The 57,242-nt window shown below is 38.1% G+C and carries 61 protein-coding genes (2 of these 61 cut by a window edge); 16 read left to right on the top strand and 45 right to left on the bottom strand.

Annotation, left to right across the window (positions count from 1 at the left end):
* A protein-coding gene (locus tag JOC76_RS10635; RefSeq protein WP_205177592.1) for a Ger(x)C family spore germination protein crosses the window boundary here: on the top strand, positions 1 to 90 show its 3' portion. It extends 1,110 nt beyond the left edge of the window; the window shows 90 of its 1,200 coding nt (coding positions 1,111-1,200); its start codon lies beyond the left edge, outside the window; it ends in the stop codon at positions 88 to 90.
* Positions 91 to 175: 85 nt separating this feature from the next.
* Positions 176 to 1,300 carry a GerAB/ArcD/ProY family transporter gene (locus tag JOC76_RS10640; protein WP_205177593.1) on the top strand — a complete coding sequence of 375 codons (1,125 nt, stop codon included), beginning with the start codon at positions 176 to 178 and terminating at the stop codon, positions 1,298 to 1,300.
* A 344-nt stretch (positions 1,301 to 1,644) separates the two neighbouring features.
* On the opposite strand, the gene JOC76_RS10645 is transcribed toward JOC76_RS10640, so the two are convergent.
* Positions 1,645 to 1,971 (bottom strand): antibiotic biosynthesis monooxygenase family protein, encoded by a 327-nt coding sequence (locus tag JOC76_RS10645; RefSeq protein ID WP_205177594.1) that lies wholly within the window; start codon positions 1,969 to 1,971, stop codon positions 1,645 to 1,647.
* 392 nt (positions 1,972 to 2,363) lie between these two features.
* On the opposite strand from JOC76_RS10645, the gene JOC76_RS29955 reads away from it, so the two are divergent.
* Complete coding sequence (locus tag JOC76_RS29955; RefSeq protein ID WP_239557672.1) at positions 2,364 to 3,119, top strand: TolB family protein; 756 nt, start codon at positions 2,364 to 2,366, stop codon at positions 3,117 to 3,119.
* Complete coding sequence (locus JOC76_RS29960; protein WP_239557673.1) at positions 3,062 to 3,613, top strand: hypothetical protein; 552 nt, start codon at positions 3,062 to 3,064, stop codon at positions 3,611 to 3,613. The genes JOC76_RS29955 and JOC76_RS29960 overlap by 58 nt, the downstream gene beginning before the upstream one ends.
* Positions 3,614 to 3,888: 275 nt before the next feature.
* Here the strand turns inward: JOC76_RS29960 and JOC76_RS10655 are convergent, their stop codons facing one another.
* From JOC76_RS10655 to JOC76_RS10680, 6 genes are all read right to left on the bottom strand, one after another.
* Complete coding sequence (locus JOC76_RS10655) at positions 3,889 to 4,437, bottom strand: DUF3231 family protein (RefSeq protein WP_205177595.1); 549 nt, start codon at positions 4,435 to 4,437, stop codon at positions 3,889 to 3,891.
* A 5-nt stretch (positions 4,438 to 4,442) separates the two neighbouring features.
* Complete coding sequence (locus tag JOC76_RS10660) at positions 4,443 to 5,000, bottom strand: DUF3231 family protein (protein WP_205177596.1); 558 nt, start codon at positions 4,998 to 5,000, stop codon at positions 4,443 to 4,445.
* A 116-nt stretch (positions 5,001 to 5,116) separates the two neighbouring features.
* The gene (locus tag JOC76_RS10665; protein WP_205177597.1) at positions 5,117 to 5,617 is read right to left on the bottom strand and encodes a CBO0543 family protein; all 501 of its coding nucleotides are present in this window, start codon (positions 5,615 to 5,617) and stop codon (positions 5,117 to 5,119) included.
* 162 nt (positions 5,618 to 5,779) lie between these two features.
* Positions 5,780 to 6,169, bottom strand: coding sequence for a VOC family protein (locus JOC76_RS10670; protein ID WP_205177598.1), 390 nt, complete (start codon positions 6,167 to 6,169; stop codon positions 5,780 to 5,782).
* 56 nt (positions 6,170 to 6,225) lie between these two features.
* The gene (locus JOC76_RS10675; RefSeq protein ID WP_205177599.1) at positions 6,226 to 6,762 is read right to left on the bottom strand and encodes a GNAT family N-acetyltransferase; all 537 of its coding nucleotides are present in this window, start codon (positions 6,760 to 6,762) and stop codon (positions 6,226 to 6,228) included.
* A gap of 174 nt (positions 6,763 to 6,936) precedes the next feature.
* On the bottom strand, positions 6,937 to 7,365 hold the full coding sequence (locus JOC76_RS10680) for a MarR family winged helix-turn-helix transcriptional regulator (RefSeq protein WP_205177600.1): 429 nt from the start codon (positions 7,363 to 7,365) through the stop codon (positions 6,937 to 6,939).
* A gap of 170 nt (positions 7,366 to 7,535) precedes the next feature.
* Here JOC76_RS10680 and JOC76_RS10685 point away from each other — a divergent pair, with 170 nt between their 5' ends.
* Entirely contained in the window at positions 7,536 to 9,047 is a 1,512-nt protein-coding gene (locus JOC76_RS10685) for an MDR family MFS transporter (RefSeq protein WP_239557674.1), read from the top strand.
* A 365-nt stretch (positions 9,048 to 9,412) separates the two neighbouring features.
* On the opposite strand, the gene JOC76_RS10690 is transcribed toward JOC76_RS10685, so the two are convergent.
* The 4 genes from JOC76_RS10690 to JOC76_RS10705 all read right to left on the bottom strand — a co-directional run bounded on the left by JOC76_RS10690 (position 9,413) and on the right by JOC76_RS10705 (position 11,962).
* Positions 9,413 to 9,871: a gamma-glutamylcyclotransferase family protein gene (locus JOC76_RS10690; protein WP_307784715.1), complete on the bottom strand. Its 459-nt coding sequence runs from the start codon at positions 9,869 to 9,871 to the stop codon at positions 9,413 to 9,415.
* Positions 9,872 to 9,874: 3 nt separating this feature from the next.
* A complete protein-coding gene (locus JOC76_RS10695; RefSeq protein ID WP_205177602.1) occupies positions 9,875 to 10,276 on the bottom strand; it encodes a gamma-glutamylcyclotransferase family protein in 402 nt (133 codons plus the stop codon).
* A 222-nt stretch (positions 10,277 to 10,498) separates the two neighbouring features.
* Positions 10,499 to 11,260 carry an SDR family NAD(P)-dependent oxidoreductase gene (locus tag JOC76_RS10700; RefSeq protein ID WP_205177603.1) on the bottom strand — a complete coding sequence of 254 codons (762 nt, stop codon included), beginning with the start codon at positions 11,258 to 11,260 and terminating at the stop codon, positions 10,499 to 10,501.
* Between the two features lie 117 nt (positions 11,261 to 11,377).
* Positions 11,378 to 11,962 carry a general stress protein gene (locus tag JOC76_RS10705; protein ID WP_205177604.1) on the bottom strand — a complete coding sequence of 195 codons (585 nt, stop codon included), beginning with the start codon at positions 11,960 to 11,962 and terminating at the stop codon, positions 11,378 to 11,380.
* A 313-nt stretch (positions 11,963 to 12,275) separates the two neighbouring features.
* Between JOC76_RS10705 and JOC76_RS10710 the strand changes: the two genes are divergently transcribed.
* Positions 12,276 to 12,824 carry a hypothetical protein gene (locus JOC76_RS10710; RefSeq protein WP_205177605.1) on the top strand — a complete coding sequence of 183 codons (549 nt, stop codon included), beginning with the start codon at positions 12,276 to 12,278 and terminating at the stop codon, positions 12,822 to 12,824.
* 22 nt (positions 12,825 to 12,846) lie between these two features.
* Here JOC76_RS10710 and JOC76_RS10715 read toward each other — a convergent pair whose 3' ends face one another.
* On the bottom strand, positions 12,847 to 14,892 hold the full coding sequence (locus JOC76_RS10715; RefSeq protein WP_205177606.1) for a molybdopterin-containing oxidoreductase family protein: 2,046 nt from the start codon (positions 14,890 to 14,892) through the stop codon (positions 12,847 to 12,849).
* Between the two features lie 268 nt (positions 14,893 to 15,160).
* Between JOC76_RS10715 and JOC76_RS10720 the strand changes: the two genes are divergently transcribed.
* Entirely contained in the window at positions 15,161 to 15,949 is a 789-nt protein-coding gene (locus tag JOC76_RS10720; RefSeq protein ID WP_205177607.1) for an alpha/beta fold hydrolase, read from the top strand.
* A 2-nt stretch (positions 15,950 to 15,951) separates the two neighbouring features.
* Positions 15,952 to 16,446 (top strand): undecaprenyl-diphosphatase, encoded by a 495-nt coding sequence (locus JOC76_RS10725; protein ID WP_205177608.1) that lies wholly within the window; start codon positions 15,952 to 15,954, stop codon positions 16,444 to 16,446.
* 249 nt (positions 16,447 to 16,695) lie between these two features.
* Here JOC76_RS10725 and JOC76_RS10730 read toward each other — a convergent pair whose 3' ends face one another.
* From JOC76_RS10730 to JOC76_RS10745, 4 genes are all read right to left on the bottom strand, one after another.
* Complete coding sequence (locus JOC76_RS10730) at positions 16,696 to 17,211, bottom strand: hypothetical protein (RefSeq protein ID WP_205177609.1); 516 nt, start codon at positions 17,209 to 17,211, stop codon at positions 16,696 to 16,698.
* A gap of 533 nt (positions 17,212 to 17,744) precedes the next feature.
* Positions 17,745 to 18,215, bottom strand: coding sequence for a CBO0543 family protein (locus JOC76_RS10735; RefSeq protein WP_205177610.1), 471 nt, complete (start codon positions 18,213 to 18,215; stop codon positions 17,745 to 17,747).
* A 418-nt stretch (positions 18,216 to 18,633) separates the two neighbouring features.
* The gene (locus JOC76_RS10740; protein WP_205177611.1) at positions 18,634 to 19,014 is read right to left on the bottom strand and encodes a VOC family protein; all 381 of its coding nucleotides are present in this window, start codon (positions 19,012 to 19,014) and stop codon (positions 18,634 to 18,636) included.
* A gap of 248 nt (positions 19,015 to 19,262) precedes the next feature.
* Entirely contained in the window at positions 19,263 to 19,433 is a 171-nt protein-coding gene (locus JOC76_RS10745) for a hypothetical protein (RefSeq protein ID WP_205177612.1), read from the bottom strand.
* Between the two features lie 216 nt (positions 19,434 to 19,649).
* Between JOC76_RS10745 and JOC76_RS10750 the strand changes: the two genes are divergently transcribed.
* On the top strand, positions 19,650 to 20,405 hold the full coding sequence (locus JOC76_RS10750) for a hypothetical protein (RefSeq protein WP_205177613.1): 756 nt from the start codon (positions 19,650 to 19,652) through the stop codon (positions 20,403 to 20,405).
* A gap of 87 nt (positions 20,406 to 20,492) precedes the next feature.
* On the opposite strand, the gene JOC76_RS10755 is transcribed toward JOC76_RS10750, so the two are convergent.
* The 7 genes from JOC76_RS10755 to JOC76_RS30465 form a co-directional block, all read right to left on the bottom strand.
* A complete protein-coding gene (locus JOC76_RS10755; RefSeq protein ID WP_205177614.1) occupies positions 20,493 to 20,906 on the bottom strand; it encodes a vitamin K epoxide reductase family protein in 414 nt (137 codons plus the stop codon).
* On the bottom strand, positions 20,903 to 21,427 hold the full coding sequence (locus tag JOC76_RS10760) for a TlpA family protein disulfide reductase (protein ID WP_205177615.1): 525 nt from the start codon (positions 21,425 to 21,427) through the stop codon (positions 20,903 to 20,905). The genes JOC76_RS10755 and JOC76_RS10760 overlap by 4 nt, the downstream gene beginning before the upstream one ends.
* Positions 21,424 to 23,628, bottom strand: a complete 2,205-nt coding sequence (locus tag JOC76_RS10765) for a peptidase domain-containing ABC transporter (protein ID WP_205177616.1) — start codon at positions 23,626 to 23,628, stop codon at positions 21,424 to 21,426. The genes JOC76_RS10760 and JOC76_RS10765 overlap by 4 nt, the downstream gene beginning before the upstream one ends.
* Positions 23,621 to 26,833: a type 2 lanthipeptide synthetase LanM family protein gene (locus JOC76_RS10770; RefSeq protein ID WP_205177617.1), complete on the bottom strand. Its 3,213-nt coding sequence runs from the start codon at positions 26,831 to 26,833 to the stop codon at positions 23,621 to 23,623. Before JOC76_RS10770 ends, JOC76_RS10765 begins: the two co-directional genes overlap by 8 nt.
* A gap of 249 nt (positions 26,834 to 27,082) precedes the next feature.
* On the bottom strand, positions 27,083 to 27,232 hold the full coding sequence (locus tag JOC76_RS10775; RefSeq protein WP_205177618.1) for a type A2 lanthipeptide: 150 nt from the start codon (positions 27,230 to 27,232) through the stop codon (positions 27,083 to 27,085).
* Positions 27,233 to 27,257: 25 nt separating this feature from the next.
* On the bottom strand, positions 27,258 to 27,407 hold the full coding sequence (locus JOC76_RS10780; RefSeq protein WP_205177619.1) for a type A2 lanthipeptide: 150 nt from the start codon (positions 27,405 to 27,407) through the stop codon (positions 27,258 to 27,260).
* 24 nt (positions 27,408 to 27,431) lie between these two features.
* Positions 27,432 to 27,581: a type A2 lanthipeptide gene (locus JOC76_RS30465; protein WP_205177620.1), complete on the bottom strand. Its 150-nt coding sequence runs from the start codon at positions 27,579 to 27,581 to the stop codon at positions 27,432 to 27,434.
* Between the two features lie 254 nt (positions 27,582 to 27,835).
* Here JOC76_RS30465 and JOC76_RS10790 point away from each other — a divergent pair, with 254 nt between their 5' ends.
* Both JOC76_RS10790 and JOC76_RS10795 read left to right on the top strand, forming a co-directional pair.
* Positions 27,836 to 29,299, top strand: coding sequence for a sensor histidine kinase (locus JOC76_RS10790; RefSeq protein WP_205177621.1), 1,464 nt, complete (start codon positions 27,836 to 27,838; stop codon positions 29,297 to 29,299).
* A 114-nt stretch (positions 29,300 to 29,413) separates the two neighbouring features.
* Positions 29,414 to 29,986, top strand: a complete 573-nt coding sequence (locus JOC76_RS10795; protein WP_205177622.1) for a response regulator transcription factor — start codon at positions 29,414 to 29,416, stop codon at positions 29,984 to 29,986.
* Between the two features lie 346 nt (positions 29,987 to 30,332).
* Here the strand turns inward: JOC76_RS10795 and JOC76_RS10800 are convergent, their stop codons facing one another.
* The 5 genes from JOC76_RS10800 to JOC76_RS10820 all read right to left on the bottom strand — a co-directional run bounded on the left by JOC76_RS10800 (position 30,333) and on the right by JOC76_RS10820 (position 35,388).
* Positions 30,333 to 31,040, bottom strand: coding sequence for an ABC transporter ATP-binding protein (locus tag JOC76_RS10800; RefSeq protein ID WP_205177623.1), 708 nt, complete (start codon positions 31,038 to 31,040; stop codon positions 30,333 to 30,335).
* Between the two features lie 13 nt (positions 31,041 to 31,053).
* The gene (locus JOC76_RS10805; RefSeq protein ID WP_239557675.1) at positions 31,054 to 31,830 is read right to left on the bottom strand and encodes an ABC transporter ATP-binding protein; all 777 of its coding nucleotides are present in this window, start codon (positions 31,828 to 31,830) and stop codon (positions 31,054 to 31,056) included.
* A gap of 5 nt (positions 31,831 to 31,835) precedes the next feature.
* On the bottom strand, positions 31,836 to 33,131 hold the full coding sequence (locus JOC76_RS10810; protein WP_205177624.1) for a branched-chain amino acid ABC transporter permease: 1,296 nt from the start codon (positions 33,129 to 33,131) through the stop codon (positions 31,836 to 31,838).
* A gap of 9 nt (positions 33,132 to 33,140) precedes the next feature.
* The gene (locus tag JOC76_RS10815; protein WP_205177625.1) at positions 33,141 to 34,127 is read right to left on the bottom strand and encodes a branched-chain amino acid ABC transporter permease; all 987 of its coding nucleotides are present in this window, start codon (positions 34,125 to 34,127) and stop codon (positions 33,141 to 33,143) included.
* A gap of 73 nt (positions 34,128 to 34,200) precedes the next feature.
* Entirely contained in the window at positions 34,201 to 35,388 is a 1,188-nt protein-coding gene (locus JOC76_RS10820) for a branched-chain amino acid ABC transporter substrate-binding protein (protein WP_205177626.1), read from the bottom strand.
* Positions 35,389 to 35,906: 518 nt separating this feature from the next.
* Between JOC76_RS10820 and JOC76_RS10825 the strand changes: the two genes are divergently transcribed.
* The gene (locus JOC76_RS10825; RefSeq protein ID WP_205177627.1) at positions 35,907 to 37,205 is read left to right on the top strand and encodes an MFS transporter; all 1,299 of its coding nucleotides are present in this window, start codon (positions 35,907 to 35,909) and stop codon (positions 37,203 to 37,205) included.
* 109 nt (positions 37,206 to 37,314) lie between these two features.
* On the opposite strand, the gene JOC76_RS10830 is transcribed toward JOC76_RS10825, so the two are convergent.
* The 7 genes from JOC76_RS10830 to JOC76_RS10860 form a co-directional block, all read right to left on the bottom strand.
* Positions 37,315 to 38,682, bottom strand: coding sequence for a dipeptidase (locus JOC76_RS10830; protein ID WP_205177628.1), 1,368 nt, complete (start codon positions 38,680 to 38,682; stop codon positions 37,315 to 37,317).
* A 79-nt stretch (positions 38,683 to 38,761) separates the two neighbouring features.
* Positions 38,762 to 39,754, bottom strand: coding sequence for an LLM class flavin-dependent oxidoreductase (locus JOC76_RS10835; RefSeq protein WP_205177629.1), 993 nt, complete (start codon positions 39,752 to 39,754; stop codon positions 38,762 to 38,764).
* 534 nt (positions 39,755 to 40,288) lie between these two features.
* Positions 40,289 to 40,990, bottom strand: a complete 702-nt coding sequence (locus tag JOC76_RS10840) for a YoaK family protein (RefSeq protein ID WP_205177630.1) — start codon at positions 40,988 to 40,990, stop codon at positions 40,289 to 40,291.
* Between the two features lie 262 nt (positions 40,991 to 41,252).
* Positions 41,253 to 41,900, bottom strand: coding sequence for a DUF2306 domain-containing protein (locus JOC76_RS10845; protein ID WP_205177631.1), 648 nt, complete (start codon positions 41,898 to 41,900; stop codon positions 41,253 to 41,255).
* A 37-nt stretch (positions 41,901 to 41,937) separates the two neighbouring features.
* Positions 41,938 to 42,600 carry a VC0807 family protein gene (locus tag JOC76_RS10850; protein ID WP_205177632.1) on the bottom strand — a complete coding sequence of 221 codons (663 nt, stop codon included), beginning with the start codon at positions 42,598 to 42,600 and terminating at the stop codon, positions 41,938 to 41,940.
* 31 nt (positions 42,601 to 42,631) lie between these two features.
* Complete coding sequence (locus JOC76_RS10855) at positions 42,632 to 43,162, bottom strand: GNAT family N-acetyltransferase (protein WP_205177633.1); 531 nt, start codon at positions 43,160 to 43,162, stop codon at positions 42,632 to 42,634.
* Between the two features lie 255 nt (positions 43,163 to 43,417).
* On the bottom strand, positions 43,418 to 44,011 hold the full coding sequence (locus JOC76_RS10860) for a TetR/AcrR family transcriptional regulator (protein WP_205177634.1): 594 nt from the start codon (positions 44,009 to 44,011) through the stop codon (positions 43,418 to 43,420).
* Between the two features lie 231 nt (positions 44,012 to 44,242).
* Between JOC76_RS10860 and JOC76_RS10865 the strand changes: the two genes are divergently transcribed.
* The 3 genes from JOC76_RS10865 to JOC76_RS10875 all read left to right on the top strand — a co-directional run bounded on the left by JOC76_RS10865 (position 44,243) and on the right by JOC76_RS10875 (position 45,989).
* The gene (locus tag JOC76_RS10865; RefSeq protein ID WP_205177635.1) at positions 44,243 to 44,671 is read left to right on the top strand and encodes a hypothetical protein; all 429 of its coding nucleotides are present in this window, start codon (positions 44,243 to 44,245) and stop codon (positions 44,669 to 44,671) included.
* A gap of 15 nt (positions 44,672 to 44,686) precedes the next feature.
* A complete protein-coding gene (locus JOC76_RS10870; protein WP_205177636.1) occupies positions 44,687 to 44,989 on the top strand; it encodes a hypothetical protein in 303 nt (100 codons plus the stop codon).
* 202 nt (positions 44,990 to 45,191) lie between these two features.
* Positions 45,192 to 45,989: an HAD family hydrolase gene (locus tag JOC76_RS10875; RefSeq protein ID WP_205177637.1), complete on the top strand. Its 798-nt coding sequence runs from the start codon at positions 45,192 to 45,194 to the stop codon at positions 45,987 to 45,989.
* A 99-nt stretch (positions 45,990 to 46,088) separates the two neighbouring features.
* On the opposite strand, the gene JOC76_RS10880 is transcribed toward JOC76_RS10875, so the two are convergent.
* Together JOC76_RS10880 and helD are read right to left on the bottom strand one after the other, a co-directional pair.
* Positions 46,089 to 46,442 carry a rhodanese-like domain-containing protein gene (locus tag JOC76_RS10880; RefSeq protein ID WP_205177638.1) on the bottom strand — a complete coding sequence of 118 codons (354 nt, stop codon included), beginning with the start codon at positions 46,440 to 46,442 and terminating at the stop codon, positions 46,089 to 46,091.
* Between the two features lie 37 nt (positions 46,443 to 46,479).
* Positions 46,480 to 48,786, bottom strand: coding sequence for an RNA polymerase recycling motor HelD (helD, locus tag JOC76_RS10885; protein WP_205177639.1), 2,307 nt, complete (start codon positions 48,784 to 48,786; stop codon positions 46,480 to 46,482).
* Positions 48,787 to 49,012: 226 nt separating this feature from the next.
* Here helD and JOC76_RS10890 point away from each other — a divergent pair, with 226 nt between their 5' ends.
* The gene (locus JOC76_RS10890) at positions 49,013 to 49,453 is read left to right on the top strand and encodes a cell wall hydrolase (RefSeq protein ID WP_205177640.1); all 441 of its coding nucleotides are present in this window, start codon (positions 49,013 to 49,015) and stop codon (positions 49,451 to 49,453) included.
* Between the two features lie 127 nt (positions 49,454 to 49,580).
* Here the strand turns inward: JOC76_RS10890 and purT are convergent, their stop codons facing one another.
* The 8 genes from purT to JOC76_RS10930 form a co-directional block, all read right to left on the bottom strand.
* Positions 49,581 to 50,747 carry a phosphoribosylglycinamide formyltransferase 2 gene (purT, locus tag JOC76_RS10895; RefSeq protein ID WP_205177641.1) on the bottom strand — a complete coding sequence of 389 codons (1,167 nt, stop codon included), beginning with the start codon at positions 50,745 to 50,747 and terminating at the stop codon, positions 49,581 to 49,583.
* Positions 50,748 to 51,417: 670 nt separating this feature from the next.
* A complete protein-coding gene (locus JOC76_RS10900; RefSeq protein ID WP_205177642.1) occupies positions 51,418 to 52,587 on the bottom strand; it encodes a glucose-1-phosphate adenylyltransferase in 1,170 nt (389 codons plus the stop codon).
* A gap of 258 nt (positions 52,588 to 52,845) precedes the next feature.
* Positions 52,846 to 54,126 carry an ATP-binding protein gene (locus JOC76_RS10905; protein WP_205177643.1) on the bottom strand — a complete coding sequence of 427 codons (1,281 nt, stop codon included), beginning with the start codon at positions 54,124 to 54,126 and terminating at the stop codon, positions 52,846 to 52,848.
* Positions 54,127 to 54,310: 184 nt separating this feature from the next.
* Positions 54,311 to 54,895 carry a general stress protein gene (locus JOC76_RS10910; protein WP_205177644.1) on the bottom strand — a complete coding sequence of 195 codons (585 nt, stop codon included), beginning with the start codon at positions 54,893 to 54,895 and terminating at the stop codon, positions 54,311 to 54,313.
* 287 nt (positions 54,896 to 55,182) lie between these two features.
* Positions 55,183 to 55,590 (bottom strand): hypothetical protein, encoded by a 408-nt coding sequence (locus JOC76_RS10915; protein WP_205177645.1) that lies wholly within the window; start codon positions 55,588 to 55,590, stop codon positions 55,183 to 55,185.
* Between the two features lie 182 nt (positions 55,591 to 55,772).
* A complete protein-coding gene (locus tag JOC76_RS10920; RefSeq protein WP_205177802.1) occupies positions 55,773 to 56,732 on the bottom strand; it encodes an aldolase catalytic domain-containing protein in 960 nt (319 codons plus the stop codon).
* A 310-nt stretch (positions 56,733 to 57,042) separates the two neighbouring features.
* Positions 57,043 to 57,183 carry a hypothetical protein gene (locus tag JOC76_RS10925; RefSeq protein ID WP_205177646.1) on the bottom strand — a complete coding sequence of 47 codons (141 nt, stop codon included), beginning with the start codon at positions 57,181 to 57,183 and terminating at the stop codon, positions 57,043 to 57,045.
* Positions 57,183 to 57,242 carry the 3' end of a macrolide family glycosyltransferase gene (locus JOC76_RS10930; protein WP_205177647.1) on the bottom strand. 1,143 nt of this gene lie beyond the right edge of the window, so only the last 60 of its 1,203 coding nucleotides appear in the window; the start codon falls outside the window, past its right edge; it ends in the stop codon at positions 57,183 to 57,185. Before JOC76_RS10930 ends, JOC76_RS10925 begins: the two co-directional genes overlap by 1 nt.

The following is a 57,242-nucleotide window of genomic DNA, read 5'->3' on the forward strand; positions in this document are numbered from 1 at the left end:
AATCTGGAAGTGGAAGTTGATTCTCATATAACCGTGCAGGGCACAGGATTTACTACAAAACCAGTGTTATTACCAGATGCCGCAAAATAAGTGACATTCTATTTCATACCCTTATGGACTAGCATCGTGCGTTTTACAAAACTTTTGTTATTACACTTAAGAAAGGAGGAATGACATGGAACGGATTTCTGTTTTTCAGCTTTTTACACTCACTGTGTGTTTCCAAATTGGAACCACAGTGATATTTGGCTTTGCTTCGTCAGCAGGAAGAGATGCATGGCTTTCCTCCTTAATCTCTATGTGTATAGGCATCATCATCATTGTCATGCAAACGTTCCTTATGGAATATAATCCAGGTTTAACGCTAGTGGAATGGTTTCCTGCGCAATTCGGGCGATGGTTAGGTGTGCCCCTTGCATGGTTGTACCCTCTTAATTTTTTGTATCTCGCCGGACGTACACTTGCTGATATGAAGTCGTTAATCCCAGCCACCCTTCTACCGGGAACACCATCATGGTTTGTCATTGCGGCCATGTTACTAGTTATTATCTATTGCCTATTTTCTGGAATAGAAGTGTTAGCACGGTTGATAGAATATTTATTACCCATCCTATTTTTGTTTTTCATCATAGAAATTGTCCTGTTTTTTAGTACAGGACTTGTCCATTTTAAAAATCTTCAACCGATCATTGGACAAGGCTGGGGAAAGGTTTGGTCAGCCGTATGGCCGACGGGAATTTCCATATCATTTGCGGAGACTCTGACACTAGCCACGATTTGGCCGTTAGTGAAGAAACCGAAAAAAATTAGGAAAACAACGATAGTGGCTTCTATCGTAGCCGGTCTGACTATTACTGTGTTTACCCTGATGGAGATCACCGTTTTTGGGGGAGATATTCTTCAGCATACGCTATATCCCCTATATATGTTAATTAGACAAATATCACTGGCTGATTTTCTGGAGAATTTAGATGCCATGGTAGCTTTAACGATGATTATCACAGCTTATGTTAAGATAACCGTTTATCTATATGTAGTCATTCGCTCGACTCAACTGTTACTGAACATACGTAGTAGTGCATCATTGGTTATCCCTATTGCGCTTCTTTCCTATTTGTTATGCATGACCATGTCAAATAATATCAATGAACACATATATGCTGGTTTGATAAATGCACAGAAGACTCTTGGGCCCATCCTATTATATGTCATTTTACCGAGTATACTGCTAATCGTTACGCTAATTCGAAAAAAGTGGTCAAAACAGCCAAAAGAAGTAGGAAAATACGAGGAGTTGTAGCATAAAGCATGGGTAAGTATCTATGGCCATGGCAAGTTCAAGTACTTATACAGTATCCGTGGGCGTTATATATATTTTTTATGATTCTTTCCATCCCTTTGTCCATCATTGCATGGAAACGACAGAAGAAATAAAGTTCTGGTGCAGATTCAGTTATTAAAAGAGAACGATACTTTCTAATAAGATTTATTTCAAATTGTTTTTTAAAAAACAATTTCCAAAAATTAAAAAAAGAACCCATAGTAGGTTAACGGAAAGAGAATTAAAGCCATTACATGATATTTTGAAAAGAAATGCGATGCTTCTTTAAGCATCGCACACAAAAGTTAAATAATCTCAAATTATTACATTTCAAAAAAGTTATCCCTTTCTACTTTACACACTCTTAGTGCGAAGTTCTTGTACCATTCATTTTTACCTCTATTCTGAGCTACTTGGTGTGCTGAGTGTTCCTTCCAATGCTTAATTGCATCTAAAGAATCCCAATAGGAAACTGTAATCCCTAACCCTTCATCACGAGCACTTTCCACACCTAAGAATCCCTTTTGCTTTGAAGCTAACTCTTCCATTATTTCCGCCATTTTACCGTAACCTCTGTCACCCTCCGTTCTCTGTGACGAAAAAATCACTGCATAATAAGGTGGTACTGGAGTTTTTGCCATTCCACTCATATATCGATGCCCCCAAGTTTAACAATTTTTACAATTCTCACTTTACTATAATTTATGAATTTGTAAGATGTTTATAACGTTAATAACTCTACCCCTGGGTTAGTTCAGTAAGAAAAGTAAAATGAATACAAGTAGATAACTAATAGTAATGGTAACCTTAGTCTTGGAATAACGATTGTTATTCACCATTATCCCGCATAAAATGATAAATCTTCCAGAACCGCACATTACGTTTCAGTTGGTAAAAAACCACATGACTTTTCGAATCTCTTATGGTCCTTCAGTAGAGATGATTTACCTCCTTAACCATCATCGTTTAATTTTAATAAACTTCCACCTTTGTTTAAATACGTTCTATCGAAACCATTCTAATAATGGGAGGTCCAAAAATTATGAAAAGAATTCTATTCATTACACTATTTTTGTCTTTGCTTTATCCAATACCTTCTTTTGCAGAAAATGATAATGTTGTAAAGGCTGCTTTTATTAGGGACGGAAATCTTTGGACGTTTATCAACAACGAGGAAAAGCAAATTACTATAACCGGGAAAGTCTTGGGTCAGCCTAAATGGTCTAAAGACGGACAGTGGCTGCTTTATCAGAATGAAACTCCTGCAGATCGACCGAATAAAGAATTTCAACAAGAAATCTGGGCTTATCATGTTTCAACTGGTGAAAAAAAGAAAATATTTTATGACGGCAATTCCCCATCATGGTCGCCAACTAAAAATGTCATCGCATTCAATCAAGTAGGTACAATCAATATATCGGATTTATCACAGTTCTTAAACATTGCAGTGGGTGTTCACGGTTATATTTGGCTGCCGAATGGAAGTGGGTTTTTGCTATCGTCAGCTGGAACTCTTCAACCGGATGGCTGGACGAGTGCCATTCTTTATACTAAAAAAGTAGGAAAAAATTATAAAAATATTGTTTTATATGGCGGTGTTGATCGTTTATTTACCCTTCCAAGAGAGAGATTGGAACAAATAAGGATAACAAAATTATTGCAGTTCATGCAGACGATTTTAATTATTCTCCAAGTAAAAAATGGATTTCATTTATTGTCTCGCCAACCGCATCCTGGTCAATGGATAGTAATATGCTATGTGTCATCTCAAGCGAGGGCAAGGATTTTAATGTATTAGATGAAATTATTCGTCAGGTCGGAGAACCAAAATGGGCGCCTTCAAGTGATACTATTGCCTATATTGCCGGTGGCGGAAGAATTGTTTTTGGATTTAAAAATAAAGATTTAAAAATAGAGGTAATGCCTGCATCAACAAAATATACTCCAGAAAACTACATCGATCTTGATTTTGATTGGATTTCTGACAACGCAATAGTTTCATCTAGAAGCAAAGAAGCAGAATGGTCAAATTATTTTAAGAAACATCCCTTACCGTCTATTTATTTAATTAAAATCAAAGCAAATAAGCAACAAAAAATAACAACACCGCCTAAAGAATATGGTGATTATAATCCATTATTCGTAAAATCGATTGATAAGATTGTTTGGTTCAGAGGAACCTCGATAACAGATAACAATAGAAACCTTTGGAAGGCAAATACGAATGGGACACAAGCAAAACTATGGATTAAAAACGTGGATACCATTGAATTTTATCAAGGTGGTCAATGAAATGCTTGCGTCCTAAGCAATAGTTAAAGCGCCTTTTTGGCGCTTTTAAAATGGAATGAATTTCACTTTTAGTTGTTAAAAGAATGGGTCTGGCAGCCTAATACAAATAAAAATAAATCTATTCTTATTAAAGAAACCTGCCCAGTCTAGCTAAATAAAAAAGAACTTCCGCAGAAACCCTTTGTTACGTTCAAGTATCCGTTAGCTGAACAAGAACGTGACATCCCTTACGATATATTCAGATAAATTATACTTTTTGATTGCTTTCTATTCTGTCATTTACTCGGTGACCCGGGCGGATTATAGAATGGTGGAATTTTAAGCCATCCTCGTTTTTTCAGAAGTGTTTTTATGTTTGCTCCAAATGTCATGTATTCCTGTAAAAAATCAAGCCATATCAAACAAACATCATTACGTACGGACTCATTTATGGCGTTAGCACAATATGAAATACCTAGATACATTTTAATACTAATGCTGTTTGCAAGTTCATCATCCGTCAATTTGACTCCGAGCGGTATTTTATTAGGGTCTGAGATTGGTTTCGGTTCACTTAACGGAGGTAAAGGTACTCCTTCAAATCGTAAAAATGCTGCGATTCGTTCATTCTGCGATTTGAACATTTTTATTGTTTCGTGATAAGCTTTCCTCAATTCGGGGTCCGTTGTACTGTTAATCCCTGCTTCTGAATGTACTTGTTCATCCGCCATTTCAGAAAGGAATGACCAAAAAGACATAACCTCACCAACATGTAAGGCTTGCTTTGGCTCATCGTCCATCAACGATTGCACGATATTTTTAACAGCTTCTAATACGTCTGGCATCTTTCTCACCTCCCTGTATACGGTGAACCTGCGGGAAGGTACGGCGGTGGAACTTTAAGCCACCCTCGTTTTCGCATCTGTGATTTAAATGTTGTTAAAAAGGTTATATGTTCCTGCAAAAATTTAGCCCATATCATACCAACATCGTTACGAATGGTTTGAGCTGATGAATTTGCACAGTTTGTAATCGCCATCGATATTTTTTTCTTAAGGCTGTTTGCAAGTTCTTTATCCGTTAACTTGACGCCTAACGGGACACTATTTGGATCTGAGATTGGTTTCGATTCACTTGTAGGTGGTAAGGGTACTCCTTCTAACCGCAAAAATGCTGTGAGCTGCTCTTTCTGTGATTTAAACATCTCTACTGCTTCATGAAGCGTTTTTCTCAATTCAGGGTCGGTTGTGCTGTTTATACCTGCTTCCGTCTGTACTTGTGTCTCCGCGATTAACGCTAAAAATAACCAGCAAGACATAACTTCACCAACATGTAATGGTGATTTGGGCTCATCGTCAATAAATGATTGCATTAAATTTTTAATAGCTTCCAGTACATCAGGGCACATACTTTACCTTCCTTTCTTTCATTTAATTTTTCCTGAAGGTATATTTTTAATGCAGAAGCTAATTTTAGACAACAAACAATGTGATAAAAAATATAAAAGAAAAGCAGCTCTCTGGATTAGGTCTGCTTCTCTTTGTGTTCCTCTTTTCGTCCACATTCAGACTTCTGCAAGATGGCATCTACAATCTTTAGATTTCCAAGTAGCACTAAGTAGAGGACGGGGTAGGAGAAAGCGGAGAAAAGCAAGTTCCAGTCCTTTCCATAATACATATATCCCATCTTTAGGAATGTCCATTCAAAGCCAGTAGAGGCTATTGACCATATTAATATGTAAGCTGCTGCCCACCACTTGGATTTATCGTATGGATAGAAGTTCAGCATGATGATAGCTGCCGCAGGATACAAACCCATGTTAACAAGTAACGTTGGTGCATCGATAAACCATCTTGAAAAGAATCCATACCAGTCTAACCTGTCTGTCCATCGGTCTACTTTCGTTTGTATAAGCATGCAGGTCACAATAGTTGCATACATTTCAATTGGCTTTAATTTCTTCTTTATACAAATGGCAACTATATTGAAAATAATCACACATAAGAATAAGTACCAGTACCACATAAAAACACCTGGCTTCCTACGTCAACTGTTAATAGGATTCCCAGGTGCTTCTTTTTTTATTTTTCCTTCATCCTTTTCATTTTCGAACAGTTTCCTCCACAAATCTGCTTCGCTACTTTAAGCAGAAAAATCCCAGTATTGGTAGCCTTTGATCTTTTTTATTTATAACTCTTTTTGATCAACATTTAGTTCAATCAAATTACCATCTGGGTCTGCACAGAAAATTTGTGCGAATCCACTTTTTCCGTAAGGTTTTTCAAGGATTTCAACTTCATTTTGTTTTAACCAATTAAGAGTGTCATAGTAGTTCTCGACTCTGAGGGCAAAGTGACCTTCCCTGCTAGATAAGCTTTTATCCTGCCGAATCGTCTGTGAAGAGGGATCGACTATCAAGTGGATTTGCTTTCCCTCTATTTCATACCAGGCACCTGGAAAATCAAAATCAGGACGCGGTATTTCTTTTAAACATAAAGTATTTCCATAAAAATCTTTTGCTCTTTTTAAATTTGTGACAGTAAGACTTACATGATGGAGGCATTTATATTTAATCAAAATCTTCACTCTTTTTCATTTCAATTAATTTTAATTTTTACTTTAGTCGAATATGGCTAAACGTTTTTGGTTTTCGACCATTCGTTTTCTAAAATACTCATTTCCCATAGACTCCAGTATTCATCCCCATTCTTTCTTGAATCTCGAAGTAAACCCTCTTTAATAAATCCTGCTTTTTCGTAACAGGCAATGGCAGAGACATTAAAGTCAAATACCCCAAGACTAACTCTATGTAGTTGAAGTTCATCAAATCCAATTTTAAGGATTTCCTTAATCATTTGCTGACCTATTCCTTTACCTCTTGTATTTTTATCACCGACTAATACTTTTCCAACTCTTGCAGATTTGTTTTTTTTATCAATTTTCCCCAAAGAAATATGACCAATAGTTTTACCCGTATCATTATCAATTACTTTATAAACCAGAGTTTCTGCGTTTTGCATATTGGCATTCTCTATGTACTTCTCTAATTGAGTATCGTTCAATGGATAGTCGAACCCTGGACCTCCCCATTGAAGTAAGAATGAAGGGGAATCAATCCAATTGATAAGTTGTTTGAAATCGTAACTCTCAAAATACTTAAGTTTTACCATAACTACCTTCTCCCTTTACTGAATAAACTCTAATGAAATACTTCCACAAAAATGAGTGAAGCCCTCTTTTTATTGAAGAATTTTAAAGTTATTTTAGTTTACATAATATTATTATTTTTTTAATCAAACACATAAAAAAGTGTCAGGCACCGTTCCTGACACTGCTGAGAAACATTATTCTTTCAAATGCTCAACGAGCCGATTAAGTAAATCGCTTAATAACACTATTTCTTGGTCATTGTAAATATGATAAGTCTTGTCATTAAATTCATTTCGTAACGATTTCAATTGCTCATAAACACCGATTCCTTCCTCTGTTATCTTCACTCGAGTTCGTCTTTTATCTTCGGAGTCTTGAAATAGAGTAACTAAATTGGATTGCTGTAGACGATTGATCATTCCGGTCATATTTTGTTTCGTTACCAGCATTTCTTCTTTTAGTTCACCAATCGAAATGTCTTCTCTTTCAATAATGGTTCTTAGAATGACCCATTGCTGTATGCTATTCAATCCAACCTCCGAAACCATCTTTGCTCCATATCTGTTTAACAGATTGGATATCCTAAGGAAATCTAGAGTAATATTAGTTTTTACATTTACCATACAAACCTCCGTGTCCATTAATTATTGACTATCTTAATGGAGTAGAAAAACTTAGTCAAGTTGTTGACTAAATTGTAATGATAACTTAAACTAATTTAGTCAACATCTTGACAAATTAAAGGATTTTTCCATATTTCTTTCTATTATTTTTAAAATAAAGGAGGCAAAACATGCCAAAAACAACGACAAATCGTAAAATGGTAACCGTTGCGATGCTGGTTGCGATTCTATTAGTCGCGATTGATGTCACGGTTGTCAGTACCGCCATGCCGCGGATTGTCAGTGACCTGAGCGGTTTAAAATTAATCAGCTGGGTATTTGCAATCTATACGCTTACCACTTCTGTAACGACACCTATTTACGGTAAATTATCCGATTTATTCGGACGGAAAAAAGTTTTTATGACAGGGGTTATTTTGTTTGTAGCAGGCTCCATGTTGTCAGGTGCTGCTCATACGATGACTCAATTAATTTGGTTCCGTGCCTTTCAAGGAATTGGTGCTGGTGCGGTGATGCCGTTAACCTTCACCATTATTGGCGACCTTTACCCTGGTGAACAACGTGCCAAAATGCAAGGAGTATTTAGTTCCGTTTGGGGAATTGCTGGTCTTCTTGGCCCATTGGTGGGCGGATTCTTTGTGGACCAAATCAGCTGGCGTTGGATTTTCTACATTAATTTGCCGGTCGGATTAGTATCTCTTGTGTTAATCACTGTCTTCTTCCATGAAACAGTAGAATTGAAAAAGGATCGTAAAATTGATTATCTTGGAGCCATTACTTTTACGATTGGAATTTCAACTCTATTATATGCTCTACTTAATGCTGGTCCAGGACAGAAATATGCCTGGAATTCGACAGCTATTTATACTCTGTTTGCTGTTGCGGTGATCTTTATAGTGCTGTTTGGTTATATTGAAACCAAGGTGAAGGAGCCGATGCTTCCACCATCGTTATTTAAGATTCCCGTAATCCTAGTATCCAATTTTATTGGTTTTCTAGCAAGTGCTGTTCTCATTGGGGTGAATGTTTATTTACCGATGTGGATTCAGACGATTCTTGGACACAGTGCGACGAGCTCAGGACTTACGCTTATGCCAATGTCGATTGCCTGGCCGTTGGGTGCCACTTTTGCCGGACGTTATATGTATAAAATTGGCTCTAAGTTAACTGCGATTCTTGGTGCTGTGTTGATTGCACTCGGTGGAACTTGGTTGCTTGCTGTGGAACTGGATTCACCGTATTGGTATTTTGTAGGGATTATGATTGTCATTGGTCTTGGCATGGGTTACGCGACAACCCCAACAACCGTTCTTGTTCAATCGGCGGTTGGCTGGCAAATGCGTGGTGCGGCAACCGCATCCAACACCTTTACTAGGTCGATTGGTCAAACGGTCGGAGTTGCAGTCTTTGGAACCATTTTTAATAACTCTATTATTACTTATGGAAAAGAACATGCAGCCGGTGGGTGGAGCGGAGGAGGCAATATTAGTAATGTCTTAAGCTCTGATACCCTTAATAAGCTGCCTGCTAACGTCGTGAATATGATCCATGAGGCGCTCGCGCATGGAATGCACCTTGTGTTTATTCTTGTGTTCTTTATCGGGCTCGCTAACCTCGTTTGTACGTTTTTCTTACCTTCACACCAGAAGGTAATGGAGCAGCAAAAGCAAGTCCAACATTAAACGGAAAGCCGCCAATTTGGCGGCTTCTTTTTTTATTTGCTAGAAATCGTTAAAGTCAGTCAGGGGTTTGGGACCACTCTTATCTACCGGAACTCGCGAATCTTCCATCCTTCGGGAGTTATGAACCCCTCATATCTACCGTAATTCGTGAATCATTCATCCTTCGGGGGTTTTGAACTGCTCTTATCTACCATAACTTGCGAATCGTTCATCCTTCGGGGGTTATGAACTGCTCTTATCTACCATAACTCGCGAATCGTTCATCCTTCGGGAGTTATGAACCGCTCTTATCTACCATAACTCGCGAATCATTCATCCTTCGGGGGTTTTGAACTGCTCTTATCTGTCGAATTCTACTTCCTTTTTTATAATCCGATTCCAAAGGTAGATTTCATTCTTTCTCTAAGACTAGTGAGATAAGCTTCACTTACACAACCTGTGCCGCCTCGAAGATTTTCCTCCAGATATTCAGAAGGCGGGGCTGTTTCTGCCTCTTTGTTTACCACTGTGAAGGTTAAGACATCTTCAACTATTTTTCCGTTTAAATTAATGTCCACAAAGGTCGGTCGATAGAAGCCGGCACTAACCCCTTCTCGTTGATACAAATAATCAAGACATGCAGAATTGACTTCGTATACTTTACCTTCGACGATTCCGCCCTCTTCCACAATATCTGCACGACCGCCATCATATGCCCTTCTTGTAAATCTAAGTGAGAATCCACTCAGGATACCACATCCTTTCACATTTTGAAAAAAATGATTCTTATTGCGAAGCTTAAAGCGTACGCCATCCATGCAGCTTCCATAGGCAAAATATAGGATGGTTTATTTCTGTTGTTCATATAGGTATAGTTTCCAATCACCCGATGAGATAGGAATTCTCAACATATGCTCATTATGCTTAGCTATGAAATATAAATAGGCTTCTATTTTACCAGTATCATAAAAAACAACTTGCTTTTTACGGTTGTATAAGCTATTTCGATCATTTGGTCGGTAATCTTCCAATTCATCTAGCCTATGCAGCTGTTCTTCGGATACAAGATATAATTCACCATAGACTATATCGTTCATTGATTCCTTCATTGCTGGGTAACCGAGACCTGTATCAAAAAGACGTCCATTCGTCCATGCCTGCCGGGCAATCAGGGTAGCCTCCTTCAGTAAATAGTGATTACTTTCATTTAGTCTTAAGGTTCCATACACAAACACATAAATGTTGTTCATCTGACTTCCCTCCTATTGTTCAATTCCTTTATTCAATTATCAGTACCAATTAACTCTACCCCTAAATTTTTTTACATTATTAAACATTTATACCTATTAATATACAACGTTAGTATGTAACCAGTCTTGAACTACACTTTATGATATACTAGTAGACAAAAAACTGACTCAAAAAAAGAGTTGTCATTTAACGACCTTTTGAGTCAGCATCATCCATTCCTCTTAAAAATTCATTTTCGACTGTCCGCCATCCACATTGATACTCGCACCTACAATCCATGTTGCTTTTACGGAGGATAGAAACAGCGCCACATTGGCGATTTCCTCCGGGGTGCCAAATCGGCCAGCTGGAATTTCTTTTTTCACGAATTCTTTAATGCCTTCCGGATCTGCTTCGATGCGTTTTTGCCAGTTGGCCGTTTCATGCAAGATGCTTCCGGGCGCGATACTGTTAACCCTAATTCCATATGGGATTACCTCATCTGCCAACGATTTCGTAAAACTGATTAGTGCGGACTTGGCATTATTATAAGTAACTTTCCCTCCGCTTTCCCTTCCATAAATAGATGTAACATTGATAATTGAACCCGATTGCTGCTTTTTCATATGCTCCACAGCCAACTTGCTTAAATGGACTGCTGAAAAATAATTCAGCTCCATAGCCTGATAGAACAAATCCATTTCCGTTTCTGATGCTTTCCCGCCATTGCTCCCGCCGGCATTATTAATTAGGATGTCAATCGTTCCGTATTGTTCTATAACCGATTGAAACATTCTTCCACGTTCGTCCTCTTTAGTGATATCCGCTTGGAAAATAGAAACGCTGCCCCCTAGCTCTTGTTTTACCATTTCTAAAGCTTCCAGCTTTCGAGCTGTTATCGAAACATTTGCTCCCTCCGCCACAAACGCTTTGGCGATGGCTTTGCCAATTCCCTTTGAGCCGCCAGTTATGAGTACATTTTTCCCATTCAATTGCAAGTCCATTTTAAAAGCTCCTTTTCATATAAACTATTATCATTTTAGCGCCTTTATAGAAAAAAATAAAAGACGAAAAAGGGTACCGTCTTCACTTGAAGACAGTACCCCATTCACTTTCAATTATTAAAATCCTCTGTTGTTGTGTAAGTTCGTCGTTTGATTCAAAGAAGTGACCGGCGTTTTGAATGGATCATTTGATCTAATGGTTACGTCTGAATCGTTTTGGTTTACATTGGTATCAACTTGTTGTCCTTCTCCTAGACGGTTTTGTCGGCGTTCCGCCACAACAAGGAATTTACCCTCTTTTACATAGCCTTCGTAACGGTCAGCCTCTTCTTCAGGAATTCCTAATCCAATTAAAACTCCTGCCAATCCACCTACTCCTGCTCCGGCAGCCGCCCCAGTCAGGGTTGCAGCTATTGGTCCAGCCGCTACAATAGGTCCGATACCTGGTATAGCGAGGGCACCTACGCCAGCCAGGAGTCCTAATATCCCACCAAGTGCACCGCCTGTTGCAGCTCCAGTAAGAGCGCTTTTTTCAGTTGTCGTTCCAGTCGTATCATTAATGTCTTTTACAGCGTCTTTGTTTTTCCCGATAACTGAAATATCTTCAGAAGCATAACCTTGTCGTTTTAAATCTTCAACCGCCTGAATAACCTCTTGTTCAGTATCGTAAACTCCCACCAAATGTTTTTCATGTTCGTACATTGAAATTCCTCCTTTGATTGGTAGTCATTATTATAGCTACCCGCCCTGGGGAGGAATGAAACATCTATTCTTAATGCCCATCTGATTTATCATTACACATTTCCAATAACCATAAAATCCAGACAAAGGATTATCCTTATTTTGATAGTCCTTTTAAATTGATTCTAAAAAATGAATAATGTATCCAGCATTTTTACTTTTACTGCAAATTTTTTCTAGTTAACGTTGTTTTGTTGCCGGGTACATAAATAATTGTCTTAACGAACTCAAACGAAATGACAGGTTCTATATCAAATATTTTAGGGGGATAATCATGTTTGGATTGGCTGACATTATAAAATTTCTAATCTCTTTTTTCGTGATCCTGCCTCTCGTTACGATTATTCATCTAAGCGGGCATATTTTTTTCGGTACGCTTTTCGGAGCATCAGAGAAAAAAATCGTAATTGGATCCGGGACAAAGGTATTTTCCTTTTGGAATATTGAGATAAGAAAATACTACTTTTGGAACGGGGCCTGCGAGTTTAAATCGTTAAAGCATGATAACCGTGTCACGAACACCTTCATTTACCTTGGTGGGGCTTTATTCAACCTGACAGGTATTTTTCTGGTATACAGCCTCATTTCTCAAGGAACTCTAGATAAGTCAGTTTTTTGGTATCAGTTTATCTATTTCTCCTTTTATATGCTGTTTTTCTCACTATTTCCAATGTACTTTTCAGATGAATCGCCCAGTGACGGGAAGGCGGCCGTTCTCACATTGAAGAACCAACATGAAAAGAAAATAAGTGACGACATTCAATTCCTGAAAATGGAAGAGCAAAATAAACCAGATGAACGATTTAGAAATGATTCTAAGTAACATCTATGGGTGATTTTTGGTGTCAGGCACCATTTAATTTTTCAACGGTAACTCTCCCTGAAAAAAAAGTGGCTCCTCCGCCCATGTCTGCGATACGATCGGGGGTAAGCGAGTTGACCAGTTGTTTTGTTCCTTTATCTGCTCCCCAAAGGCCTTGAGTTACTGCTACGCCTGGAAGGACGCTGTCACCAACCCTCGCTTTAAGGATACATGCTCCTTGTTCGTTCCAAACTCGGACCTGTTCTCCATTTTGCACGCCTAATTTTTCAGCATCGTAACGATTTAAAACCACTTCAGGCTCTTTTTCGAATCCAACATGCTTTGACTGGTTTGCAAATGTTGAATTTAAAAAATGATGATTCGGCCCCGCTATAAATTGCAAAGGGTGATCAGATTCATTTAGTAAAGGTACATAGGTTGGTAATGGAGGATATCCGTCCCTTTTCATCTTTACAGAATATAGTTCGATTTTTCCGCTCGGTGTTGGGAGCCTGTCAGGAAATTTGGCTCTTGCCTTAAGATAATGATGTTCCTTTAAGGATTCGTAAGTTATTTCTTTCAAATAAGGATTCATGGGATTCACTAGCGATTGCCCAATCAACTCTCCTTCTGTCTCATCAAAAGCCGATTCAGTGAAACCCATTCCTTTAGCCAGTAATCGGAACACATCTACATTTGACTTTGCTTCCTCGAATGGTTCGATTACAGGCTGTTGAAGCTGAATATAATGATGCCAATACGATGTATAGAAATCGGTGTTTTCAAAGGAAGATGTGGCTGGTAAAACAATGTCTGCGTAGTTTGCCGTTTCTGTTAAAAATAAATCATGGACGATAGTAAATAAGTCTTCACGTTTCAATCCTCTTCGAACCTTATTGCCAGCTGGCGCAACAACGGCTGGATTACTCCCATAAACATAGAGCGATTTGACTGGGGGATCTAAAGTGAGCAGGGCTTCTCCGAGCAGGTTCATATTAATCACCCGCGTTTTTTTATTTTTTAACAACTCTGGCCGCTGCAAAATAGTAGTATTATGCGCCAGGTAAGCAGAATTTCCTTTGATAGCCCCTCCTCCTTTTACTAACCACTGTCCTGTTAAAGCAGGAAGGCAGGAAATCGTTCTCACAAACATACCGCCATTGTCGTGGTGCTGCGGGCCATTTCCAATCCGAATAAAGGCAGGGGAGGTTTTCCCATACATCCTTGCCAGTTGAACAATATCCTCTACCGGTATGCCGGTAATGCCTGATACGGTAACAGGGTCATATTGCACAACATGTTCACGCAGTTGCTCATGACCGATTGTATATTGCTTAAGAAATGCGGAATCCACCATGTTCTCGGAAAATAAAATATGCATCAGTCCTAAAGCTAGAGCGGTATCAGTCCCTGGTAAAATAGGAATAAACCAGTCTGCTAATCTTGCAGTTTGATTTTTATGGACATCAATAACAATGATTTTAGCGCCATTTTGTTTCCGGGCTTGTTGGGCAAGAGCTACTTGGTGCATGTTGGTACTTACAGCATTTATCCCCCAAAAAATAAACAGCTTGGTGTGGATGGTATCCTCAGGATCGGTTCCGAAACTTGCGCCCATTGTATATTTATAACCAACTGCACCGGCTGAGTTACAGATACTCCTGTCCAGCTGAGAGGATCCTAAACGATTGAAGAAGCGGCGGTCCATTCCTTCAGCACTTAGGTTTCCCATATTTCCATAAAAGCTGTAGGGCAGAATACTTTCGGCACCCTCGGTTTGCAACAGTTCCTTCCAGCGAGTGGTAATGGTTTCAATAGCTTCCTCCCAGCTTATGCGGACAAACTTCCCTTCTCCTTTCGCACCCATGCGCTTCATTGGATATTTTAGCCGTTTTTCATCATAGATTCGTTCCGACATATTACGTACCTTATTGCAAATAAAACCCTTAGTGACTGGATGATTGGGGTCACCCTCTACCTTGATAATTTTTCCATTCTTCTTATGAAGGAGCAGCCCGCATTGATCCGGGCAATCTAGTGAACAAACCGAAGGGAAAATACCATTTGGGCTATCAACAAAAGAGTTCATAGACGGTCTCCTTTCCATTGGTGTCAGGCACCATTTTGTTAGATTTTACATTAATTCTATTACATAAGTTAGAATAAATCATGCTCAAATTATATTGGATACTGGATTTACGCAAAACGAAATGTTGGTTGTCTAAAGTCGAAGAAGATATTCAAAATGCTCTACAAAATCAGTTAAAAAACCTAAGTCTCTTCAAGCTTTTTTGTATGATTCAACAAAAATGCTAAATAATAAATGAAAGCACAGTTTTATTGATTGAGGTGATATAATGCCAATCCTCGAAGTTGATGAGAGTAGCCTTTACTACACTGTTAAAGGTAAAGGGATTCCAATCATTTGTATTCATCCACCCGTTCTAGCTTCTATAAATTTCATATATCAGTTAGAAGGACTATCTCGTTATTTTCAGGTTATCACCTTTGATATACGAGGACATGGAAGGAGTCCTTTTTCAAGAAAACCTGTTAGCTATCCACTAATAGTTGAGGATATAAAAAAACTAATGGACCATTTGGGTATTAAGCAAGCCTTTTTATGCGGATATTCAACAGGAGCATCTATTCTATTGGAATTTTTGTTATCCACATCAAAAGGGCGTGCTTTAGGTGGAATCATTATTAGTGGAATGTCTGAGGTAAGTGACTGGCGTCTAAAAAACAGAATACGACTTGCTAAAAACCTTGTAAAGATTGGGGCATTGCCTGCTTTAGCTCGTTCAGTATCCAATAGCAATTCAAATACAAAAGAGTTATTCGACAAGATGCTACTAGAAGCAAAAAAAGGTGATGCTAGAAACATCTTGCAATACTATGATTACAGTTTAAACTATAACATTTCCGATCAACTAGAGAACATTACTATGCCAATTTCCCTCATTTATGGTGGAAAAGATAAAACATTTTATCGTTATGCACAACAACTACATACCAAACTACCTCAAAATGAAATAACCTTTGTTGAAGGCATTAAACATCAGGTCCCAACAAAAGCAGCAAGTAAATTGAATCAAGTTATTTATCAATTTATCCAAAACCTTCCAGTAAACAGAGGTGAATAAGCATGGATGTTAAACTATTTCATTTAATAAATTTGCTTTCCGGACGTCATTTAATAATAGATAAATTAATGATACTTATTTCCAAAAAGATGAAATTTGTTTTCTTAATTATTCTAGTGATTTTGCTTTTTAAAAAAAAGAATGCAACTATGGAAGCAGTCTTGTCTATCATGATTTCGTTATTCTTGCATTTTATAATTAAGTTATTTTATTTTAAGCCCCGTCCATTTATAGCAGGGAGAGTAGGTATACTTACCCCTTCTAAGTTCGATTCGTCCTTTCCTAGTAAGCATACTCTACTAACTTTCGCTGTTTCAACAATAGTCCTCTTTAATCAACGCATCCTTGGGTCTATTATGTTGGGGTTTTCTTTTTTAACGGGATTGTCACGAATTTGGGTAGGACATCATTATCCTTCTGACATTGCAGGAAGTGCTGTATTAGGCTCTTTTACAAGTACGATTATTCATAAATTACTTCAAAGGAAATGGCACTAAAAGCTCTTAAGAAAATTGGACTGCCTATGAGGTTTTTGATTTTTTATTGAAAAATGTTGATAAACAATTAGCTGGTTTATTTCAATAAGAAAAGGTGATTGCCTTTTGTATTAGTAATCACCTCCTGTCTTTTCTATTCAATAAAATCTATTTGTACTTATATCTCAATACCAATAAATGCTCAAAAACGTTGATAAAAAAATCGCAATAAATTCAAAAGAAAACCCTTCAAATCCAAATTAAGTGTTTTTATGTTGAAGTTCGAATTCCAACCTTTTTCTTGTGGTGGAAAAGAAGGAACTCATAATAGGATAGAAATAAAGAAATAACGAGCAAATAGGTGGGGAAAGAATAAATCAATTTCCACCCGTGGTATGTAAAGACATGCAATCTTACAATGACAAATTCAAAGCAAATCGCTAAGAGGGACCAACTTAGGATATAAAGAACAATCTTCATTCTCTTTGGTCTAAAGCATTCATAAAAATACACACAAAGATACCCAAAAGGAGCATAGACGCCGCTTAATACCATATCAAACACTTCATACTTCTCTAAATCATTGATTCGATATACATCATAAGGAGATATGGCAGCAATGGTATGGTCGATGATGTTCGGAATGGCCAAACTTAATAGGACAATTAAGTATGAAACTTCAGTAGGCATTTTTTTAGGCAGCCTTACCGTAAAAATACTCAGAACCAGAACAATGATAATGAACCATTCATTTTCATCAAAGTGTTTCGGTAAATATAAAAACATGGGTACCAAAACTCCTCTTAAATAAATTTTCCCCTAAATTTCATCCATAAAAAATAAGAAACGAGTAGAATAAAGGACTTTTCAATAAAAGAAAAGACAATATTCCACTTTACCTCGTGAAGAACTCCCTTTTTGAGCAAAACATATTCATTAAGCATTAAAGTTAATATTGCCACGAAAAGAATGATACATTTTGCTGCTTTTCGATTGAATCTCAACGAAGCCTCAAAAAAGAGCACGATCAAAAGCGGAAAAAGAATTAATCTATCAAAGGCATAAGTCCAAAAATCCCCTATTCTCGTTGATACTTTTATCCAAGTTAAATTCACGTATATGATCCAAGATAACGGATGCATGAGCAGCCATACGACAAGCCAAATAAAAATAATTTCAAAAATATGTATTTTTTTTGGTGTTACATAAAAAGAAATGAGAATTAGTAAAGTGATCGATGAGATGATGGATATATTCATAAACTCCCCTTATTTCAACAAATTATGAGATAAATCAAAAATATTCCATAAAATAATAAGTCACATAATCGAAAATGCCCAAGCTAACAGTGGCTTAGTATGATGGATCCACAAAATAACAAACATAACAAAATCAAAAATCAATGACCACCAAATGTTCCATCCGTAGTAATGATTAATTTCCTTAAAGTGGAGGTTAATGAATTCCAAGATAAAGTAAATGAGAACCCAAAAAAGAATCCAAAAGATTCTTTTACCTTTTTCAATGGGAAATTTCCCTAGATAAATCATAATCGTAGAGGGATAAATGACTGCCATGACTAGGAAACTGATCACTAAATGTCCAAACAATATCTTCTCTCCAAATATCGTTTCTTGATATTGCCACATACGATGGTCATGTAGGATAGTGTTTTTCAAAAGGTCTCCACCAATAAAAAATAAGATAGTAGGGTAATACCTTCTCCAATTTTTCCAATCTCCCCATCTCATAGCTGCAAGTAAAAATAACAACGCCTGGAATAGATGCATTTTGTACCCACCCAACAATTTTTCTTCATTATTATCATTATTTCAATTGAGAAAGAGATTAGTCATAGGAGATTTAATCTAGATGTCTTGAGAGTGAAAAAGAAAAGACCACTCCATTTTGGTGTGATCCCTGAATTAATATGTGCAATTTTTTATGTGATTACCAAGGAAAACCAATTTGAACGTCAATCTCACTCCATTGATTATAAATATATCTTTGATAATAAGGGGTGTAAGGTTAGATACTAATGGTACTTCACACTTAAATCTATGAGATTTTAGGGATAAAATGGAGGTCCCATATATTTATCGGCGACTTTCAGTGATTTATCAGCGATATTCATAGGTTTATCAGCGCTTTTCATCGATTTATCAGCGAAAATCTCAATTTATCAGCGAAATCCATTACAACAAGGAATTACACAGTCAACTCTAAAAGATTCCCTTCTGGATCTTCTATCACGCTCTCATAATATCCGTCCCCAGTCACACGAGGACCATTAACAAGGCGATAACCATCATTTTGTAAACGAGCGGTCATTTCGTTGACGGACTCGCTGCTTCCAAGGGAAATAGCAATATGAGCCCAGCCAATCCTATCATCCTGTTGCGGTTTATTGATGCCTGACTTACACATGATCTCTAAACGTGCCTCTCCGTCAAAGGTCAGAAAATAAGATTCGAATTCCTTAACTTTATTGTGGTACTTTTCATTTGCATTCCCATTAAAGTACGTTACATAAAACTTCTTCATAGCTTCTATATCTTTAACCCAGATTGCCACATGCTCTATCCTCATCTCGTATCTCTCCTTATCCACTAAAAACTAATTAAAGATGTTTAATAAATATCTAACCAAAAAACTTATTAAACATCTTTAATAAGTAGTGTTGATAATATATCATATTCATATACCGAAAGCAATGAAGATTATAGCAGCTACGCTAGTATTTAGATTTTAAGACCAAAGTTTTTAAATAATAAAGTAATAAGCAAAAAAACGGAGAATGTGTTCATTCTCCGTTTTTGCTTTAATTAATATGAAATCTATCCTGCTTTCTCGACTAAACAGTCCTTCTCCCATTTTTCATATTCTTTAGATGCAGTCCAACTCAACCATGATACTAGAATTCTTAATTCATTTGGTCCCACATACCAGTATTCCCAACGCTTCTTTTCTGAATTTTGATAAATCCCTGTTTTGTAGACATAATACATGTGAAACCACCCCTTTTTTCAAATCTATTAATAACAATTTCCAAAATAAACTATTAAAATAAGAATTCTCCATTTATTTGAAAATTCCTGCTAAAGCGTTATCATTTTTATTTGATAATCAAGCGCACTTGTCGCTTCAACGAGAATAATAGTTTTTAGTCACTACTTTTACTAAAATAAGATATAATGATAAAAAAAACCTGAGGTGACTAGAAATTGGATTTTAATTCTGAGACAGAACAACCTATTGAAAAAGACAATGACCAAGAATATAGAACAAGGGAAAACACTACTAGATTAGAAGCTGAAAAGGATGAAGATGAACAAGGATTTAAAAAATGGTTTATGGGAATGAATAAGAAAAACACAGACCATGAGAGCAAAGCTGGAGGATCCTCACCATCTAGGTTCAAATCATCAAAAAAGAAAAAAAAATTGGAGATGTTTTGGGTAAAACTTCTCTTTAAAATCATTTTAGTAGCAGTCGTCTGTTACAACTTCAAATTCATTTTGGACTATATGAAATATCCGATAAGTAATTTTACGCAAATATTATATGTAGTTGGAATTCGTGTAGGAATCAACTTTATTGCCATTTGGATTCTCTTTTATAAGAATGCGATTATAAGATTTTATCTATCCTTAATTGCCATAATTGGATCATTTGCCTATTACTTCTATGTTAATTATACAAATCAAACCTTTTTGGGAGATAACATGATCCCTTCGGCTCTCATGATTTTATCCGTCTTGATGATTATTAATCCTAAAGGAAATTATTATCTGAAAAGTATCGTATGGTTGTTGATTCCGATAGTAGGAATCTATTTTAGTGGTAATAAATTTGCACTTGTATGGGCTCTAATGTTTCATGCAGGATTGCTCCTATTCTTTAGAGTGTCTAAATCAAAAAAATCTAAATCAAAAGGAAAAGAAGAACCAACAAGAAGAAATAAAAAGCAATCTGCTTAATATTTACACTTTTCATCATTGGTATCTCCTATAAGTAGTCAAAAGGATTGAATGAACACAAAAGAAACAGAGGTTCACCCTCTGTTTCTATTTAGAACTAATTATTTTATCTAGCCAATAGATAATAGTCAACACGATTACACAGACAAAAGATACCATACACCAAAAACAAATGGCATGAATCCAAAAAATCTCGGCATAGGTTAAATAACTCGAAAAGATGATTCCTATCGCTAGAAGAATACCGAGAATCTGCTGGCCTATTTTTTCAGAGATAAAAGTAACCTTTAATAACAGACACAACACCATTAAATAGAACACGATTCCCAACACGGAAACCGGCACTGGACCAATTTGTGCATATTGACTCCTATTAACGGTTTGACAATCCCCCACCGGACAAACAAATTTCCCGAGCTGATGGGCAAAATAAATATAGAAGGAAACAGCCCAGCCTATCCCAGAGACGGCTATGCCAACTTTTCTATAAGTGCTGTTCATCCCTTCTTCATCTCTTTCAATGTTTTTATGAATTCGTCTTTATCAAAACCATCTAACCGTTTATAAATTTTTCCCTCTTTATCGATAAAATAAAAAGTTGGAAAGACCTTAATCTTTAAATCCTTTTGAATTTGCTCATCCGCATATACAATGGGAAATGAGAAATTATGTTCTGTTTTAACCTGCAGATATTCTTCCTTACCGCCCTTTCCAATCATCACAAAATTAGCATTTCTTAAAAGATCTTTGTTTTTTTCTAATGTCGGATACGTACTTTGACAAACTTCACAGTCGATACGAGCAATCATCACAACATGGGGCTTCCCTTTCCCAGATGCTAAGACAAACGATTCACCGCTTACCTCTTCTCCTTTAACAGTAGGAAACGCTTCCCCTTCTTTTATTCCTCCCAAATTTAAAAAGGTTTTTGCCATTATACTTGGGTTGTTTAGTGCCCAAATTCCTATGATTGGAATAATGGCCATGAAAAGGATTAAGATCCACCTTTTATTACTTCTCATATTGATACCCCTTTTTCATTTTGCTGCTCCTCCATCCGTTTTTGATAAAACTGAGCATAATGCCCATTTTTATTTAGCAGTTCATGATGAGTCCCTACTTCTACGATTTCCCCTCGGTTTAATACAATAATTTTATCGGAATCTAGGATCGTACTTAAGCGGTGGGCAATCACGATACGGGTACAGGATAGATGGGCCAAATTATCCTGGATCCGCTGTTCTGTCTTTGCATCAAGAGCACTTGTCGCCTCATCCAACAACAAGATTTTCGGTCTATGTGTTAAGGCTCGTGCTAAGGCAATGCGTTGTTTTTGACCTCCGGATATATTACTTCCTGTTTCCGACAGCATGGTTCCATATTGCATCGGCATCCTCAAGATATCCTCGTGTATTTCTGCTAGCTTTGCCGCCTCTAAGACGAGTTCAGGAGACATCTTAGGATGATGAAGAGAGATATTTTCATAGATGGAACGATTGAAAATCGTTGTATGCTGCATGACGACACCCATTTGTTTTCTCAACATCGTTTTATCCAATTGATCTAAATTGACTTGATCAAACGAAATCGAACCTTCCGTTGGCTTATAGAGTCCCAAGAGAAGACAGGCTAATGTACTTTTACCAGACCCCGATGATCCAACGATGGCTACCTTCTCTCCCGACTCGATACAAAGGGAAATATTCCTTAACACGCTTTGACTATATTGATTGTATTGAAAGGTGACGTTGTCGAGCCTGATCTCACCCTTAAGCTCGTGGACATTTCCTTCCTTTCCTTTATCCTGTTCAACAGGAGCACTCAAAATATCCATGATTCGATTAAAATAACGGCCCATAACCGTCATTTGTGTACATGTACTGACTAAAGAATACAGAGGCCCCAAGAATCCCACTGCAAGAGTATAAAAACCAAACATGGTTCCTACTGTCATATTTTCAGAAAGAACCTGCCAAGCCCCCATCCACAAAAGGAACAAGGGTGCCGCAAACTTAAGGGTCGAGTTAATCGTTTCTACATAACTCCCCATGAATCCACGTTTCTCGGCGGCCTTAATTTGGTCTCGGAACAGCTTTGACCATTGTTCATACGCAAGCTTCTCCACCCCTTCTGACTTCACGGATAAAATCCCGTGAATCGATTCGGTTAAAAAGCTGGCCGCTGCTGTTTGACGAATAATTTCTTCTTGCGTCAAACGCTTAATATGTGAATTGCTAATCAGAAGCACAGAGACTTGCATAACACCAATCAACACAATAAACCCTGTCATTAAAAGGGAGTACTTTAACATATAGAGCAAGAACATCAGAACCAATCCGCCGTCTAGTAGCATGCTCACCGTTCGTGAGGAAAGGATTTCACGAATCATCATATTACTATTTGCTCGTAAGATAAGGTCCCCGCTTGTTCTTAACTGAAAAAATTGGTAAGGTAAGCGCAGAAGCCGTTCAAAAAATCGACTCATTAAAAGGACATCTAACTTGTTCTGCAGCTGAACCAAAATTCTTCCGCGAATGAATGAAATAAATAAATAGATAAATATAAGACAAATCATCCCTGTTAGAATCTGAGTCATATAAAGAGAATCTTTTGGTAAAATCACATAATCTAGTAAATAGCGGGTAGCAAATGGAGTAATTAACGCCAGCAATTGGATCCATAATGTCCACACCAGCATGGACGAAACGAGCCAGGATTCGTTTTTGAGTAGCTGGAGATATTGAATCCAGACGGATTGTTTTTTCCACTTTGTAAACAAGGAACCAGGGTACAAGGAGAGAACCGTACCCGAAAAATCCTGTTCCAACTCTTCTCTTGAGAGAACGAGCCGTCCCTTTGCAGGATCGACTATATATATCTTATTTCCTTTCATTCTCTCTAAAACAATAAAGTGATCGCCTCTCCAATGTAAAATCGCCGGTAATCGCAACTGATTCAATTGGTCCAAATGAACCTTATGTCCGTTACTTTCCATCCCAAGGGACCTCGCGATATCACGAAGAGTTTTTAAATTAGTGCCATCACGTCCGCCTCCGCCCCGGTCGCGAAACTCCAGCAAAGGAATCTCGCTTTTATAAAAGGAAAAGACCATCGCAAGGCAGCACAAGCCGCACTCCGATTGTTCCATCTGTTCTACAAAGGGAACTCTTGAACATTTGGAAATTCGGACTGGTTTTTTCGGTATAGCCATTGTCTCATCCATTGCTTATTTCCCTTCTTCCTACCAATCTAGTTCCTCCTAACGTTAAAACAGAAGGAACCGTTTCAGGACTGGCGAGCCTTAATAACCCATAGCCGATTCCAGCCATTCCCGTCATCAGTCCAGGGGTTGTTAATCCCTGTGGAATACCGCAAATCCAGCCGCTCTTTTCTGCTTCCATTAAGACACGAGTTCCACATGCTTGCGCGATTTCCTTCCAAGATTTGTACTCATCGATTTCTCCCGCTAGCAGCATGGCATCTATATTTCCTAAATCACCATGACACAAACAATGTGATACACCGAATCCATTATGGAAAGTTGTGTTTAAAGCAGTCGTGATTTCTTCCCGAAGCTGCTCATCTGGGTATAGCTGAAAAGACATGATTCTCCCCATTGCAATGCCTGCGGCTCCATGACACCATTGGATTGGACTTGTTCCTTTGGAATGCCGAAACTTTTCTGGGCGGGCATCTCTCCAATTCCCAGTTTCTTTATCAAATAATGTTCTCTCAAATGCTAATGATTGTTGGGCAGCTTCTAAGTATTTATCATCGCCGCTGATTTTAGCTATCTCCATTAATGCCCAGGTAAAACCTGCGGCACCATGTGCAAGTCCACCAATTGGAACACAACCTTGATTTTCAAACGCCCAGCCAATCCCTTTCTTCAACGGTTTAGCGTTTGCTAGCAAATGATTGGCTGCCTTTTCTGCCATTTGTAATACCTCTTTGTTTCTCGTTAGGCGATAAAGCCTTAAAGCGACCAAAATGAGCCCCGCCGACCCAGCCAATAGGTCATAAAGCTTATCTGTCTCGATTAGAGGTTCTGCTTTCTTAAGTAATTTGATCGCTTCATCCATCCATTCTGGTTCTTCCATTACTACCGCTAATTGGCTTAGCACATAAGCTCTTGAGGCCAAGCCGTTAAAGGCAGAAATTGATGGTGAGGACATACCCGATTCAAAGTAGCGGTATGCCCCTCTTAATGCTGCCCGTGCGGCTTTATGAAATCTTTCTTCCCCACTCTCTTTCGATAAATAGGCAAAATAAAGCGCCATGCCAAGAACGCCATCATATAGACAATCATCCATTGGGGCGAACAAAAGCTGTTCCGATTCATCTGAACTTAACCCAATCCAACAGATGTCACTACTGTCTTTCCCCCATACAGCTTGTTGTAGTAATTGATCACCGATTTGAACCGATGCATGAATAAACTGTTCTCTACTGGCTATCTTCACCGGTATATTGGTGATATGTTTCATTTTAGGCAGGGTCCTTTTTTCAGAAATCGTAGACATCGATAAGCGAAGAAACTGAATTTGTCGCTCACAATCTTCTGTATCTAACCCCTGTAATCGATCCATTACAAGTTCCATAGCAGATTTCTGATAGAATCTATCAATCGTTTTGCCCCGAATGTCCCATAGGTTTCGGGAGTTCACTCTATTAACAAACATAGGGATATCTCCGCCTAGCATATCAGTTGTTTCAGAGGAAACAAGCCGGATCAGTGACGGTTGGTGTTCTACCGCTCTCCAGAGAAAATCAAACAATTGGACCCGCATAAGTCCATCCTTCAGGTAGTTCGGATGCAAGCTAACGTCAAGAAAAGTAGAGTAATTGTAAGTATTCCGTACCACAGCACGCACCGTGTCATCCGCAAAAGCCATTAATGGTCCCTCTTCTGCTAGGAGTTCCTCCCGATGATGAGTCAAAAGATGGTACGCTTGCTGAAATCCTTGAACAATCCCTTCTATATAATCCTCCGCTTTTATCTCTTCTCCCTTTAGCTTCGGACGATTACGGCCGCCTTTTAGAAATCCTTTTGTTTTTACTAGTTTCATTTCATCTGTTCCAATATTTTCATAGCGATAAACAGGTCTAGGAAGTTCCTGGCCTCCTTTCCCCCCAATGGCGCTCACTTCCACTCCTCGGAAGTCACCCGATTTAAATAGGGAAACCGGCAGCATTCCCGATCTTAAGATGGATTGGTTAAGTATTTGGACTGCATGGAAGAATCCGCTTTCTTCATTTCCTGTAAGTGGGACGATATTTTGAAACAATGCCTCTACATCAATTAAGAAAGGATGCTCACCACTAGCCAATACATTTTCAAGATGGAAATCAGTAGCATAAAGCAGATAAAGTACCATTAAATAACTGCCCATTCGTTGATAAAAACGGTTTATTTGATCTTTCGTTTGACACTCCTTGTATTCCACCCATTCTTCCCATCCATAGTCCAAACGAGATAGTATCTTAAGTGTTTGAAATTGCGGATTGGATCCCTTTTCGTTCATCCAGGTTAGGAAGTCTTGAAAATGAAGGTCAGTAGCTAACGATCTTGGTTTATAAACTAGACGGGCTCCAGAAGAAAAATGGAAAATCATTACACTCCGGCCGTGGTTATGATAATCTCCTTCCATCGTATCAATGTGTAATAACTCCTCAAAATCCCCTTCAAACATTTGGACGATGGCTGGATAATCCCAAAAAAAACGACTGATGGTCTCATGAATGGAATTCACTAAATTCATAGTGCCTTCCGCCAATAAGCGGGCTAGGGTTGGATATTGCTGGAGAAGTTGGTAGATGTTTTGTTTCCCATTCAGTTTCTTATTAACAAAAAATTCAAACCGAGCCTCTGGTGTGTTTCCGACTAACTGATTGGAAAGACGGGCTACATTCAATTCATACACCAGTGTTCTCCCTGCTTTTGCATGAACATGCTGATGAACTGCCTTCATGAGGATGGGAATGATAATAGAGATATTGAAGGGCAAGTTGGGTTGCTTTGTTTGCCATATCTTATATTTTGCTAACATTTGTGCTCGGGCCCAGTTCATAAAAGGAACCATAAAGGAGTAAAAAGGGGATTGGGATTGGTCAATTTGGCTTATATCTTCATCTGTTAACTCATTTTCTAAAGAATATATATCCTCTAACGTCCTAAACCAATCCGTTTCTCTATATTCAAACGGTTTGCTCGAACCACCGAGAATGTTGAGAAAATCTTTGTAGTTCAAACCGTCTTCTTTCAATCTAAAATGGAGTAGATCCATAGGTAATCCCGTACGTCCGCACCACTGTTGAACCTGTTGTTCTCCGTCTTTTTCAAGGGTGGTGTCATCGATTTTTCGTTCTGTTAAATATAAGGCAGAGTCCCAATTTAGTAAATTTGTTTCCGAAGTTTTTAATACCATTTATCTCACTCTTTTCCCTTCCATCATTACTTCGTATCACATGGATGTAGATCAATTGTATTTATTAAAATTTTCCAAAAATTCAATAATAAGGATAGCAAAATACAAACCCATCACTTATAATTACAATGTTAAGGACCATTTACCCCAATTTAGTCGGGAAATTGGAGTAAATGGGTGAATGGTATTGATTCTTTATTCTTACCTAAATGTCTGTTTCTTTTTTCATAGGAGTCTCACTTGTTAGAGTTAACAGCCGCAGCCGAAGGTCGACCAATCACAGTCTAATGTATAAGAACAAACCCAGCCGCAGGGTCTGCCGCCTGCTACTTGCTCTAATTCTTCATCACTCATCGTTGGTACTAACATTTGAAGTTCTTCTTTTTTTAATTCTGACATTTTCATTACCTCCAAGATTTTTTTATTAACAGCCACAGCCGAATGTTAACCAATCACAGTCTAATGTATAAGAACAAACCCAGCCGCAGGGCATACCACCTGCTACTTGCTCTAGTTCTTCATCACTCATCGTTGGTACTAACAATTGAAGTTCTTCTTGATTCAATTTTGACATTTTCATTACCTCCAATATTTTTTATTAACAGCCGCAGCCGAATGTTGACCAATCGCAATCTAACGTAATTGTACAAAAATACCCGCAGGGCATGCCGCCCGCTACTTGTTCTAGTTCTTTATCACTCATCGTTGGTACTAACAGTTGAAGTTCTTCTTGATTTAATTTTGACACTGTAATGCCTCCAATTTTTATTTGATAGCTGGCCAGCTTTCAATTTGATAAGGACGTTTTCCTTATCCTGTAATTGATTATAAAAGGGAAAAAATGTTTTAGGGAGGATGATTTATTATCACCCCCCTCGTTTTTCCAATAGCAATGCTGGATTTCTCCACAAAAAATGGGTCAATTGATTATTTTCAATATCTTCTATTTGGAAAAAAGATCATAAAGAGGAGATAAAATAGGTAGGTTATGGAGGTTTTATCATGACTTTATTTTATATCGGCATGTTTTTAAGTTTATGGACCCTCGGAACCATCATGCTGGTTAATAACTATAACAACAAATACACCTACTGGATGAGTATTATGTTCCTTATTGCTGGGTTTGCCAGCTTTTCATTAGTGATTAACCAGAGTTTTCTCCCTTTTTTACGAGAACACGGTACCTCCCCTTTGCAAATCGAATACATACGGATTACGACGATTGGGCTTTGGGGAGTCGAATATCACTTTCTGCCATACCTGTTCTTAATGGGCAGTCTTGTATTCTCTGGTCGTTGTTCACGTAACATATACCACTTGTGCTTTTGGGGCTTACTTGTTCCAATTATGATCTATTTGTTTACTGTTCCAACCTACTATCCCGAAGCAAGATTTGGCGGAACCATTTTTAAAGTGATCTCGGGTCTTTATTTTTTTGCCGGCATCGTCATGTATCTCTTAAGTTACTATAAAGAAAAAAACCCCGTTTATCGGAGGAATCGCTTTCGAACAAATTTGGTGGTAATCGCCATTTCGTTCGTTTACTCCTCCGATTATTATGGGGTAAATTATATCTTAATTGGTAAACACGGCTTAGTGATGTCTAGTAATAACTTATGGCGATTTAATTTCCTCATTGTTATCTGGCTTGTGTTATTTTTTATTTATTTTGGCTTAAGGTATGGGTTTATGGGGATTAAACTTCGGATTGAACAGCAGAAATTAGATTTTTCCATGCGATCACTTACTGAAGGAACGGTCATTCTTAATCATTCTCTAAAAAATGAAGTTCAAAAGATCACTTACTTAAGTGAAAGAATCAAAGATTCGATTCACTTTAATCAGAAGGAAGAAGCGTTACAGGATGTTTGCAATATTTTAAATGTTACCAAACACATGTTAGATATGGTCACGAGAATAAAGGAAAAGGCAGATGAGATTGTTTTAAAAGAACAACCGCAACAGCTAAGTCAGCTGCTTGATACCCAGCTACCGTCTATATCGACGATTTTACAGGAGAAAGGAATTACCCTTCAGAGACATTACCAGATCGATCCCGTTATCCTTTGTGACCCAGCTCATATCCAAGAGACATTCAGCAACATTTGCCTGAATGCTATTGATTCTATGGAACCTGGAAAAGGAAAGTTAGAAGTCATTTTAACTGAAATGCAAAAAGAGGTCGCACTCTTTATTAAAGATAATGGGTCTGGTATTTCCAAAGAGAATGCAGTCAAGATATTTGATCCGTTTTTCACTACCAAAAAAGGATCGCTTCATTATGGCTTGGGGCTTAGTTATTGTTACAGTGTTATGAAAAAACATGGTGGTACTCTAAAAATCTTTGCGAGTGAAATTGGTAAAGGGACCATTATGGAAATGCGTTTTCCCCGAAAGCGAATCCTGCAATTAAGAGCTTCTGACAAAAAAGACTACATGGCAGAGAGCAAAAAAATATCTGTTTAATAAAGTAGTTTTCATGTTGATAAAAAAACACTAAAGCAGGATGGTCCATATACTATAACATTCTGCTAACCTGCGAGGTTAACAGTGAAACGGCTATAGGAGTGAGGGATAATAATGGAGGGTTTCATTAAAGTGATGCTCGTTGAGGATGATGAATTTTGGCAAAAACAGCTGGCTCTAGATTTGAACAAAGAAGAGGATATTCAAGTAGTAAAAATAGCCGCAACTAAACTAGAAGCCTTGAATTCTTTGGATTCAATCGAAATCGATGTTGTTCTAATGGATATTAACTTGACTGAGAATAAACTTGATGGATTAGAAGCTGCTAAGGAAATCACAAGAATAAAAGGTCTTAAGCCCAAAGTGATTATGCTAACTTCTCTCTCTGAACAGGAAGTCATTGTAAAAGCCTTCCAGAATGGAGCTGTGAATTATATTACAAAATCTAATTTTCATGACATTGTAAAGGCTGTAAGAGATGCTTATGCCGACAAATCTTCTATTCATTGTGATGCTGCTTCTGCTATGCGGAACGAGTTACATTTGATGCAGCTTTCACCAAGTGAACGGGAAATATATGACCTACGCGAAAAGGGATTTAATAAAACCCAAATGTCTGAAATTCTTCATAAATCTGTGAATACAATCAAAACTCAGTTACGGAGCATCCGAGACAAATTACAATAAGAAAAGAGTAAGGCGCCTAGGCTTCGGCGACAAACACAAGACGAGCCGATGACGCCTGTCCTCAAAATATCGGAAGTATCCATCGTTATATAAAAAGAGTACCAGCCATCATTTGATTTAAAGTTGTACCAACTGGTTGTCCACCTCTTTGACGATTATCTCGGCGTTCTACAACGACAAGGAATTTACCTTTTTTCACAAGGCTCTCATAATGGTCAGCCTCTTCTTCAGTAAATCCTATTCCAACAAAAGCTCCCGTTAATCCGCCTAGTCCCGCGCCGGCAGCCGCCCCATTCAGACTAGCAGCTATTGGTCCTGCCGCGACAAGTGGTCCGATGCATGTATATTAAGCCAAATAAGCTTCTTGAACTTGCTCATTGGCCATCAAATCCTTTCCATTTCCGTTCATCACAATTTCCCCAGTCTGAATGACATAGCCACGATCAGCGATTTGCAGTGCTTGAAACGCATTTTGCTCCACCAATAGAATCGTCATCCCTTCTTTGTTTAGCTCTAAAATGATTTCAAATATTTGCTCGACTATGATCGGTGCGAGTCCCATGGAGGGCTCATCTAACATGAGCACTTGCGGGTTCATCATTAACGCCCTTCCAATCGCCAGCATTTGCTGCTCACCGCCGCTCATGGTTCCTCCCTTTTGATCAAGCCGTTCTTCTAATCTAGGAAAATACTGATACACCCTTTCCATTCTCGTTTCCATTTCCTTTTTGTTTTTGAGAGCAAAAGCCCCAATTTGTAAATTTTCTTTTACAGACAACTTAGGAAAAATACGTCTTCCCTCAGGGACTTGCGCAATCCCCAGTAAGGAGGTTTTATGCGCAGGAGTATTGGTAATATCGTTTCCCTTATAATGAATGGTTCCGCTTTTTACCGGGATCTGTCCACTAATGGCTTTTAAGGTAGTGGACTTACCCGCCCCATTACTTCCAATTAAGGTGACCACTTCACCCTGTCCGACTTCCAAGTCGATTCCTTTCAGTGCTTGTATGCCGCCATAGCTTGCTTGAACACCCTTCAATTCTAGTATCGTCATCATAATCCCCCCTTTAAGCGTGTGATAGAGCACCTTTTCCTAAATAGGCTTCAATCACCCTTGGATTTTTCCGTATTTCTGCTGGTTTCCCTTCTGCTATTTTTTCCCCATGATCTAAGACAAAAATATAATCCGAGATTTCCATGACTAATTTCATATCATGTTCAATCAAGATAATCGTTACATCCAGTTCCTCTCTTAATCTATCAATCAGCGAGGTTAATTCTTTCGTTTCCTTGGGGTTCATCCCTGCAGCTGGTTCATCCAAAAGCAGAACCTTCGGCTTTGTGGCCAGCGCCCTTGCGATTTCTAGACGCCGTTGAGCGCCATACGATAGATTCCCGGCACTTTCATTTAATAATTCGGCCAAACCGACATATTGAAGCAGCCGATAGGCTTCCCTCTGAGCGCCTGACTCTACTTTTCTAGCATGAGATAATTGAAATAATGTAGAGAACCAGTTCACCCTTAAGTGGTTATGCATTCCCACCATCACGTTCTCTAATACTGGAATCTGATTAAACAGGCGGATATTTTGAAACGTCCTAGCGACACCGTGCCGCGCGACTGCGTCCGGTTTGTTACCCACCAACGATTTTCCATTCAGTAAAATATCTCCCGAAGAAGGCTTATACACACCGGTAATCATATTAAAAAAGGTGGTTTTCCCAGCTCCATTTGGTCCAATCACAGCTGTAATAGAATTCTTTTGTACATTCATATTAATATTGGTATTCGCCTGTAACCCGCCAAAGCTTTTCGATAATTCTTTCACTTCTAACACATTCAAGCTGTCTACCTCCCATTCACGCTTTCGATTTTCTCATTTGCCACCAATACGACCTTGCTTTCAGGGACTTCGTTTTCCATTAATTTTTCCGGATTATAGGTCCTATTTTTCGCCGGCAATAATCCTTTGGAACGATACAAGGCAATCAGGATCAATAAACCCCCAAAGATAAACCGCTGCATTTTAACAGGCGAAAGGGCATCTGGAATGGTAAACACGCCACTTGAGCTTAAGGTATTTAACCAATTGGTAACTTCCGTTAGGACTTGTAAATTGAGGATCGTGACAACCGCCGCTCCTAAAATGACGCCTGGGATGCTTCCCATTCCCCCTAATAACACCATCACCAGAATGTTCGTTGATTCCAACAGGGTGAAGCTGGTTGGATCCACAAAGGTTTGTTTGGCTGCAAAGACGACTCCCATCATCCCCGAAAAGGAGGCTCCGATGGCAAAGGCGGTTAATTTGGTTTTCACAAGCGGAATTCCCATGGCCTGTGCAGCGATCTCATTTTCTCTTACCGCTTTCCACGCGCGTCCTAATTTCGAATGTTCTAGATTCCTGACAATAAAAATGACGAGAATCACAATGGCCAGGACAACATAATAAAATTGATTTGGATACATCAGCTTGATGCCAAATATTTCTGGCGGAGTAATGGAAGAAAGCCCCATGGCACCGTTTGTAATGTTCACCGGCTTATCTAAGTTATTAAAAACGATTCGAATAATTTCACCAAAGCCTAAGGTAACAATCGCCAGATAGTCACCTTTGACCCTTAGGACAGGGATCCCCAGAAGGACACCAAATAAGGCAGCCACAAAGCATCCGATTAAGATAAAAATCCAGAAACTCTCCCCTGAAAGAGGATATTTTCCAAAAGGCATAAACTGTGAAGCTTGGGCTGTTGCAAATATGCCATATGTATAAGCTCCTACCGCGAAAAAGGCGACAAATCCCAGGTCCAATAGGCCGGCAAAGCCAACTACGATGTTTAAACCTAGAGCCATAGCTACATATATCCCGACAAACGTTGCTACTTCCATGTAAGATTGATAGGCCGCTCCATGACTAGCCGCGAACGGAAGCAGTCCTCCCAAAATCCCGATGCCAATGATCCATTTGAGTTTATTTCCTAGGTTCAAGAAATATAAAATGAGGATGGATAAGAGCAGTAATAAGAAAGAAATCACCGAAGTGTCCGCAAAATACAAGCTGGCCGCTGTCACGATAACATAGGCGGCGAAAAATAGTATTTGTACTCTTGTTTTAGTAAAGAGACTGTTTAGTCGTTCTTTCATCCCTATCACCTACACTTTCTCGACGATTGCTTTGCCAAACAATCCTTCTGGTTTGAAAATAAGGACCACAATTAAGATGATAAAAGCGAATACATCCTTATACTCTGCTCCAAACATACCACCTGTTATTTCGGACAGATTGGCTGCTGCGAACATTTCAAGCATTCCAATAATTAATCCTCCTGCCATGGCCCCGCGGATATTTCCGATCCCACCTAGAACCGCGGCTGTAAAGGCTTTAATTCCCAAAATAAAACCAATATAAGGGTCAATAGTTCCATATTGAATCGTAAATAACACACCTGTTGCCCCGCCCAATGCGGACCCTACAAAAAAAGTAACTGAAATGACTTTGTTTACATTTATGGACATCAATGCCGCTGTTTCCCGATCCTGAGCTACGGCTCTGATCGCCATCCCCCATTTCGATCGATTAACAAAGAGATTTAAGCCAAACATCATAACAAATGCCACCACAATGACCACAAGGAAGGTCATTTTAAAGGAAGCGTCATGCAATTGTGGCAAAATCGTCGATATTTTGAGCTTCATTTGACCATTGAAAAGTTCCGGTGCATTCACGATATAGTTTCCTTGCTTTAATTCCGCGATAAAACGGACAATATCTTGGAGAAGAAAGGATACCCCAATCGCGGTGATTAAAGTGATTAATTTAGGTGCATTTCGCAGCGGTCGATAGGCCACTCTTTCAATTCCCATCCCCAAGAAGCCTGTTATGACGCTTGTCACAAGTAACACTATCAGGAGAACCAAAATAGCCGGCATAAAGGAAAGCCATCCTAAACCAGTAAAGGTTAGTAAAATCGCTGTGCCAATAAAAGCACCTGTCATAAAAATTTCTCCATGAGCAAAGTTAATGAGTTCCAGTATTCCGTAAACCATCGTATAACCGATAGCGATGACCGCATAAACGGCACCCAGTGTCAGCCCGTCAATCAGTACTTGCGGCAATGTCTGAAGGATTTGTGCCAGCATATGATCACGACTCCTTTTTTCTTAAGTAAAAAAGGGTACGGATAAAATTCACATACCCTTTCAAACGTTATTTTTATTTACTAATTTCTCCTACAACGGTTGCAGGGTACTTCGCTTCATTAAACTTATAAATGTAAATCTTGGCATACTGATTGTCGCCCTTGTCATCAAAACCAACTTTGGTTCCGATACCTTGATAATCACGAATTGCGCGAATCGCATCTCTTACCTGTGCACGTGTTGGCAGCTTCCCGTCATTTTTGTCAATCGCATTTTCAATCGCTTGTAATATGACTCCTGCACTATCGTAGGCATATGCAGAATATCCTTCAATATTTTTATTAAACTGGTTCTTATATTCCTCAGAAAACTTCTTGCCCTCAGCTGATTTGGTCACATCGCCAGCAATGGAAGTTAAATAGGCATTCTTGACGGCAACTCCTGCAATTTCGACAAATGATGATGAATCCAAACCATCACCGCCCATAAATGGAATATCAATGCCTTTGTCATGAGCTTGTTTAACAATCAGCCCACCTTCGGCATAGAGACCGCCAAAGTAAATCATATCTGGCTTTTTATCCGCTACTTGGTTTAAAACGCCATTGAAATCCTTTTCCCCAACGGTAATTCCTTCATATCCAACAATTTTTGCTCCCAAATCTTCCGCTGCTTTCTTAAAAGCATCTGCTAAGCCTGTCCCATAAGCCGTTTTATCTTGAATAATAAAGATTTTTTTCGCTTTTAAGGTGTTTACCGCAAATTGTGCACCAGCCGGTCCTTGGAAATCATCGCGTGCGACGACTCGATTGGTCACTTTTAAACCTCTGTCTGTCACTGCGGTTGCGGTATTTGCCGGTGAAACCATTGGGATTGAGTATTTTTCATAGATTTCTGAGGATGGGATGGCCACTCCAGAATTCATATGACCGACAATGGCCAAGATGTCTTTATCCGCTGCGATTAATTGCGCATTGGCAACCCCTTTTTTAGGATCGGCTTGATCATCATAAGGAACCAACTGTAAATCAAACCCTAGCTTTTTAAATTCTGCTTTTTTGTCCTCAAGCGCCAATTGTGCTCCTAATTTAATCGCCTCCCCCTGTGTGGCACTTCCACCAGATAATGGTGATTGGGTTGCGATTTTAATAACGTTTTTTCCCTCGCTTGAGCTTGAAGTCGTGCTGGATGAACATCCAGTAATCGTACCTACTGTTAGGGCTGAAAGTAAGAATAGTGTTGATAATTTTTTAGAAAACATCTTTTTGACCCCCCTCGAATTTTTAGTGATCCCAATATGTATGTATTAGTACCTACCTCCCTTAATATCTAAATTTAAAAGGAGCTCTCTTTTAACAAAAGTATAGTAGTTGTTAGAATACCTGTCTTAATCCTTGTCAGGTTTTTTAACTATCTTTTTCAATAGACTACGAGACTTTTTTTAAAAATAAAAAATCCGGTTACGTCGATCGTAACCGGATTAGGACTTATTGATGAGTTTTTGAGGGGTTCGAATATTTATATTAAGGGATGTAAGTTACTTATGTATGGCTACTTAGATATTCACTAATAGGAATAAAAAGGAATTATAATTGTTTTATAAACGGCACAATCGTATAATTGTGTGAAAAAGGATGCTTAACATGCATAAACGGCCTTACCTAATATTGTTTGCCATGCAATTATAATATTGTATGGTTTTTTTGCACGTGTTATGATGATTCAAATCATGTTGGAAATATAATAAATATAGAACTAGATTTTAGAAAGGTAGGTTAGGTGATGTCACAGAAAGATAGTGTAAAAGCGCTAGATGCCCAAACAGCTTCATTACAAATCTACATTAATTCTTCAGAAAAACAAAAAGCTTTATATAAGCGTACATTATTCGTTGTCAGTATTTCACAAATTTTTGGCGGTGCAGGATTAGCCGCAGGAGTTACGGTGGGTGCACTTCTTGCACAGCAAATGCTCGGTACGGATGCGTATGCTGGAATTCCTTCATCTTTACTTACATTAGGGTCAGCAGGTGCCGCTCTATTGGTTGGAAGACTTTCGCAGGCGTTTGGTCGTCGTACAGGTCTATCAGCCGGTTTTATCATTGGTGGACTTGGAGCAATAGGAGTCATCATTTCAGCAATCATAAATAGTGTATTCCTTTTATTTACTTCCCTGCTTGTTTATGGTGCAGGGTCAGCAACAAATTTGCAAGCTCGTTATGCAGGTACGGACTTAGCAAATAGCAAACAGCGAGCAACTGCGATTAGTATGACAATGGTTTTCACAACATTTGGGGCGGTTGCTGGACCAAACTTAGTGAATGTGATGGGGAATTTCGCTCTTTCTATTGGTGTTCCATCATTGGCCGGTCCTTTCATTTTAGGAGCGGCAGCCTATATCTTAGCAGGTATCGTCCTTTTCATCATGCTTCGGCCAGATCCGTTAGTTATAGCAAGAATGATACAAGAAGCCAACCAAGTACCAAATGATAAAGGACAATTGGCAACAACAGAACATACAGAAAACAAAAGAGGTATCATCGCTGGGGCAACGCTGATGGTTCTTACTCAAATGGTAATGGTAGCGATTATGACCATGACACCCGTTCACATGATGCATCATGGACATGGCTTGGGTGCAGTAGGTCTTGTCATTGGTTTTCATATTGGAGCTATGTATCTTCCTTCACTGGTTACTGGTGTCCTTGTTGATAAATTGGGGCGGACTGCGATGGCTATTGGTTCTGGAACTACATTGCTTCTGGCAGGTTTAACAGCAGCATTTGCACCAGGAGATTCTATGGTTCTTCTAGTCATTGCTCTTATATTACTTGGTTTAGGATGGAATTTTGGTTTGATAAGTGGAACTGCCCTTATCGTTGATTCAACCGAAACGTCCACACGGGCTAAAACTCAAGGTACAGTGGATGTTTTGATTGCGTTGTCAGGAGCTGCTGGCGGGGCATTGTCTGGAATGATTGTGGCAGGTTCGAGTTATCTAACCTTATCACTTAGTGGAGGAATTTTATCCTTATTACTAATTCCAGTGGTGATATGGTCTCGTGGAAGAAAGAAATAAATAAAAGTTACGAGTACGTTCGTCGATTGTAAGCTATTGAAAATGGATAGGAGTAATGGCTCAGTGTACTTAACTGAGCCATTATATTTTAATATTGTAAATTCCAATCCTAGTTATTAACCAGCTCTAAAAAGGAACAAATGGTTAGGATGCCTTTATCAAAGTTTTCCAAGTTGAAATGTTCATTTGGAGCATGAAGGTTTTCATCAGGCAAACCGAATCCCATTAAGACAACAGGCGCATTTAGCGAGTGGTTGAAATCCGACACAATCGGAATCGAACCTCCTTCTCTTTTATATACAGGTGCTTTACCATATACATTCTGATAGGCTTCTGCCGCTTTTTGAATCATCGGACTGTCAATTGGTGTTAAAAAAGGATTACCTGTATCTTGTAGGGTCACACTCAACGTGCAGCCTTTTGGAGCATGTTCTTCCAGATGCTTTTTGATCAATCCTTGAATCTGTTCAGGGTTTTGATTGTGAACAAGACGGCAGGTAATTTTTGCATGTGCTTCATTCGGGATAACCGTTTTTGTTCCTTCCCCCTGAAATCCGCCCCATAAACCGTTGATTTCTAATGTAGGTCTGGAACTGATTCTTTCAGGATATGGAAAATTGTTTTCCCCTCCCGTTAAATCCGTTAACCCTAACGATTTTTTTAACTTTTCTTCATCGAAGCCCAATGCTTTAATTTGTTCCTTTTCAAAATCTGTCAGTAGCACGACTTCATCATAAAAATGGTCAACATTTACTTTCCCATTTGCATCATGAAGATTAGCAAGCAGCTGTATCAATAAATGGTTGGCGTTTTGAACTCCACCGCCGAACATGCCCGAATGCAAATCAGAATTGGCGGTTTTGAGGGAAACTTCCAATGCACACAGACCTCTTAATGAATACGTAATGGCTGGGACACCGCGATCCCACATATCTGAATCTGAAATCACCACTACATCGCAGGCTAATTTTTCTTGATTTTCGGATAGAAACTGTGGAAGATGTGGGCTTCCAATTTCCTCTTCTCCTTCGATACAGAATTTTACGTTTACCGGTAATTTTCCTTCTAATTTTAAGAGTGTTTCCACTGCTTTGATATGTAAGAATGTCTGCCCTTTGTCGTCGGTTGCCCCTCTGGCAAAGATTTTTTCATCACGAATCGTTGGTTCAAATGGTGGGGTTTCCCATAAATGAATAGGGTCAACGGGCTGTACGTCATAATGACCGTATACTAAAACGGTTGGGGCGTTTTCCTGATGAAGCCAGTCCGCATAAATAATCGGATGCCCTTTTGTCTGGACGATTTCCAGATGTTCCATTCCAATGCTTTCTAATTTATTGGCAATCCATGATGCTGCTTTTTGGATGTCCTCTTTATGCTCGGATAAGGAACTAACGCTTGGAATTCGGAGCAATTCTTTTAATTCCTCAACATTCTGATTATGATTCTGTGTTAAGAATTCAGATAATTGACTCATTTGATCACCTTTTCAAGTTTATTTTGCATTACTATTTTATACCAAAAGATTAGAGAAAACCTAAAAGAACCCTCTATTTTTACAGGAATTCTTCAGCCAATAAAGTATAGCTCTTCATTTTGTCCTCAAATCTATGGATGTTACAAATAATCATGAATTCCTCTGTTTGGTACATTTCACTTAAACGCATTATTTCACTTTTTACCTTTTGTGGTGTTCCAATAATCATTCGCTGTCTATTTTCCAGAATCCTCCTTTCTTCTTCGTGCGTTAATCGAATCCTCTTAGCCTCTTCTATAGAAGGGATCCTTGTATCGGATCCCTTTTCAACTGCTAATAACCATAAATCCTGACTTAAGGCACATTCTTCTGCTTTTTCCTGTGTTTGGGCACAAACAACAAATATACAAGCATTCGTTTTTGGCTTCTTCAACAAAGTTGAAGGTTGAAAGTTTTGAACATAATAATCCATTGCACGCTTCCCATTATCAGGCGTAATAAAATGGCCATAGGTAAAAGCAGTTCCTTTTTCTGCAGCCATTCTGGCTCCGCGGTGAGTAATGCCCAAAATCCATAGTTCCGGAAGAGTTTCTGCCACAGGATAAGCATTCACTTTATGGAATGGATGTTCTGCAGGCAGCTGATTTTGTAAAAATCCCTGTAAAACTTGAACCTGTTGGGGAAATTCATTTAAGCTTTTCCGCAATCCATCTGTTAACGCAAGCCTTGTCGCTGCTGAGCCGCCAGGTGAACGCCCGATTCCTAAATCAATTCGGTTTGGAAACAATGCTTCTAGTACTTTAAAGTTCTCAGCTATTTTATACGGACTATATTGCGGGAGCAGCACACCGCCTGATCCGACTCGAATTCTTCGTGTATTGGAAGCAATATGAGACATTAATATTTCTGGTGAGGACCCAGCCATTCCGTTGGTATTATGATGTTCAGCTACCCAAAACCGCGTGTATCCAAGTTTCTCTGTTAATTGTGCTAACTTCACTGTATTTTGTAAGGCGATGTTTGCTGTATCCCCCTTGCTAATAACAGATTGATCAAGAACACTTAATTTCATTGATAAACCTCCAGAATATACTTCTAACATTAGTTATGTTTAAATATCTGTTATTACAAAAATAATTCCCAGCGGATAAATAGACGGAAAAATTCCTCTTAATTAGAAATTATAATTAAAAAAAGCTTAAATAGACGGAGAGATTCCGCCTATTGACTCAAAAAATGTGAAAATAGGGACTTTTGCTTTGCATAACCGAAAATCCTCCGCTTATTTACCCCGAAACGAGCCCCTTGCTACAGTTAACCGAAAAATTTCCGCTTATTTCACTTCGGTGGTTTCTCCATTAAGGACAAGACATCTTATTTAAAAGGGAGTTAGTTTTATCTAAAAAATTTAAGAGAACCTCATTTGGGTGCATAACGGAACAAGTAAGTGAGGTTTAATATAAATAGGGTTTTTATATTCTAATAAAGAAACTCACCAATATGGCGAGTTTTACTTTTTTAAATACCAATATCAATGTTTAAGAAAAGCATCTCAAAACGGTACCCAAGCAACTTTTGGATGGATTTTTTCTTATTTAAAATTTATTTATTTTAATCTTGCCTTAATCGTCTCACTTATATAACCCCGGTCCCTATGATACAAAATGATGGCAATGACTAAAATTCCCCCAGCTATAAAGATCGATGGATTTCCTAAATAAGTGGTCGAAAAGGTTCCGATCAACGCACCCGATGTAAAAGAAAAAATAATGGCAAAAAATTCGTTAAATTGTTTTCTAGCTTCAGGATCATGTTCCTTGATTGCCAAATAGGCCGCTTGTGTCGCCGTTCGAAGGTTTCCTGTTGTCATCGTGGAATTGTAAGCCCATTTGTCCAGTTTATTAAATGTCGAAATTTGCAAAGAGGAGACAAAGGCAATACATACCGTTACCACTATATTAGGCACACTTTTTGGCAACAGACCAACAGTCATCAAGACCAAACATTCTAAGATCAGAATAGACCTTCGATAACTATGCAATACTTCCCTAACATGAGGCATTTTCACTAATTCTGAAACTAAAACACCCAAAATGAAGGCCACAATGGGCGGAATAATAAGTAAGACGCCTCTCCAATCCTTATTTGCAGCTTTCACAGCCAGTAAAACCATATTTCCAGTTTGGGCATTAGCAAACACACCATCACGACTGATAAACGTATAAGCATCCAAAAAACCACCTACAATCGCTAAAAGGACACCCAAATAGATGGAATTGGACGATAAAGAAGGGATTTTATTTTTCATTTTTTCCACCTTATTTTAAATGACAAAAGTACTTTTTTAATCTTTCAAAGGAAAAAGTTTTAAACCCCATTTTTTAAAAATAGGGTTGTCTCCTGGGGAGATTTCTATGCAAAAATCAACTTCTTTGTGAACGAGTAGACTTCTCTACTACATTTGCAGATTCCTATGAAGAATAAAAAAATTAAATCACAGAAAGAGGTTTTTTTAAATGATTAATATCACATTTTGAAGAAAAGGTCACAAGTAGATTAATAGATTTTTTCTAATGATTTAATAATTTTTTGACTGAGGAACCACGAGTGCGTTTGTTGAGATATACTTGGGTAATGAGCATGTTAATAATGATGGCAAGATAGACAGCAAGAGAGAAAGCAACACTAAAGGATGCATGAGTCGAGAACTGAATCATAAGGAGAAAAATCCTAAATGTGACAAATACGAATGTCACGGCATAGCTTCGGAGCATCCATTCTCGATGTCGTGTTATATTTTTACGTCTGATATAAATGATGGCAATCATTGTTGTCATTAGCCAAAAAATATCCAGAACTAGGAAGGCAATCGTAGAAGGAATACCGCCTGTTGCATACATCGCAAGATATGGGACCAAGAGTACGTTAATCAGAATTGCAAAGCCATAAATTCGCCCCAACAGCCGATGCCGTTTTCGATTTAGACGGCTTCTATTGGTTAATTGATAAGCACCAATTAATAAAGCTAGGATACCCAGTATGATATGAGGGAAGAAAAACAGTTTCCAAATCGCATACGGAAAATTTGGATCTTCTAACTTGGACGAAACTACCCCCGCTTGACTGGGCTTATAGATGATATATTGTATAACGATATATAAGGTAAATAAATAAGCTAACCCATAAATAACCGGTAACATAATTTTCTTTTTCAACATAAATTCTCATCTCCCAACCTACATTCATTCCATTTTTTTAAACAGGTCTTCCATTAGAGATTATTTCCTTGAATCGTTTCTGGGAGTGTCTTCTATAAACCACCGTAAAGACGATCGCAACCCCCATGAATCCGTACATCACAAAGTTGGAAACTGCCAAGAATTGAGATACAGACAACTTAAAAACTAGAATCGTCCGCACGAAGGATTCGCCAATTAAGCAAAGGCCCCAAACCATAGTGATTAATCTTAATACAAATCGAAAGTATGAGTATTGCCAATTGTTAGCGAAAGCTGAAGTCTTATCTGGATCATTTCCAAGGGTAAAACGAATCGCAAAATAGAAGATTAATGGTCTAGGGAAAAACAGTGAACCGAGGAATATGATCCCTAAAATACCTGTTACTAAAGATTCACGAATTAATAACAACTTTTCACTTCCATCTACAGTAAACGCAACAATGCCTAGTAAGAAACTAATGAGCATAAAGACGGCAAAAACATCTAGTCTTCTTCTCTTCATAAAGCTGAATAAATTATCAATTAATGGAATAACCGTTGCAATGAATAACGCTGCAATACTTGACATGTGAGAACTAAGTACTTCATAAACGATAAATGGAACGGCCCCATTTATGAGAAGGGTCATAACAATTCCTCTAATGATTTCTTTTCTTGAAATCGAAACTGTTTGATTCATTTATAAATCCCACCTTTTCCATATTGGTTACTTACATTCCTAAATCTTTAGGTTCATTAACATTTAACCTTTTTTCGAAACACAGATACGGATACTTACGAAATGGATACTGTATTTGCCCTACCTTAGAATAATTTGCTCGTTCATACATCGTTATCGCTTTAGTGTTGGCAGTATAGGCATCCAAACGAATACTTGTGTATCCTTTGCATATAGCCATTTCTTCTGCATATAAAAGGATTTGCTTACCAATGCCCTTCCCCTGGGAATCAGGATGAATTGCTAAACGATGAATCACAGCAGATCTACCATTTTTATCACTCCAAGGAAGCCCCGAGTATTTTGAACTTTGTTCTTCATTCATAACTACAGCACCTACGCAAATTCCATCATTTATCATCGCATGGAGATGCCCCTTTTTTAAGTCTCTTCCAATAACGAGTATATTTGGATAAAATATGTCCCATTGGTACACACCATTCTTTCTAAGGCTTTTGGTAACGGTTGTATATAAATATTTTATAGACTTCAAGTCATTCATCGAAGCTACTTCCATTTCCATGTTTTTCACGTCCTTTGATTGGATCATCTATTGAAAACTTATGGATTCTTTTCAAACCGACCGGCGGTTTATACTTGTTAAAAAATATTTATATTGTTTGCATGTAACTTATTATCGCTTTTCCGCCGTATTTCATGTAAATAAAACATTATCACAAACCAACTGTCGGTTTCTTTATGAAAATAATTATACATACCGCCAGTCGGTCCGTCAATAATAAATTGGAAATTTTTTCTTACTTACCATTATAAAGGATTATTTAAGAGAACGCAGTATTAACTTAAATATATCTTCTACTTGTACGCGTGGTCCTGAATTTTTTGAAATGATGTTTTGAACTCGCAGTCCATAAGTGAACACCATAAAAAGTGAAGCCATTTTTTCTGCATCGATTTCTTCAGGAATCCCACCCGCTTTTTGCCCGATTTCAATCCAACTCTTGGCAGTGTTTAATGAAGATCCATATAATTCACTAAGAATCGACTCCACTTTTGGATTATCTATCTGACCAAGCAAATAAGTCATGATTTTACTCGTTACATCATGCCCTTCTGTTTGTGCGGCCATCCCTTGTGCAATAAATTGAATAGGAAGAACAGCATCCTTTGGAGCCGCTTCTGCCACAACACCATTAAAACTAGTATTCATTTGTTCCATTTTCGATTTAAGTACTAGGCCAAATAATTCATCTTTTCCGGATACATAATGGTAAATCGCTCCTTTAGACAAACCAGATCGTTCAATAATATCCTGTAGTGTGGTATGTCTGCAGCCTTTTTCCTTTATTAATTGTTCTGTTGTATCCAGAATATGTGGGAAGCTGCTGTTTCTTTGTAGATTATTGGACATAAGTAATCCTCCCATTCAATGATCAATATCAAACCGTCAGTCGGTATAATACCCTCATCTTAATGAACATAGGATTATTTGTCAATAATTATGAAACCCATTATGGGTATATAGGTATAAAGGCTAAAGGAAATTTGAAGGATTTACTTTCCTCCATCATTTCTTAAAAATAAAGAGAATAAGAAATGATATAATAATAAAAAAATCTTGGGAAGGGTATTGATCAATAAGATGCTTTATATATGGGATATAGAGGAGATTATCAAAAAAACATTACATGAGCACCAATTAAATATTAATTATGAAATAAACAATACACTACCCTCACCTATGAGTTTTAATGTATCAACCAATACGATTAAGTTTAACTACCTCCAAATAAATGGATACATAGCCAATATTAACTTTAAAATTAAAGAGACAGATGAGAACTGTGTAAAACTTATCATTTATCATCAGCTCGGGTATTATTTAGATTTTAAAAAAAACAAACATGATTTAAGGATATTAATGTTTGGTGATGATTCAGAAAAAGAACAGCTTCGAGCTATAATAGAAAGAAATTCTTGGGAATACGGCCGCACCTTTGTCCCTGAGAAACTACTCAAATCATATGACAAAGTACGTTTAATCGATAAAATGCTGCTAAAAAACTATTAATTGAGGGGTGATCAAATGATTAATCGTGTGAAAGAGAAATTAGAAACTGCCCTAGAAGACTGGAGATTGATGGAAATATCCTCAGAAGATGAAGCTGAAGAATGTGCTGAAAGGTTTGAAAGGCATTTTTATGAATTTATTGACGAGTTAAAGGTTTGGTTTCAGCATTTAGAACAACCTCCATCTTCTATCGAAGAAGCAGAAAATCTTATCGAAATTAAGGAATTAATGGAACGATTACCTACACCGCTTGACCTCAACTTTTTAACAGAACTCGAGCTTATCATTGATGGAGAAGATCAAGTACGCTATGATTAATCTGCTTCTTAAATTAGAAACAGAAAAAAACCGACAAGAACGTCGTCCTTGTCGGTTTTTAACATTGAAGAATAATATTTTTATATTGCAAAGGACTGTCCTTGCTTTTCAATAAACTTTATATATTCTGCACAAAGAGTTTACAAGGTTTTAATATTCAGATGATATGATTGGTTTATCAACGAATGAGGGGGCATTATAAATGAATGTGCGTGCAATATTTATTGATATGGATGGTACACTACTAACAGCTTCAAACAATATTTCTAAGCGAAATCTAGAAGCCATTTATATGCTCCAAAATCAAGGAGTCCAGGTTTTCCTAGCTACTGGTCGACACTATGAAGTAACGGCTCCCTACCATAAAGAAATTGGATTACGAACGCCAATGATCTGTTTGAATGGTGCCTCTATTCACGATGCAGAGACTGGCAAAGCTATACAAATGAAAACCGTTCAACTGAACGAAGAACGATTCCACCAACTAACAGCAGAACATGCCTTTAATGTTATGATCCATACTGCAAATGGGCTTTATTGTAAGGAAATAAATGAAGAAGTCGATTATTGGACAAAGGTTGGGCAAATCCCACCACGGTATATTGGAGATTTAAGACAGGCAAATTATCAAGATGTTCTGAAATATAGTGTTCGAACAGGTGCACCAATTCCTGAATTGTCCACTTTGTTTAAAAATGAAGCGGAAGTCATCAATTGGAATGATGGGTTTGAATTGCTTGCTCCTAATGTTTCTAAATGGTCTGCTATAAAAAGCTTACTTCGCACACTTCGAATAAGTCCCAATGAAGTCGTAGCCATTGGAGACGGACCTAATGATATAGAAATGCTTCGTCATGTTGGTACTGGAGTGGCAATGGGGAACGCGAGCGAAGAGGTTAAAAAAGCAGCTGATTTTGTTACAGGGCACCACGAAAATGATGGATTAGCTGAGTTTATTGAAGGTTATCTTCAAGTACCGTATAAATCATATGTGATTTAGGGTTTAACTTGTGTAATCAAAAAAATGACAGGTGTAATCAATTCCACTTGATTCATACCCTGTCATTTTTAATTAAGAATGGTGTTTTTTTCCTTTTTTCTATTTGTCGTTGTGTTTTGTTTCTAAGTATTGTTTCCAAGCGGTAATACCGCCTTCAAGCAAGGTAACTTGGTATTCTTTTTGGGATAAAATTTCAGCACATTTCCTAGCGGAATTTCCCGTTGTACAGGTAACGACAATGTCACTGTTTGTAGGCAAGGATTGCAGTCCATCTTCTCCATTTTCCTCAAGATTGAAAATTACATTCTTAGGGATGTTCTGACTCTCGATATTCTGATTGGTTATATGATAATCAGAATATTTTTCTTCGGCACGTACATCTAGCAGGAAGACTGGTTCATTATTTGCAAGCTTCTCATAAAGTGCTTTTGGTGAAATCAATTTAACTGTCATGATAACTCTCCTTTTAGGTAAAATGGTGTGGACACCTTTAACTTTCAAAGTGAATGGAGTCCGTTTTATTTAATAAAAAATCTCCCTGATCTTTCCCATATAAATACAATCGATGCATCGGTCTCGTCATCGATACATACAACAATTTGATGTCTAGGTCTACCTGAGAGTACGGTTCCTCCAAGCATACAATCAAAACACAATCAAACTCAAGCCCTTTTGATAAATAGGAAGGTACAATCACAATATGCCCCTTCTTCATTTCTTCTTTTTCCTCTAATAACTGTATTGGAAGACCGCTATTTTCAAAGAGCTGTTGAATTCTTTGGCACTCCTTCTCGGTCCGTCCAATCAACGCAATGGAGTGCAACTCTTCCCCTTTGAATGAGACGATATCTTGTTCTAGAAGCAATCTGACCTTTTCCAAATTTGTAGGGTCAATCGTTTGAAACAATGGTTTTTGCCCATGACGAATCACAGGTTCGACCTTCGGCAATTCTTGATTCATTAACGTCAGGATTTCATTTGCTAAATTCATGATTTCGACAGTTGTCCGGTAGCTTTTTTGTAAGGTTTGATAATTCGCATTCGGGAAGATTTCTTCAAATACCGGGGTCCAGTTATTCAAGCCACGATAGGAATGAATTCCTTGGGCTAAATCTCCCACAATCGTAAATAAGTCAGTCTCAAAGCCTTCCTTTAAGGCAGCAAATTGAAAATAGCTGTAATCCTGTGCCTCATCAATAAAAATACTGCGCATTTTATATTTTTCATCGATACCTTCCAATTTTGTCTTTAGATAAAAGATGGGGGCTAAATCCTCCAGTTCGTAAGCGCCTCGTTCAAAGATCCTCAGGCAATACCTACTCAATAGCTTACATTCTTGATCTGTAAGCGTATGGGAAAACTTTTTGATTTGATCTGGAGAAGACATCAATTCCTTATAGAGGGTAAAAATATCCTTCATGACAAAGGCATCCATATATTTTTTTACAGCGACCTTTGCCTCCTGCTCGACTCTCTTTTGTCTTTGTTCCTTCATCTCCATCAAGGAAATGACTTTTTGTTTCCTCTTTTCTGGTTTCATTTTCGTTTTGTAAAGAGCTTTTTCCAATGCTTCTTCATATTTCTTGTTCAGATTCGATAACATGAGCGACTTTTTCTTTTTTAGATCATCTTCTAATAAATTTTTTATTTTTCCAAGCCTCTTATAGATTGGTAAGTAGGTATATTCTTTTAAAAATAGTTTTTTAAGTTTAAGCCCCTTCATTAAAACGGAATTTTCAAGGACAAAATCCTCTCTTGGGGCAAGATTCTCTTCCAATTCATTGATAAATCGATGGATTAATTCCTTAAATTCGAGTGAACCTTTAAAACTGGAAACCCATTGAATCGATTGATTGGTTCGATTCTCGTCAAGGAGCTTGATCAGCTTGGAATTAGGCGAAAACAATTTTATTTTTTGGCCCAAGCAGCTTCTCATAAAATCAATGTAGGTCGTTTGATTAATCTTATCGACACCTAATTCTGGTAAGACACCAGAGATATAATCAATAAACAATCGGTTTGGGGCGAGAATCATTAATTTTTCAGGAGGGAATCTATATCCAAAGGAATAGAGAAAGTAGGATATTCTATGGAGTGCAATCGTTGTTTTCCCGCTTCCGGCGGCCCCTTGGACGATGATCGGGTGGGTTAGTGATGCCCGGATCACTTCATTTTGCTCATTTTGAATCGTCGCTACAATTTCGGTTAAGCGATTGTCTGCTTTACCTGATAAAGATTTCTGCAAAAGTTCATCATGGGTGGTTAAATCGATGTCACTGATTTCTTTTAATAAACCATCGATAATCTCATACTGCCGCTTTAATGATAAGTAACCGGTTTGCGTCTCTCCGTATGCTTCATAGGACACCTCTCCCAGCCGTCCGTCATAGTAGACACTGGCAATCGGTGATCTCCAGTCCACGATAATCGGTTGCTGCGAGACACGGTCAAACAAAGATACTTTGCCTATGTACAAAACTTCTTCTGTTTTCGTACTACTGTTTGTAAAGTCAATTCTTGAAAAATAAGGTTTGCCGATGACACTTTCTAACCTTTTCAATTCACTTTCGGCCAATTCAAGATAATTTGCATTCGCGAGCAGGTCCGTGTAGCTCGTACTACTATCCTTCGAATTCAGCTCGGCAAACGATTGTTTCATATTTTCAACGACTAGTTCTTTATTCTCTTTGGAAATGTCTAAAACGGTTCGGATATATTCCTTCGTAAACTCTAAGCGCTCCACTTCTGCTTGATAGTCTTTATGGTTGCGGACAGAAACATGATCCTTGGCACTCATCCTCTTCACACCTCACTTTTTTTCCAAATGAACGCATGGGATACTAAGATTAACGAAAACTTTTAAACTCGTCAAGTTATTTCGTCATGGAGTTTAAGCATCCTTTTTTCAAGTTTTTTATGCGACGTCTTATCTGGTCGATTGACCTTAACATAAAAGGAAATTTTATTTAAAAAAATCTCATCAATGTAGGCTTTTATTCATACTCTATCTTGGAGGTGAAAAAATGGGAAGAGTAAATTATCGAAGTTCGGACGTTGATGTAATGGCAAGGATGATGAGAGCAGAAGCAGAAGGCGAAGGAAAACTCGGCATGTTATATGTCGGAAATGTCATTGTTAATCGGCTTGTGGCAAATTGTTTAGACTTTAAAAATCTAAGAACCATTCCCCAAGTTATTTTTCAAGTACAAGGAGGAAATTTTTCCTTTGAAGCTGTTCAAAAAGGTAATGTATTTTATCAAAGATCGAGAACGTCTGAAAGAAGATTAGCACAACAGAATTTGGATTATTGGAGACAACACCCAGGGAAGTATGCCCTTTGGTATTTTAATCCACATGCTCCATGCCCTCCTACATGGTACGATCAACCACAATCTGGTCAATTTAAAAATCATTGTTATTATGAACCAAAACCTGGAACGTGTGATAGTGTTTATAGAGGTTAGGGCTTTCAGTTTTTTTCAATTGAAAAAATTTAAGGGACCACTCCATTGTACGTGTGGTCCCTTCGTTTAAATGTGAAATTCTTTTAGTAAAAGAGTTCGACTGCTGTGTATGGGTTTTAAAAAGTTGTTAGTCGTGAGTAACCATGATGTTGGAAGCTGCTAATGCGGCTCGCTCCCTAGCCTCTTCGATTGATTCTCCGCTGCTTAACACGACTGCCATCCGTCGTCCCACTTTTGTTTCTGGTTTGCCAAAAATTCTAACTTGTGTATCAGGAATGGATAAGCTTTCAGAAATTCCCACGATTTGGTAGTTCTTGCTTTCCTTTGTTGCTTTAATCGTATGACTTGCACCAGGTCTCACTAGCTGTACAGTTGGAATCGGGTAGCCTAAGATCGCTCTTACATGTAAAGCAAATTCTGATAGATCCTGCGTTACCATTGTAACCATCCCCGTATCATGAGGCCGTGGTGACACTTCACTAAAATAAACACCTTGTGGCGAAAGAAATAATTCAACACCAAATAGTCCGTAACCGCCAAGCGCATCGGTGATTTTTTTGGCGATATCCTGTGCTTCCATAATTTGTTCCGTTGACATGTCATGTGGCTGCCAGGATTCAATGTAGTCTCCATCTTTTTGGACATGTCCGATTGGAGCACAGTAGGTTGTACCTGATACGGAACGAACTGTTAGAAGGGTAATTTCCGATTCAAAATGGATAAATTCCTCGACAATCACCCGCGCTTTTTTGCCTCTTCCACCTGAAATTGCCTCATTCCAAGACCATTCTACATCCTCCAATGAACGGCAAACGGTTTGCCCTTTTCCAGATGAGCTCATGATGGGTTTAATCACGCAGGGAATCCCGATTTCCTCTACTGCAACTTTTAATTCTTCTAATGTGTTCGCAAAAGCATATTTCGCTGTAGGAATTCCCAGTTCTTCACTTGCCAGGCGCCGGATTCCTTCTCGATCCATGGTCAGGTTTACAGCTTTAGCCGTAGGTACAATACGGAATCCTTCGTTTTCAAGGTCCAATAAGGTTTCTGTAGCAATCGCCTCAATTTCAGGAACGACCATATCCGGCTTCTCTTGTCCTATTACTCTACGAAGCTCTTCTCCATCGAGCATGTCTACCACGTACGAACGATGGGCCACCTGCATGGCAGGAGCGTTTTCATATCGGTCAACAGCTATGGTCTCAAGTCCTAAACGCTGAGCCTCGATGATGATCTCTTTACCGAGTTCACCTGAACCAAGTAACAACACTTTTTTTGTTTGGCTACCAAACATCTTATCCAACCCCTTATTGTTTGTCTTTTTATTATGTTAAACTATAAACACACTTCATTCAAGTGATTATTTTTATATCAAACACGAACAATAATAGTTATTTTAATGTATTTTATTCGTATTTAATTCAGAAAACACAACAATTTTTATTATCTGAGAAGAATTTGAATATTAAAATGTAAGGGTACAATAGCCAGTGTACACAGCAAAATACAATATATTTTTACTAGCAAATTGATAAACAAATATTGTTTTTTTGTATAAGGCTAGGCTCTGTTTTAACTGAATGATGGTTTCACTGAGTATGGTAAATAAACGGAAAAATTCCGGTTAAATTAAGAAATATCCATATTTTCGTAAAAATAAGGGAAGTTTTTCCGTTTATATGATCCAATTCTTTGAATTTAGCCCTATTTAGAGCATTTAAGCGGAATTTTTCCGCTTATATCCGCTTCTTAAGCTTCCCCTATGTAAATTAAAAGGAATTTCTCCGCTTATGAATTCTCAAATCGATACGGAGAAGGCGAAAATGGTTGTCAAACTTCCGAAGAATTAGCAATTAAACGCAAAATAGCAAGGGTTTAACCCTTGCTATTTTAGGTCCAGCATTAGCAGAAATAATAGAAATACATGTTCATAGATTCACATAAACAACACTAGTTTATTATATTTATACTGCTTGATCCTTTTTATTCTTACCGAATTGGATGGTTTGGTTATCCCCTATTAAGGTAATCTCGCTAAATGGGTTATCTTCTCCTATTTGTACATTGGATTCAATCACCGTACCACTACCAACCACCGCCCGATGAATCACGGCATTCTCACCAATCACAGTATTTGGTAATATAACTGAGTCCTTAATAACCGCACCCTTCCCCACTGTAACACCATAAAAAAGAACAGAATTTTGAACGGTCCCAAACACTTTACAGCCTTCACTCAATAGTGATTGGTTCATACTTGCTTTTCCATCGAAATACAAAGGCTTCTGAGACGTTTCATGGGTATAGATCCCCCACTCTTCATTTTGTAAAAGGGGATTGGTTTGAAAGGAGAGCAAATCCATATTGGCTTCCCAAAGGCTTTGGATCGTTCCAACATCCTTCCAATACCCCTTAAACTTATAAGCATACAATTGGTGGTTATTCTGTATCATCGCAGGGATAATATCCTTGCCAAAATCTTTAGTTGAGAATGGGTTCTTTTCTTGTTTTTCCAGGTATTTCTTTAACAGCTTCCACTTAAAAATATAGATCCCCATGGAGGCTAGATTCGATTTCGGTTGTTTCGGTTTTTCTTCAAATTCCGTTATTCGATTGGCCTCAGTATCTATATTCATAATGCCAAACCGACTGGCATCCTTCCAGGGGACATGGATGACAGAAATCGTCGCATCTGCTTTCGTTTGGATATGCTGCTCGAGCATTTTACTGTAATCCATTTTGTAAATGTGATCACCTGAAATAATAAGAACATATTCTGGATTGTAACTTTCGATATACCGGAGGTTTTGATACACAGCGTGGGCCGTCCCTTCATACCATCTTTCCCCCTGTTCACATTGGTATGGAGGAAGAAGGGTTATGCCCCCATTTTTCCTATCTAAATCCCAGTACTTGCCGTCGCCAATATAATTTTGAAGGGTATGGGGTTGATACTGCGTTAACACACCTACTGTATCAATCCCGGAATTGCTGCAATTACTTAAGGTAAAATCAATAATTCGATATTTCCCTCCAAATGGGACTGCTGGTTTCGCCATATATTGAGTTAAGTCTTTCAACCGGCTGCCTCTACCACCTGCTAAAAGCATCGCAATACATTGTTTATTTGTCATCGTTACCCCCTGTAAAGATTTACTTTATTAATTCTGTTTTTCATTGTAGCAATGTTAATAAGTATTCGGAATCAAATAAATCCGACTACATTCCTCGAATTTAGACAATATTCGTTACTATTTTTTTATCACTACTACATTCGGACATTTTTAAAACGTTAACCATCTCAGTTCCTGTCGATTTATAAGGGAAATATATGTAAGAAAATATGTCAATTGTGTGAATAAGGATATTCTAAATATAAAAAAACAGAGATTTCAGTCTCTGTTTTTTATCGAGCTTTCTAATTTGCCTTCATTGCGTGGGATTGTTATGTGAAATACTGTTCCCCCTGTTTTGTCACTCTTTACGTTCCATTTCCCACCCATTTCCCTAATGATCTGAATGGTTACCATTAAACCCAAACCGGTCCCTTGTTCTTTTGTTGAATAAAAAGGAAGGCCAAGTTTTTCAATTTGTTCCTCTGTCAGACCCTCTCCGTCATTGGAGATGAAGATATCGACCGCTTTCTGGGTACAATGGATAGAAATATTCACTTTTTCTTCGGCTGCTTCTATCGCATTTTTTATAAGATTTACGAACATTTGCTGTAATTGAGCCGAATTTCCCATCATGACGGTTTGTCCATTTATACCAATGCAAACTTCTACATTATGTAAAGTCGCATAGGATGATAGTGCAGCGATTGATTTATTCGCTTCTGTTCCAATATCAATAACACTCTGTTTCTTTATTGCCTGATTTTTTCCTAAAGATAAATAATCGGTGATTATGTCATTTGCCCGATTCAATTCTTCTAAACTTATCTGTATAAATTCCTTTTGGTTTGTCGTTAGATTGTTTGCTTCTGTGAGCAGTTGCATGAAGCCTTTTACACTTGTCATCGGATTTCTAATTTCATGGGCTACACTAGCCGCTAACTCACCAACGACCTGCATTTTCTCATTTCTTTGGATTTCTTTTCTTAATAAAATTTTTTCACGGTGTGATTCTATCAAGTAGATCGCGAACCAAGCCATAATGCCATTTTCTACGACAAAAAGGAAAGAATTGAATATCGTTTTCAATATGGTCATTTCCCGGCCAAATAACACAGCAATGATGGGCAGCATGGCTGAAGAAATCGAAACGTAGATGAAAGATAGGTAGATTTTCTTTTTAAGAGTTAAAGAATGAAACTTCTTTTGTGCCCAGTAAATAAATACGAGGGATATCATCATGGCGAAGAATGAGGGGATCATGCCAATGCCGCCATATAAGAATCGAACGATAAAGAAACATACAGAAACAAAAGCTCCTACATTCATTCCCCCATAAATAAACGCTAAATACCAGGGCACCATTCTAGAATCGATGCGTATGCCATCTATAATAATGGAGAATATGATAGATAAAGCCAATGTAATGGCACAAACCACTCCCCAAATAATGTTTTCTTGAGTTTCATCCCCTTTATCATTGGATAAAGCCAAGTAAAGGATAATAGGAATTAGGACTATCAACACCTGGAGCAGAAGTTGATCATATTGAAAAGGCATGGGTGTTCTCCTTCTATTCGGTTAAAACCTTTTTTGTATAACCCCTATTATATACATTTACTTATTATTGCGATATAGAAGATTGACAGTTTAGTTAGTCATTTCAATCAAAAGCTTTATGAAACTTTGAGACGTTTTAAAAACTTGAAAAAAGGTACCCAGTTGAATAGGTACCTTTTTTCTCTTATAAACGTTCTCTGTTGTTGTTTATCTTAGTATTCGTTTGATTTAAGGAGGTGACGGGTGGATTGTATGGATCATTTAATCTTATGGTTTCGGCTGTATCTTTTTCACTTGTCTCAACTAATCGTCCCTCTCCATGTCGGTTTTCTGGACGTTCAACAACCACAAGAAATTTACCTTCTTTAACAAGGCCTTCATAATGGTCAGCCTCTTCTTCAGTAATTCCTATGCCCATTAAAGCTCCTGTCAATCCACCTAGTCCTGCGCCAGCAGCCGCCCCAGTCAGGCTTGCAGCTATGGGTCCAGCCGCAACAAGTGGTCCGATGCCTGGTATAGCGAGGGCCCCTACGCCTGCAAGCAGTCCTAAGAGGCCACCAACTGCTCCTCCTGTTGCCGCGCCAGCTATCGCGCTATTTTCGGTCGTTGTTCCTAAGACATCATTTATTTCATTTACTTTCTCTTTGTTTTTCCCGATAACGGAAATATCTTCAGAAGTGTACCCTTGTCTTTTTAAATTTTCAACCGCCTGAATAACCTCTTGTTCAGTTTCGTAAACTCCCACCAAATACTTTTCATGTTCGTACATCGAAATTCCCCCTTTGAATTGGTAGTCTTTATTAACACTACCCGCCTGTGGAGGAATGAAACGTTCATTCTTTTTGTACCGCAAAGTCCCTCATCATAGATAATGAACTTCGGAATTAGACCTGATATTAGCACTGCTTAAAAACTATATAGACAAACAACTTTAATTTCTTAATTTCATAAAAATATATATAATCCTAAGCAGGATATAGTTTCCCTGATTGGGGTCTAACTCACTATTATACTGTATAGTTTTTTATTAAAATGACCAAACACATTGCCAACATTTTATTTGGATTTGAATTTCTTTTTAAATTGATTAAACATTGGAGTGAATTTTTTCAGTATTGGCTTATATTGTTTAGTTGTTTCAACCAGCATATCAATCGTTTCCATAAGCAATCCAATATCCACTTGGTTTAGAATATTTTCTACTTGTTGTTCAAGCTGATTTTGACGAGTAGGAGCACTGGATTCCACTTCTTGTCTCCTAGAACCAAAAAACCAATTATCAAACTTATTCGTTTTACGATGGATAGAAGGTGCCTCTTTTTGTTCCGGATTGTCTTGTGAGATATCTTCGTCCTTTTTGTTTTCTTCTCTTTGCTTTCTGACTCCAAACATAAATCTCGAAAACCGATCTAATTCCCTATTTGGTTCCTTTTTTAAATGATTATCATCTTCCTGCAATCGCACTCTGCATCCCTTCAAGCCCTTTTTTGATAATTTATGATTGGTTTTGATACAAGGTGTGGACAACAAATAAAAAATAATAAATCATTTACTGAATTTAAGTCTTACACATCCAAATTACACCCATAAAAAGGAAAAAAAGGAGAGTGTCCCTCTCCTTCGGTCTTCTGTATCAAATGAATATCCTACTTCGACGCTGTCGCTAATGTGGCTTCAGGTGTTGTGACTTTGTCATAAAAATCCACGAATTGATCTCGTTCATCGCTACTGCGGTAAGCCATTGCGACACGTGGATGTTCATTCAGCACACCAGAGATCATGTAGGGTATGATATAGCCCCACTCCCACTTTTGCCGCATTTCTACCATGTGCTTTTCGATTATGCCAAGAACCGGTCTAAGTTCATAGCTTGATTTTTGGATATAGCTAACAAGGAGCTCCGTGTTACAGTTACCTGCCGCACGTCCCATGCCATAAACAGATGAATCTAGGAAGGTGACTCCATTTTGATATGCAGCCAATGTATTGGCAAAGGCTAACTGCATATTATTATGGGTATGAATCCCCAGTTGTTTGTTAGGGAGCAATGACTTGAATTTTTTCACTTGGTGCTCAATACCCGCAGGATCCAAGCTTCCAAAGGAGTCAACAATATACACAACGTCTACAGGGCTTTCTTTCACCAATTCCATTGCTTGAAATAGCTGATGCTCAGGCACGCTTGACAATGCCATGATGTTAAGTGAAGTCTCATAGCCCAAATCATGGAACATCTGTACAAGTTCTAACCCCTTATCCACTTCACGGACATAGCATGCCACCCGAATCATATCCAAAACACTTTGCTCGCGAGGCAGGATGTCATTTGGATCTACCCGACCGATGTCGACTAGAGCCGATAGCTTGGTGAACTTTTTCTCAGGAATGACCTTTTTTAGGAAATCATCATTCAGAAATCTCCATGGATTATGTTCCGTCGCGTTAAGAAGTTTAGCAGAATTTTTGTAGCCAATCTCCATATAATCAACACCGGCTTCACTTAATCCATTATATAAATCTTGAACAAATTCAATACTAAAATCCCAATTGTTTACTAAACCTCCGTCACGGATCGTACAGTCTAAAATTTTACTGTTATGTACCATCATTGAACTCCCCCTATTTTTACCCAATTTGTCTTATTATGCGGTATTATGAATGTTTATATCATGATTCGATCAGAAGTGTCAAAACTTATTTTTTAATTAGGGGCTTCTTTGTCTAAAGATTAAAACAAATCCCCTTAAATCACGACATATTTATTGGGGCTTGTAAAATAAAGTCCTTTTTCCTTCACCTTTACCTGTACCTTTTCTGCTAGTTCATTCCATAGAGTTCCACTTGGGTGCGATAGTAATTCACGAATGAATCCAAATTCTTGACGTCAAAGGTATCTGTTTTATATCCGACAATGACTCAGCCGTCCTCTTCTTTAAATAGATAATCAATCACACTTTGAAGTTGTTCATGTTCCTTAATAGTGAAAAAATCCGCTAGTGCCTTACCTTCATTCAATCCGCCGTTGTCACGTCTAATAAATAGTGTAGCTACGAACATTAAATATCAAATTCATTTTTATATATAAAAATCTCATCCACTGCTTTCTGATATCCACC

Source organism: Neobacillus cucumis (assembly GCF_016908975.1).
Taxonomy (GTDB): domain Bacteria; phylum Bacillota; class Bacilli; order Bacillales; family Cytobacillaceae; genus Neobacillus; species Neobacillus cucumis.

Excerpts from the sequence above, each read along its gene's own strand:
- JOC76_RS10640 (WP_205177593.1), top strand. The coding sequence starts at position 176 with ATGGAACGGATTTCTGTTTTTCAGCTTTTTACACTCACTGTGTGTTTC.
- JOC76_RS10645 (WP_205177594.1), bottom strand. The coding sequence starts at position 1,971 with ATGAGTGGAATGGCAAAAACTCCAGTACCACCTTATTATGCAGTGATT.
- JOC76_RS29955 (WP_239557672.1), top strand. The coding sequence starts at position 2,364 with ATGAAAAGAATTCTATTCATTACACTATTTTTGTCTTTGCTTTATCCA.
- JOC76_RS29960 (WP_239557673.1), top strand. The coding sequence starts at position 3,062 with ATGGATAGTAATATGCTATGTGTCATCTCAAGCGAGGGCAAGGATTTT.
- JOC76_RS10655 (WP_205177595.1), bottom strand. The coding sequence starts at position 4,437 with ATGCCAGACGTATTAGAAGCTGTTAAAAATATCGTGCAATCGTTGATG.
- JOC76_RS10660 (WP_205177596.1), bottom strand. The coding sequence starts at position 5,000 with ATGTGCCCTGATGTACTGGAAGCTATTAAAAATTTAATGCAATCATTT.
- JOC76_RS10665 (WP_205177597.1), bottom strand. The coding sequence starts at position 5,617 with ATGTGGTACTGGTACTTATTCTTATGTGTGATTATTTTCAATATAGTT.
- JOC76_RS10675 (WP_205177599.1), bottom strand. The coding sequence starts at position 6,762 with ATGGTAAAACTTAAGTATTTTGAGAGTTACGATTTCAAACAACTTATC.
- JOC76_RS10680 (WP_205177600.1), bottom strand. The coding sequence starts at position 7,365 with ATGGTAAATGTAAAAACTAATATTACTCTAGATTTCCTTAGGATATCC.
- JOC76_RS10685 (WP_239557674.1), top strand. The coding sequence starts at position 7,536 with ATGCCAAAAACAACGACAAATCGTAAAATGGTAACCGTTGCGATGCTG.
- JOC76_RS10695 (WP_205177602.1), bottom strand. The coding sequence starts at position 10,276 with ATGAACAACATTTATGTGTTTGTGTATGGAACCTTAAGACTAAATGAA.
- JOC76_RS10700 (WP_205177603.1), bottom strand. The coding sequence starts at position 11,260 with ATGGACTTGCAATTGAATGGGAAAAATGTACTCATAACTGGCGGCTCA.
- JOC76_RS10705 (WP_205177604.1), bottom strand. The coding sequence starts at position 11,962 with ATGTACGAACATGAAAAACATTTGGTGGGAGTTTACGATACTGAACAA.
- JOC76_RS10710 (WP_205177605.1), top strand. The coding sequence starts at position 12,276 with ATGTTTGGATTGGCTGACATTATAAAATTTCTAATCTCTTTTTTCGTG.
- JOC76_RS10715 (WP_205177606.1), bottom strand. The coding sequence starts at position 14,892 with ATGAACTCTTTTGTTGATAGCCCAAATGGTATTTTCCCTTCGGTTTGT.
- JOC76_RS10720 (WP_205177607.1), top strand. The coding sequence starts at position 15,161 with ATGCCAATCCTCGAAGTTGATGAGAGTAGCCTTTACTACACTGTTAAA.
- JOC76_RS10725 (WP_205177608.1), top strand. The coding sequence starts at position 15,952 with ATGGATGTTAAACTATTTCATTTAATAAATTTGCTTTCCGGACGTCAT.
- JOC76_RS10730 (WP_205177609.1), bottom strand. The coding sequence starts at position 17,211 with ATGTTTTTATATTTACCGAAACACTTTGATGAAAATGAATGGTTCATT.
- JOC76_RS10735 (WP_205177610.1), bottom strand. The coding sequence starts at position 18,215 with ATGCATCTATTCCAGGCGTTGTTATTTTTACTTGCAGCTATGAGATGG.
- JOC76_RS10740 (WP_205177611.1), bottom strand. The coding sequence starts at position 19,014 with ATGAGGATAGAGCATGTGGCAATCTGGGTTAAAGATATAGAAGCTATG.
- JOC76_RS10745 (WP_205177612.1), bottom strand. The coding sequence starts at position 19,433 with ATGTATTATGTCTACAAAACAGGGATTTATCAAAATTCAGAAAAGAAG.
- JOC76_RS10755 (WP_205177614.1), bottom strand. The coding sequence starts at position 20,906 with ATGAACAGCACTTATAGAAAAGTTGGCATAGCCGTCTCTGGGATAGGC.
- JOC76_RS10760 (WP_205177615.1), bottom strand. The coding sequence starts at position 21,427 with ATGAGAAGTAATAAAAGGTGGATCTTAATCCTTTTCATGGCCATTATT.
- JOC76_RS10765 (WP_205177616.1), bottom strand. The coding sequence starts at position 23,628 with ATGGATGAGACAATGGCTATACCGAAAAAACCAGTCCGAATTTCCAAA.
- JOC76_RS10770 (WP_205177617.1), bottom strand. The coding sequence starts at position 26,833 with ATGGTATTAAAAACTTCGGAAACAAATTTACTAAATTGGGACTCTGCC.
- JOC76_RS10775 (WP_205177618.1), bottom strand. The coding sequence starts at position 27,232 with ATGTCAGAATTAAAAAAAGAAGAACTTCAAATGTTAGTACCAACGATG.
- JOC76_RS10780 (WP_205177619.1), bottom strand. The coding sequence starts at position 27,407 with ATGTCAAAATTGAATCAAGAAGAACTTCAATTGTTAGTACCAACGATG.
- JOC76_RS10790 (WP_205177621.1), top strand. The coding sequence starts at position 27,836 with ATGACTTTATTTTATATCGGCATGTTTTTAAGTTTATGGACCCTCGGA.
- JOC76_RS10795 (WP_205177622.1), top strand. The coding sequence starts at position 29,414 with ATGGAGGGTTTCATTAAAGTGATGCTCGTTGAGGATGATGAATTTTGG.
- JOC76_RS10800 (WP_205177623.1), bottom strand. The coding sequence starts at position 31,040 with ATGACGATACTAGAATTGAAGGGTGTTCAAGCAAGCTATGGCGGCATA.
- JOC76_RS10810 (WP_205177624.1), bottom strand. The coding sequence starts at position 33,131 with ATGAAAGAACGACTAAACAGTCTCTTTACTAAAACAAGAGTACAAATA.
- JOC76_RS10815 (WP_205177625.1), bottom strand. The coding sequence starts at position 34,127 with ATGCTGGCACAAATCCTTCAGACATTGCCGCAAGTACTGATTGACGGG.
- JOC76_RS10820 (WP_205177626.1), bottom strand. The coding sequence starts at position 35,388 with ATGTTTTCTAAAAAATTATCAACACTATTCTTACTTTCAGCCCTAACA.
- JOC76_RS10830 (WP_205177628.1), bottom strand. The coding sequence starts at position 38,682 with ATGAGTCAATTATCTGAATTCTTAACACAGAATCATAATCAGAATGTT.
- JOC76_RS10835 (WP_205177629.1), bottom strand. The coding sequence starts at position 39,754 with ATGAAATTAAGTGTTCTTGATCAATCTGTTATTAGCAAGGGGGATACA.
- JOC76_RS10840 (WP_205177630.1), bottom strand. The coding sequence starts at position 40,990 with ATGAAAAATAAAATCCCTTCTTTATCGTCCAATTCCATCTATTTGGGT.
- JOC76_RS10845 (WP_205177631.1), bottom strand. The coding sequence starts at position 41,900 with ATGTTGAAAAAGAAAATTATGTTACCGGTTATTTATGGGTTAGCTTAT.
- JOC76_RS10850 (WP_205177632.1), bottom strand. The coding sequence starts at position 42,600 with ATGAATCAAACAGTTTCGATTTCAAGAAAAGAAATCATTAGAGGAATT.
- JOC76_RS10855 (WP_205177633.1), bottom strand. The coding sequence starts at position 43,162 with ATGGAAATGGAAGTAGCTTCGATGAATGACTTGAAGTCTATAAAATAT.
- JOC76_RS10860 (WP_205177634.1), bottom strand. The coding sequence starts at position 44,011 with ATGTCCAATAATCTACAAAGAAACAGCAGCTTCCCACATATTCTGGAT.
- JOC76_RS10865 (WP_205177635.1), top strand. The coding sequence starts at position 44,243 with ATGCTTTATATATGGGATATAGAGGAGATTATCAAAAAAACATTACAT.
- JOC76_RS10870 (WP_205177636.1), top strand. The coding sequence starts at position 44,687 with ATGATTAATCGTGTGAAAGAGAAATTAGAAACTGCCCTAGAAGACTGG.
- JOC76_RS10875 (WP_205177637.1), top strand. The coding sequence starts at position 45,192 with ATGAATGTGCGTGCAATATTTATTGATATGGATGGTACACTACTAACA.
- JOC76_RS10880 (WP_205177638.1), bottom strand. The coding sequence starts at position 46,442 with ATGACAGTTAAATTGATTTCACCAAAAGCACTTTATGAGAAGCTTGCA.
- helD (WP_205177639.1), bottom strand. The coding sequence starts at position 48,786 with ATGAGTGCCAAGGATCATGTTTCTGTCCGCAACCATAAAGACTATCAA.
- JOC76_RS10890 (WP_205177640.1), top strand. The coding sequence starts at position 49,013 with ATGGGAAGAGTAAATTATCGAAGTTCGGACGTTGATGTAATGGCAAGG.
- purT (WP_205177641.1), bottom strand. The coding sequence starts at position 50,747 with ATGTTTGGTAGCCAAACAAAAAAAGTGTTGTTACTTGGTTCAGGTGAA.
- JOC76_RS10900 (WP_205177642.1), bottom strand. The coding sequence starts at position 52,587 with ATGACAAATAAACAATGTATTGCGATGCTTTTAGCAGGTGGTAGAGGC.
- JOC76_RS10905 (WP_205177643.1), bottom strand. The coding sequence starts at position 54,126 with ATGCCTTTTCAATATGATCAACTTCTGCTCCAGGTGTTGATAGTCCTA.
- JOC76_RS10910 (WP_205177644.1), bottom strand. The coding sequence starts at position 54,895 with ATGTACGAACATGAAAAGTATTTGGTGGGAGTTTACGAAACTGAACAA.
- JOC76_RS10920 (WP_205177802.1), bottom strand. The coding sequence starts at position 56,732 with ATGGTACATAACAGTAAAATTTTAGACTGTACGATCCGTGACGGAGGT.
- JOC76_RS10925 (WP_205177646.1), bottom strand. The coding sequence starts at position 57,183 with ATGTTCGTAGCTACACTATTTATTAGACGTGACAACGGCGGATTGAAT.